We start from the raw sequence: 57,671 nt of genomic DNA on the forward strand, positions 1-57,671 counted from the left end.
GTCTCCTTCTATAGTTCATTATAATAAAAAAACCACCAATTAATATTAAGCTAATAAAGGTTATTCCAGATAATATAATGGTATATATGGTATATTTATAGTCTTTCCAACTTTGTTGCTCTGGGAGTGCATTTTTTTGCCAACGATTAGAAATTAATTTTATATCATTTGCTGGAATGAAGTCAATCAGTTGAGAAAACAGGTTAATTATATCATTGTTATCTTTTGTGGCAGCAATACTTAATGTTGCTGGTGGGATATCTGTTGCAATTCCTTTTATGTATAACTTTCCTTTGAAATATTTTTCAATATAATAATTTGCAGATAAAAGTGGGGTTAATGTTACAGAGTTATCATCTGATTTTTCTACTTCATTGAGAGCATCTAGATAGCTGTCAACGAAAATAATATTTGCAGATGGATTGGCTAGTTTAATATCTCTTGAAAGGACATGTCTTCTCGGTATATATATGTTAAGCTTTTTATTTGGATTGCTGTTTTTTTTAGAGATAATCACATAAGAGCTGTTTAATAAATTTTTACTGAAATTAAATCTATCATTTCTATTTATTGTTGCGGTTAATGCACTAATATCTGCACGGCCTGATTCTAAAATATTAACTTGCTCTTCAATACTATTGGTGAAAATATACTCAAAACGCAGGCCTGTATATATTTTGATCATGTCAAGGAATTCAATGAAAATACCTTGTGGATTGCCATCTTCTCCAACATAACTAACTGGAGCCGAATATTTAGATAGTACCACTCTAATGTTTTTTTTATCACCAAGATAATTTTTGGTCATTTGTCTTGCAAGAAGTAATCGATTTTTATTTGGAACAGATGTTCCACCACCATTCCAATGTGTAGTTAGTAAAGAGGAAACATTTTTATTAATAGCACCAAGTGCCTTATTAATTAATTTAAGTAGTACGATGTTTTCTGGAGCAATAGCAAAAGCAAACCCTTTAGAGTTAAAATCAAGTAATTCTTTAAATCTTAATTTATCAATGAACTCGCTGTTAATTTGATAATTAGCAGAGTAGAGGTCAAGAATAATAGCATCTACTTGGCCATAAAGTACGGCAGAGAGGGTTTTTTGAGGAGTATCATAAGTGATAAGTTTCGCGTTAGGATAGCTTTTTTCTATGACCTCATTAGGTAAATATTCATATAACATACCAATAGTTTTTAATTCTTTTTTATCATGGATTGGTTTATTACTAATGAACAGTGCAGGAATGTCAGATTGATAGGGAATGGAAAGTTCCAGGCCTAATGATGTTTCATAGATATTGGATGAGGTAAGAATATCGACTTCATTTCTTTTAATAGCTAAAATTGCGTCTTGTCTTGTTTTATAAGGTGTAAGTTGGATTGGTATGTTTAATAAATATTCTATAATTTTCAAATAATCTGCTGTTATCCCTTCATAGTAACTTGCTTGGCCATCATTTGAAATGTCATATGGAGGAAAGTCTTTAATAATAAACCCAACCTTTAATGTCCTATTTTTTAGCCATTTTTTTTCTTTATCGGTAATGTTTATTTTAGGAAGATTATAGTTATTAGTATAAATGGCACTATAAAGCTCAACACCTTTTATATTAAAAGATGTGATGATGAAGAATAAAAGTATTATTAATTTCTTTAGCTTAATCATAATAGGTTGTTTCTACGTGCAACCTCTATTAATTCAACGAGATTGGTCAGGTTTAACTTTTCAAAAATCCTAGTTTTATAGGTACTTATCGTTTTACTGCTTAAGAGCATCTGCTCAGCAATTTCTTTATTGCTTAATCCTGATGCGAGGTATTTAAAGACCATTATTTCTCTTCCAGATAGGACAGAGAGATCATCTGAATTTGAAGTTTTATTTTTTTGTGTATCCGGGTAATAGGATGTATCGGGAAAAAACTTGTAACCTGATTGAATGGATCGTACAGCGGTGAGCAATGCTTCGGTTCCTTCTTTTTTTGATAAGTAACCAGATGCGCCACATTGAATACAACGATTAACAAAGTGTTCTGAAGACTGCGAAGTAAGGACTAAAAAACGAGCATTTAAATTCAACGACTTACAACGTTCTATCACTTCCATTCCATCTAGCAGAGGAATATTTAAGTCAATAATTACAATATCAGGTTGATGTTTTTTTATCAGTTGTAATGCATCAATACCATTTTCTGCCTCACCAATAATTTGATATTTATTTTGTTCGAGTAATATTTTTGTTGCTAATAATACTACGGGATGATCATCTACAAGCAAAATAGTTGTCATTCACAAGGGCTCTCAAAGTGCGAATAAAAATTCATAAATAGCGCATTTTATCTGGGCGAAGCCTTATTCGCATACCTACATAATAGTGCCAGTTCATGGTAGCTGTAACCTCGATAAAGTTATAGTCAAGTTTTTGTCAGATTCTTAATCTCTTCTCATGTCACGTCATGAATGTAAGACCTTTCCTACATCTTTAAGGGCGGTTTCCTATGTTTTTTAGTCAGCTGTCTCGACATAATGACCTCGAGTTGAGTAATCAGTTTACATGATTTTTCTCAGTTATTGCTCAGTTATTAATTAAATATAGGTTAAATATAATGAAAAAAACAATGATTTCAGCAGCGACTTCATTAGGTGTTTGCAGCGCAGTCTTTTTAGTCTCAGTACCAGCTTTCGCGAATAATACCATCACTTTTAATGGCGAAGTAACAGATCAAACATGTTCTGTTACGGTAAACGGTAACGATGCGAATCCTGTGGTCCTTTTAGAGTCAGTGTCTGCAGCGACTCTGAAAGAAGCAGGAGCAACAGCTGGCCAGAAAACGTTTAGCATCGGTGTGACAGGTTGTACAGCTCCGACAACAGATGTACAAGTTTCTACCGTTTTTGTCGGTAATGTCGTTACTGCTGACGGTAATTTAGGTAATACGGGTGATGCAAAAAACGTTGCTCTACAGCTGCTTGATAACTCAATGAGTCCTGTTGATCTGACTTCTATGGCCTCATTAAGTGGTCTGACTCTTGAGGCTGGTGCGACTTCTGCTGTAACTGATTTTGGTGTTCAGTATATTTCTGAAGCAGGTGGTGCAACTCCTGGTTCTGTGCGTGCTTCACTTCAGTATGCGGTTTCATATAACTAATCTGTTTTGTCTTTCCTATCTCTAGGCGATTCTAGAGATAGGACGATGCAATAGGAGATGATGTGCGTATTGTCATGCTATCTTGTCTGTTGCTATTTTGTTTATCCAGTGGTGTTTTTGCTCGGCATAATACACTGCGTATTATGGGATCGACCAGTAATCAGACCTGTACTATCGAAGTTAATGGATCAACCCGTAATCCTATAGTTTTACTGGAAGCGGTAATGGTTAATCGGCTATTCAAACCTGATTCCTATTTTGGAGAAAAATGGTTTGATTTAGCACTACGAGAGTGTCTTCCACAGCAAATTGAAGAAGTTTATCTAACTCAACTTGCTGGAGATACAACAGAAGCGGGTAACTTGAAAAATACCGGCGGAGATGCACAGAACGTTGAGCTTCAGGTGATTAATCACAAGCGGGAGCGGATTGATCTCTCGACTCCTCCATTATTAGAAGTTGTGTTACCAGCAGGTCAGACAGAAGGTCGCCTTACTTTAGGTATACGCTATTTTAGCGAACGTGGGGATGCTACTGCAGGCAGCGTATTGTCGAGTATCCAGTATTTAGTTAGTTATAACTAGAATTCTAGGGGATGAGTTAGTTTCGATGCTTAGTGTATCATTATGACTCAGATCCCCTAGCCGTTATTGGTATTCAACGGTTACCATCAGACTCGTTTTGTCAGCGGTATAATGTACGCTTTTTAGTTTGTTGGGGAGTGTCTTAATTACCTGTTTTTGTTCTTGATAAATTGCAAAGTGTTCAGTTTCTTTGAGCCTATTTAAATCACCGCAACTGATTTGGTTTAAAGAAGCACTGCAGGTAGTTTCAACAACGGCTCCAGAAAAAATGATGGTTCCGCTTCCTATTGGTTTGAAAGCATAACCATTAAAACTCACAATGCAACAACTTGATATCATTAAATAAATAATTAAAAAAGACTTTTTCATAACATCCTCCGTACGTTTTTAAAATGTCAGCATTGTGGCGATATCTGACACTGACGTTAATATTAGTATAAGAGGAGAATCGCTAAACGTCTTCGATGCTCTTTTGTATTGGAATTAATATCACCATTAAACGAATCTGGTTACTTATAAAATGATGAGAATAATGAAGTCGGCTATGAGAAATTTTTTAGTCTTTTTATGGAGTTATATGCTAACCACGCCTTTGGTTTTTGCATCGGTTGTGTTGACCAACACCCGGGTGATTTATCCGGCTGATAGCAAAGAACATACCATCCAGTTTACTAATACTGATCAATTCCCAAATATAGTTCAATTATGGATTGATACCGGTGATGCTCAATCAACACCAGAGACAGCTGATGGGCCATTTGTTGTGTTACCACCTGTTTTTAAAGTTAATGCTGATAGTGGACAGTCGGTAAGGATTATCTACACCGGTCAGCAATTACCTCAAGATAGGGAAAGCGTTTTTTATCTAAACTTTTTGGTGATACCGCCTAAGATGGATAAAGCTCAAGAACAGAATCAATTGTTAATTGTGCTTCGTAACCGTGTGAAGTTGTTTTATCGACCAACAACGATTGATGGTTCTGCTAGTAAATCAATAGCCAAGATGTCGGCAACATTAACCTATACAAAGAATGGGGATCCTGAAACAGTCACGTTACTAAATCAATCAGGCTATTTCATCAGCTTGTCGAATCTGCATCTGGATTTTGGTGCAACGCGTTATAACTTTGGCCCGGTAATGATCGCGCCCTATGATGAGCTATCGATTAATCACTACTTGAGAAAAGAATCCATGTCGGGAAATCTAGCTTCTCAGAATTCTGGAGCTGTATTACGGTATGCTTATGTCAATGATTATGGCGCGCATATCGTTGGATCTTTTACCGTTAATTATCCATATGAGAAGCAGTTGTGATGTTATCGACTCTCTTGAAACAGCGATTATTGCTAGTGATATGTCTGTGTCTTGCATGCTATGCAAATGGAAAAGAGGATGGTTTTGAGTTTGATAGTTCGTTACTTTTGGGGGCTCATGATAAAAATGCTTTAAGCGGTATTCTTGAAAGTATTCTAAATGAATCATTACCAGAAAAAGGTCAATACAGCCTTGATATTTATATAAATAATCAATTCTATCGCCGTGATTTAGTGAATATGGTTGAGCTGAATGGAAGCATCGTCCCGTGTTTTTCTGTTGATGCATGGAAATCGATGGGCGTTAGCGAGGTTTATATCTCCTTTTCTGATAATGAACGTTGTAGTGTAGTACAAGAGTCTACGTTTGAATTAAACAAAGCAAAATTGACATTATCTTTACTGGTTCCTCAAGCTTATATGGTTTCTAAGCCGAGAGGTTATATTTCTCCAGCTCAATGGAATTTTGGCCATCCTGCATTTTTTTCTAATTATGATGCGAATTATTTTCAAGCTAAGTCACTATCAAGCAGTAATACAGGAAACAGCAGTAGCTTATTTGTTGGCCTCCGAGCTGGGGGGAATCTTGGATCTTGGCGCTTACGAAGTCAGTTTAATTATAGTTACAGCGATATAGGCTCTCAAAATCAGAATCAGTGGAATCATATCCGTAGCTATGCTCAAACTGCATTACCTAATTGGAAAAGTGATCTTACAGTAGGGCAGACCTACACGGCGGATACCGTTTTCGACAGTATCGGTTTTACTGGGGCAGAAATAAAATCGGATATTCGTATGAAACCTGCATCTCAACGTGGTTATGCACCGGTTATTGCAGGAGTTGCTAACTCTGTTGCAACTGTTACGGTATCTCAACAAGGACGAAAAATTTACCAGACAACCGTTTCTCCAGGTCCATTTGAAATTCGAGATCTATATTCTACCTATTACCAAGGCGATTTGGATGTTTCAATGCAAGAGGCAAATGGTAAAGTAACAACATTTACCGTCCCTTTTAATGCAGTGTCTGGCTCTGTGCGACCCGGGCAGGTTAATTATAGTGTTTCTTTAGGTCGTTTGCGTCTTGCTGGCATTGATGGGCCTTATTTTGCGCAAGGTGTATACGAACGAGGTATTACAAATAATTTAACCACGAACACAGGAGTACGTATTTCTGATGATTATTTGGGAGCTGCTGTTGGAGTGGTTCTTGGGACTCCTGTTGGTGCTATTGGCTTGCGTTCTATTTTTTCGAATGCCACCGTTCATGGTACGTCTTACCAAGGTTGGCGAGCAGGAGCGGATTACTCCATTGGTTTTAATACTACAGGCACCACAATCACTTTAGCAGGTTATCGTTATTCCACGGTCGGCTATCGAACTTTGAACGATGTTGCAGGAGCAAATACTCAGGTAGATAGTTCACAATGGATGGGGTTTACTCAATCTGAGCGTGCACTATTGAGTTTAAATATTAATCAGTCTTTGGCTAATATGGGGCAGCTCTATTTTTCTGGTTCTCATACAAGTTATCGTGATGGAAAAGATGCGATAACCCAGGCTCAATTAGGCTATTCATCACAAATCGGTATAGCCACCTTAAATGTCAATTATTCTAAAGTGTATCAGGAAGATAAAATAGCGTCTGACGATGTCATTAGCGTTGGTATTTCGCTCCCTTTAGGAGAACGTCGTTATCCGACTTTAGCGAGTTTAAGTGCAACACACGATAAGAGTAGCACTTCATATCAAGCTGGACTTTCAGGGCAGTTAAGTGGTCTAGAGAATACGACTTATGGATTGAGCTATTCTCTCGATAAGGAGGTGTCATCGTATTCGATGAACATTAATCGTGTTTCAACTAAAGCGGCATTCGGTGCCTCTTACAGTCGGAGTGACCATTATAAGCAATGGGGGGCTAATATCCGTGGTGGTGTGGTTATCCATCAAGGTGGGATTAACTTTAGTCAGAGCTTAGGTGATTCTTTTGCCGTTGTTAAAGCGGATATGGCTGAAGGGACAAGGATACGAAACACATTCGGAGCGAGCATTGATAGTAATGGCTATGGTGTAGTGAGTCATCTTTCTCCTTACACCGTTAACCAGATATCCCTCGATCCTTCAACGACTAGCAATACCGATGTTGAGTTGGCAGAAACACAGTTTAAGTTGATTCCAACGGCAGGAGCGATCTTGCAATATGATGTACCAACTACCGTGGGTAAAGCCATCTTAATTCAGATTGTAGGTGAAACCTTGCCACCTTTAGGCGCTGAAATTAAAGACAGTCAAGGAAAGTCTATAGGAATGGTATCGCAGATGGGATTAGCATTTCTTCGTGTGTCTGAATTTTCCGGAAAATTATCTGTTCGTTGGGGAGAGAGAGAAAATCAGCAATGCTATATTCGCTATGATATCTCCAATAAGATGAAAAATAGTCAAGAATTGTTGAGAGTAGCTTCTGTATGCCAGTAAGAGATTATTTAAATATAAAAAAATGGGCGATAAGAATATTAGGTGTAATTTTGTGTGGCTTAACAGTGACTGCACAAGCTACTTATTATGGCCCTATTGATAAGTGTGTACGAATTGCTCACGCTCCAGGTAGTAGCTTAAATAAACCCGGAGGACTATACAGTGTATTACCCGAATACGGTACAACAGGCTCGTGGACAGGCGCTACAGATACGAACTATGTTAACATGAATATCCCCAACCCCAATGTAGGTAATATTAACTTTCAGCCGGTAGGAACGGTTTTGAGTTCTGCGGTAAAAACTTTTTTGGAATTTGCTGAGTCGGGAAAGTTTTCACCTGAACAAGTATTGTATAAATGCCCTGCGAATGCCGAAAATTCTATCTATGAAATGTATTCCACCAATGGTGACTATCGCTGGGGGGGGCGTGAGGATTTGGAAGTCGGACTTTATTTCGGGATGCCGGGTGTATACTCTACTAAAATAAAAGGGTTAGGGTTTAGAATTACCAACCTCTCAACTGGCGAGCATTTTTCTCATATATGGAAAGCTCGTCCTTTAAGAGGATTAGATCGCGATCAGTATGGTAATATTTTATTAAAAGCAAAAGATTTCAGTAATATAAAAATTGAATTAATTCGTATTCCTGATATTCATCCTAATGGCAATACTAGTTCCATATGGAGTGGTTATGATATTACGGGGAAATTTACCGATGCCCAACCATTAGGCTATTTTGCTGTGAGGCTACCTTTGTCGACTAATTTAAATGATTTAAATGGCCCCACGCCAGGGCTAAATCATAAAACACATTATCCGGGATGGTATACATATTGGCCTGCAACTATTGGTTTATATAAAAGTATTACTATAGAAAGGTTACCAACGTGTCTTGTGAACTTTGTCACTCCTACGGTGACTTTTCCTCGTATTGGTGTAACAGAACTAAATCAAGGTGCACAACGTATTGCAAACTTTTCAGTTACGTATTCTTGTCAAAGTGGGGCAAATAGAGGTACTGGGGTGGGACAGGTGAGTATGTTTTTCTTGCCGACGGCTGAGAGCTTTAAATTGGCACAAGATTTATCTTTAGCTTATACAAATCTTTCTACTCCTTATTTATTGAGCGAAAACTACTATGCAGATACAACGGCAAAAGGGATCGCAGTAACTTTTTATAATCAGGCGGGGCAGCAGTTGCAATTCGCAAACCCAGATAACTATTTTGCTGCAGGATATAACCCTGCTCGTATTGCTCCTGGCGGTGATTCATCTGGTAGCAACCTCTATACTATGAACTTTGAAGCCAGATTGGGGAAAATTATCAATTCATTACCTGATTTGACGGTGACTCCTGGCCGATATTATGCAACCGCTCGTGTTGTAATGAGGGTAAATTAAACAATGAAATATGCAGTATTATGGCTATTGATGTCTATTATAATGACAACATCGGTGTCTGCGGGAGTTACATTGGAAGGAACGCGTATTATTTTTGATGCTGAGCGTTTATCCCAGTCTGTGTTGGTAGTCAATACGAACGATTATGACGTAGTTGTGCAGTCTTGGGTTGATAATGGGGATTTGGATAACCAACCAGAGAGTGCAATTGCTCCCGTGATCACTAAACCAGCCTTATTTACCTTAAAAACGGGTCAATCTCAAGTTATCCAATTGGTAAATGTTAACCAAGTTCCCATTCAGAGTGAACAATTATACTGGCTTAATCTATATGAGTTACCTCCTGTTCAGGCTGCCGGGGTAGATAAAATTGTATTAACTATGCAAACTCAATACAAATTATTTTATCGCTATATGGCGATGACGGTGCCGAACGAAAAATTAGCTCAACTTTTAACATTATCTGAGATTACACAAGATGGAAAATATTTTTTATCTATCAGAAATAATTCTTCTGTTCATATTAATTTAGCCGGTATAGGAATCGATGGGCATAGCTTAGATAAATTTGAACGTGTTATTTCGCCAAATGGATATCAAATGATTTCTCTGGAATCATCGATTAAAAACCCAAAAGTCACCCTTGATATTATTGATGATTCAGGGGCTGTTTTTACACTTTCCAAATCACTTTCAACTTTATGATATTATGAAAAAAATTATAACCTTTTTTATGTGTTTTGTTATCTATCCTATAGCATATGCGCAAGAGACATTCGATTACAAAGTACATTTCACTCTAGGCGAGTTGTGGAATGATCCATTAAGGAGTATGGACGATGACCATATTCCTGGGATTGGTGGGGAGTATTTTTTTGATCAAAATTGGAGCGCTCAATTAAACTATTTATATTCGGATTCGCTATCGAGTGGCAGATTTCAAAGTGTATTGTTGGGTGGTCGATATTATTTTGATGGTCATCAAGGAAACTCTCTATTTTTATCTGGTGATATTGCACGTGCATTTTATCCTAGTAAAGTTGAAAATCAATTTCATACTGGTATCGGAATTAACATTGTATTGAGTGAGCATTTTTCTTTTTCAGCTGAAGTAAGAAAAGTTTTTTCAGAGCGATTTTATAAACAAGATGCTATAAGTTTATTGACGTTAGGTTACCATTTTTCTGTATTGAAAAAACACCCTTCTGAAGCTACTTCTCGGCCTAATGAATTAAATAAAGATGAATATTCAAAGCCTGTTCTATCTCTCAATGTTGAATCCGAACTAGTGGATGTTGAGCCTGAACTTAAAATGCTTACTTTGTTTTTCCCTTTTGATTCTGTTCACCCGATATCGATTGATCAAAAACAGTTGGATATTTTTGTGCGTACTGCTAAGAAAAAGGGACAAAAAATTGTTATATCAGGACACAGTGATAGCTTAGGCTCTAAGACTTACAACTTTAAACTTTCAGAAAAGAGAGCGCTGTCTGTTTACCAGTTATTGCAGTCAAATTACTCTATACCTTCAGATAATATAAAAGTCGTTTTTTATGGTGAGACAATGCCAAAAGCAGATAATGGAACCGCAGCCGGTCGGGCATTAAATCGTCGAGTTAAACTTTCGTTGATCAACTGAAAATTTATCTAAGTTTTATTAAACCAACCATCATTTGAATCATTCAGTGATTAGTTGATCAATATGATTTAAGTTATCCCAATTAAAAATACGTCACGGCGTATTGTACATAAGCATTTAGCGTTCCAGGTTGAGGTGTATCACTGAGTGATATATAACGTATAGCAAAAGTTCGTGAGCCTTGTGATTCACCAGGAGGAATGATGATGGCTTCCTTCAATCGATAACCAATAAGTAAATCGCCAATAAATTCATTATTTATTGGTTGACCAGCTGGGTTTTCTAAAATTTGTAACCCGATATCTTTGGCACTACCTGAAATAGCTGGTACCATCCCAGGAATCAAACTTTCTCTATTTTTATCGATACCCCATGGTGAAAAAAGAACATCCCAACGCTGTTCTAGGGTCATACTTCTTAAACAATCGTATAGTGTCACATCAAAACTTGTTTCACCTGTAACGTATCCAATTTTTGAAAGATCATTGATATGAACACTTGGTAATTGAATAATAGGCCGGTTGGCTATCCCATTGACCATAACTTGACATGTTGGATAGCGCACTTTGCCTTCAAATTCTAAGATAGAAGCGCTGGTACTTGCACACAGCGGTAATAATAATAAATAGATTTTAGTCGACATATACGATCTCGAATTTTATTTGAGGTTTACTATGATAACCTTGTGCATATTTAAGTGAACTAAATTAAACGAATGTCAGAAAAAGATGAGTAATGTTTCATCTTTTTCCTACAGTTGAGTGTCCGCTACTTATTGAAGCTGCAACGGTGTTGTTTATCTTCGTTTACTCGAATCACATTGCTCATCGGGATGATGAGAGCTAGAGCCATACTTGGTTTTCGTCACGGCTATTTAAATTCGTTCCAGAAAAATTTGTCACTCACTTGCCGCCTACCTGCAACTTCAAGTGGTTTGGGTATAACCAGAAAAAATTAGGTGGTGAGAGCATTTATTGGCTTTTTTTCATAAATCGGCTCGGCCAATCTGAAAAGATCGCGTCCACATGATCAAGATAACTAAATCTATTGGGGTCATTCACGGTATAGCACCAAATTTGATATCCGTGAATTCGTAAATAATCAATATGTCTTTGGGTTATCCAGCGATAGTTGAGGTTTGCACTAAATGCCTCAACGTCTCGCATGACTTCTTTGTCTTTGTTAGAGAGTCGTTCACTTAAAACACCGAGTCGATAGCCAGGACAGTGTTGATGTAGCTTACGAATAATCTCATGGCTAAAGCTAGAAAGTAGTACCTTTTTGGGGTCTAAGCGACTTCGATCAAGTTGCACTTTGAGTTGTCTTGTCACTTGATCTGCATCGTGTTGATCGATTTTGACTTCGATATTTAACCCTAATTGGTTATCAGCGGCGAGTTCAAGTAACTCTTGTAGTGTCATGATCGGTTCGCCACTAAATTGAGGATCAAACCAACCACCAAAATCGAACTGCTGTAACTCGGCTAAGGTATAGGCATCAATTCGCCCTTTTCCATTACTACAGCGGTTGATGGTGTGATCATGGCATACGACTAGAATATTATCTTTGGTGGGTTGAACATCAATTTCTACCCAAGACAACCCCATATCAATCGCAGCCTGTACGCTGACACGAGTATTTTCTGGATAGCTTCCAGCCACACCCCGGTGACCGATAATCATAAGTGACATAATGTGTCCTTAAGTGATGAGTATTGTTGAGCAGCAACGACGAGATCGACTCGATGTTGAAGGGCCAAATAAGTGAGATCTGCCGTTACATGGTCGACCAATAGATGTTGCATTTAGAGAGTTTATCACTAACGATGGGAGCATAACGACCTAATTTATTTTTGTCGGCGACTAATCAGCATCGCTGGCTCTGTTCAAGATAGAACGCCGTGCGCTTGCTGAAAATAACGCGAGGATTTGTTTTTGTTGAGTCGATAAGCTCACATCAATCCTTATGCAATGGCCCGTTTAGCAAGAGAGGTTGGGCATAAACGTTTATCTTGCTGATCAAAGAGGTGCAAGCGATCAGATGCTATGGAGAGGGTCAGTGGCTTATGCTCCGCAAGTGGTATTTCTGGAGTTACGGCGATAAAGTCAGCTCGGTTATCTAATCCGATAATTTGTCCGTGAACTAATTGATTTGGCCCTAAGGGCTCGATGACATGAATCTGTAAAGTCAGGGTTAGTTTGTGTTGAACATGCGAGATTTCGGCATGTTCGGGACGAATGCCCAACGTGAGTGATTCTGCGCTCAGTCCTTGGTATTGAGGAAGATAGAATTGCTGATTTGCAATATGCAAGTGACCATTTTTTAGTTGAGCAGGCAGGAAGTTCATGGCTGGGCTACCAATAAAACTGGCGACAAAGGTGCTGGCCGGTTGATGATAAACCTCTGCGGGGGTACCGATTTGTTCAATTACACCGTCTTTGAGAACCACAATGCGATCGGCCAGCGTCATTGCTTCTATTTGATCATGAGTCACATAGACACTGGTCACTCCTAATTGACGTTGTAGCGTTTTGATTTCTAACCGCATATGGGCGCGTAGAGCGGCATCTAAGTTCGATAAAGGTTCATCAAACAAAAAAAGTTGCGGATCACGAACAATGGCACGTCCCATGGCGACCCGTTGCCGTTGTCCTCCTGAGAGTTTACTGGGTTTACGCGCTAAATACGCTTCGATCTTGAGCGTTTTTGCCACTTGCTGAATTTTTTCTTCGATGGTGTCTTTATCAACCCCGCGATTTTTTAATCCATAAGCAAGGTTATCGTACACACTCATATGTGGGTAAAGTGCATAGTTTTGAAACACCATCGCAATGTCTCGTTTAGCCGGTTTTTCCTTATCGACCCGTCGGCCAGCCAGATAAATCTCACCATCTGATATGGGCTCTAGTCCAGCAATCGAGCGTAAAATGGACGACTTTCCACAGCCAGATGGCCCTACCAATACAATAAACTCACCTTGTTGGATAGAAAGATCGACCCCTTTCACGGCACGGTGACCATTTTCGTAAGTTTTTACCAGCTGTTTGATTTCAAGCATCACGTTTTGCGGCTCCTGTGATGGAGTGTGGGGTACTAAATGGATAGCAGTATTATTTTTCACTTTCGACCAGTCCTTTGACAAACCAACGTTGGAAGATGACGACCACCAAAACGGGTGGAAGCATGGCTAATATGACCATGGCAAAAGCGTAGTCATAACGCGGTAAATTGGTTTCGTTGATGTTATTGAGAATTTGTTTTATCCCCATCACGATGGTGTTGTAGTGTTCATCGGTAGTCATCATGATTGGCCATAAATATTGATTCCACCCCACCACAAACATAATGATAAAAATGGCTGCCATCATGGTTTTTGATAAGGGGAGCAGTATGTCGATAAAAAATCGAATCGGCCCTGCATTATCGAGTTGTGCTGCTTCCATTAATTCATCGGGAATGGTTTTAAAAAATTGACGGAAAAAGAAGGTTGCGGTTGCCGATGCGATCAAGGGTAAAATTAAGCCACTATAGCTGTTGAGCATTCCTAGGTTGGAGACGACCTCATAAGAGGGAATGATCCGCACTTCTAAAGGTAAAAGTAAGGTCACAAAAATTAGCCAAAACCAAGCACTGGCGTAGGGAAGGCGGAAATAGACAAGGGCAAAAGCTGCCATCATGGAAATAATAATCTTACCAATAGCAAAGCCAAGCCCCATGATCATCGAGTTTGTAATCATAGTGCTGGCGGTAACATTTCCAGCAAAACCAACGCTTTTATTCCATGCCTCTTGGTAAATGGCCACAGTATGCTGGCCGATGCTCCATTGTAGCCCTTCACTGATAATGGTATTGGGATGATGGGTTGAGCTGGCGAAAATTAACCAGATGGGGAGCAGCATAAACAGAGTGCCCGCTACCAGTATCAAGTGGTCAGAAAGCTTGTTACTTTTCATCATTAAGCCTTTAGTAGTGGACGCGTTTTTCAACGTATCGAAATTGGATAAACGTCAGCATAAGTACCAGTGCTAACAACACGACAGATTGTGCAGAGCTACCCCCTAAATCAGCACCGACAAACCCATCCCGATACACTTTATAAACCAAAGAGGTGGTGCTTCCACCAGGGCCACCATTGGTCATGGTGTCGATCACCCCAAAGGTGTCAAAAAAGGCGTAGGTAAGGTTTATTACCAGCAGGAAAAACCCCGTTGGTGCTAGGAGAGGGAAGGTGATAGTCCAAAAACGTTTCGTATCACTGACACAATCCAACATAGCGGCTTCTTTGACCGCATAAGAGATTGATTGCAAACCCGCCAAGAAATAAACAAAATTAACCGCCACTTGTTTCCAGACAGAGACTAAAATTAGTGCAAAAGTGGCATCAACGGGGTTGGTTTGGAGACTGACCTGCCAGCCAAACTGAGCAAAAAACTCCGTCAAAATACCAATATGTGGATTAAACAAGAAACCGCCGATGATCCCAGCGACAGCAGGGGCTACAGCGTAAACCCACGTTAATGTCACCTTATATGAGCCTTGGCCGTGAATAATATTATCCGCTTTGACGGCCAGTAGTAGGGCAATAGCGAGAGATAAAAAAGAAACTAAGAGGGAAAACAGCACAGTAAAACCGAGCGATGATAAATATTCTGGGGATTGAAAGAGCATCTGATAGTTTTCAAACCAAACAAACGTCGATGACATTCCCCAAGGATCTTCTAACATAAAAGAGAGATAGATTGCTTTGATTGCTGGGTAGACAAAAAAAATGGCGATGATCACGATCTGCGGTGCCAGCAAGAGATAAGGCAAAGGCGAGTGTAGAAATTGTTGTCGACGTTCCACAAGTTTTTCCAATTAAATTAATAAGCTATACCCTTCCTACTTGAAGCTGTAGGGATGTTGGCTACGTTTATTCACCCCAATTACCTAGCTTGCCTATGCTCATGGGGGATTTACTTACTTGCCGCCTACCTGCAACTGCAAGTTGTTTGGGTATATTAAAACCCCCGCAACATGACTTGCGGGGGGGCGATCCACATCATTGCATCGTGCGAGCAAAGCGGCTCAATAGTGTTTCACTTTCTGTTTTCACTTTATTCAGGCTATCTTTAACAGAAGAACGGCCCGCAAAAATATTGTCGAATTCTCGGTGCATTACTTCTCGAATCTGCGGGTAATAGCCTAAGCGATACCCTTTGGTCCATTCGCCAGAGGGTAAGCTGAGTTGTTTGACACCCACTTCTGCATCAGGATGTTCGCGGTAATAACCTGACGCTTTTGTCATCTCATAGGCGGCATTAGTTACAGGAACATAGCCGGTGGTTTGGTGCCAATACATTTGAACTTCTGGACGTGTTAAGTAGGTAAAGAAAGCGGCAACGGCTTTATCTTCCGCTTTTGAATGGCCATTTAAAGCAAACAGCGCTGCGCCACCAATAAAGGTATGCGTGCCGTTTTTATTTAATGATTGCCAGTAGGGTAAGTAAGTGGTGCCAAAATCGAAATCGACTCGGTTACGTAAGCCACCGAAAGAACCCGATGATCCCATCCACATTGCCACTTCTTGACGTTCAAAGGGGATTTGGTTGGCATCCCAATTGCTGCCGTAATATTTAAAATAGCCTTTGTCTGACCACTCTTTCAGTTTTCCAATATGCATTTGCATATCTGGGGTATTCACCATGACGGTTGAAGAAAGTGCTTGATAGCCATTTTGCTGATCGGAGAGAGGAAGGTTATGGCGAGACTTGAAGTTTTCGACCATGATCCAAGGTGTAAGAGACTGTGAAAACGCTGCATATCCTTTTGATTTGAGCTTGATAGCCAGTGCTTCTAGCTGCTCGTAGGTTGTTGGTGCCTCACCTCCAACTTGCTTGAGAATGTCTTTATTGTAATACAGCACCGGCGTGGAACTGTTAAAGGGCATGCCGACCATTTTACCGTTATTATCCGCATAAAAGTTACGTACACCTGCCAGATAATCTTGGGAATGAAAAGTATAACCCGACTCAATCATAATATCTTGCACGGGTTTCGCCACGCCCGGAGCATTCATAATGGTGGCTGCGCCGGCATCAAACACCTGCAAGATGTTGGGCGATTGTCCCGCACGAAAAGCAGCAATGCCAGCGGTCAGGGTTTCAGTATACTCCCCTTTATAAATAGGCGTAATTTGGTAATCATTTTGTGAGGCATTAAAATCAGCAGCAATTTTATTGACCGTTTCGCCTAATTGGCCACCCATTGCATGCCACCAAGTAATATTGGTGGCTGCGAAACTGGTTCCTGAACAGGAGATAGACAGTAGGCTCGCTAACCATAGCTTATTCATTTTTTTTCCCTTAGTCAGTTTCGAACGAGACGATTCTTATTTCGTTTGATGCTGCTATGGTGGCGATGAAATGTGTTACTCCCGTGGCGATTAGGTTTCATTGTTGTGAAAGGTTTATGTCATTCAGAAGGCATTGAGAAATGTCAGCTTCGACGCTAGGGTCAATAGACCTTGGGCCTCGTGCGGTATTTTTGTGAAGTTATTAATAGATTAAATATTATTTCATCCGCTCATTTGCCTACTAGATACCTGACTGCTACTTTTAAAAAAACAGGCTGATATTCATGAACCATCATATCACTACTGAAAGGGTAGGAATGTAGCCAAAGATAATCATTAGAATAACGTCAGTTAGGCATAGGAATATAATCCATGTTAGTGATTAGACTTACCCCGTTGTTTATGCCTGTGTTGCTGCTATCGGGCATAGGCATTTTTTACTCAGATATTGCACTGGCTATCAGTGTGCCTCTTTTCATTGCGTCAATGATAAGTATCGGTTATGCCGCTTGGAATTATGAAGCGTATATTAAAACCGTTAAACAGCAAAAAAAGCAGATTGAGCAGCTTTCCTCACAGCAAGAATCCGAGTTGGAATCTTTCCATTCTCTTGAACCTCTATTTATTGAGTCTTTACCCATTTGGTCGCGGCATATTGATTCAGCAAACCATCATTTGACCGAGTCTGTGGCGGAACTCAGTGAACAATTTACTCAGTTAGTTGAGCGCCTTTCCCATTCCTTGTCGCTCCAAGCTGGTAGTGATCGCACTCAAGACCAGTCTATTCCAGAAGAAATTAATCAATGTCGCACCATGCTAAATGAGGCGGTAGAGGCTCTTCGCTCCGGTCAAGCGTTACGTCAGCAAGTATTGAGTGAAATGAGAAATTTAGTTCAGTACACCAGCGCATTGAAAAAAATGGCCAGTGATGTGGTTGGTATTGCAGAAAAAACTAATCTACTGGCGTTAAATGCGGCCATTGAATCAGCTCGTGCGGGGGAAGCGGGGAGAGGATTTGCTGTTGTTGCTGATGAAGTGCGAAGTTTGTCCCACCAGTCAAGAGAAACTGCTAACCATATGACGGAGCAAGTGAATACCGTCAACTTAGCGATAGAAAAAGCTTGTAACATGGTACAGCAAGTGAATAAAGATGAAACTGAACAGATGAACCACACCGAACAGCGCATCGATGAAGTGATGAGCCATTTTCAGCATATGCTGCACACTTTAGATGCCCAAGCTCAAGGGTTAACAGAGGAGGCTCATCAAGTCAAAGAAACGGTCACACACGTTATTATTCGTTTGCAGTTTCAAGATCGAGTGAGCCAAATTCTTGATCAAATTAGCTTGAATTTAAAAGAGTTAAGTGAATCCATTGCGTTGGCGAAACAGGATCGAAATCATCCTGTTGTTGGTCAGTTATCACCACAAAAATGGCTTGAAAAGCTGAAAGGGAATTACACCATGATAGAGCAGCACCAAGTTCACCGCGGAGAAGAGCATCAATCGAATGTGAAACGGGCGGTTCAATCAGACATCACGTTTTTCTAACTCATTGGGGCTACCAATAAGGAGGTTTGAAGATGAGCAAAACCATTTTAGTCGTTGATGACTCTGCGGCAATTCGTCAAGTGGTGAGTTTGGCTCTCAAAGGGGCTGGCTATCAAACCATTGAAGCCACGGATGGTGTGGATGCGTTAAAAAAAATTCAGGGCGTCAAAATTCATTTAGTGATTAGTGATGTCAATATGCCCAATATGGATGGTATTACGTTATTAAAAGAGTTGAAAAAACAACCAAGTACTAAATTTACTCCTGTGATCATGCTGACTACAGAATCGGAAGCGGGCAAAAAAGATCAAGGCCGTTTAGCGGGCGCGAAAGCATGGGTGGTTAAACCTTTTGTGCCTGATCAAATGCTGGCTGCAGTCAATAAATTAATGCCAGCTTAGGGTCTGCTGACCTTTCGAGCTGATTTTTTCAGCAGTTTGTGGCTTCTTTATATAAGGCAGAGGCTTGAAATGTGGTGACTCTACCTGAGAAGCCGATAACGCCGTAGAAAGGAGCCACAAACGCTGCCCGAAAGGTTCGGCTAAAAGCGTTTTACTCTTTGTTGAGCGGTGTTTTGCTTAGAATGACTAGGCGACAAAGCTCTCGCCGCGATTAAAACGCTTTTATCTCGAACAAAATTTAATCGCGAAAGGTCAACAGACCCTAGGAGGTATGACATGCAGGTACTTGAGGAAAATAAAGAGCAAGTCCAAATCGCATTAACCGGTGAGTTAACCATTTATCAAGCAGATGCATTGTATGAATTTTTAACACCTTGGGCTGAGCAATCGTGTGATGTTGTCATTAACGTCGAACAAGTAACCGATATTGATACCAGCGCCATTCAATTACTATTGATGTTGGATAAAGTCAAAGAGCAGCAGCAACAACGCTTAATTTTACTGGGTGATAGTCCATTACTTCATCGAGTGATAGAAAAATTAGGGGTTAACCGCATGAAAAGTCAGTTGCAGGTGCTCTCTAGTCTAAAACAAGGATAAAAGTATGAAGATGGATCCCATGTTGTTGGCGGCTTTAGACACCTACTATACCGAAAGCCGAGAACTGCTCGAAACCATGGAGCTTGACTTACTAGAACTTGAAGCTGGCAATCGTAATGAACTATCTGAAAGGCTCAACGCTATTTTTCGAGCCGCTCATACGGTCAAAGGCTCCGCTGGAATTTTCAACTTAGATTCGATTGTGCATTTTACCCATAAAGTTGAAAATTTATTAGATCAGCTAAGAGCAACGCCATCGTCTCTTTCGAGTGAGATCATCAGCTTATTATTTCGTTGCCGGGATCATATGCTCAGCTTGTTGGATGAAGCGCAATATCAGCAAGTGGATGATCAAGACAATGCGAGTATTAGTAAATCGTTAATGATTGAGTTAGATCAATACCTTGTACCTTCACCCGCAACTGACTCGCGGGATGAGACGTATTGCCAAACCGAGCGTTGTGACTCGTCTTATTCAACTTCAGCAGCCTCATCTCACTATTTTTTATTTGTTCGTTTCCCAAAGACGGCATTGCAAGATGGTATGGATCCATTATCTTTTTTTACTTATTTGGCTAAGTTAGGCGAAATTGAGCAAATTATTTTAGATGACAGTGGGTTGCCGGATGAGTGGCAAGCATTTGATTCAGAGAATAGCTATTTATGTTGGCAACTTTCCTTCACCACATATGCTCAAGCGAGTGAGATAGAAGAAGTTTTTGAATTTATTCGTGATGAAGGAGAGGTCTGGGTGTTTACTGAGGAGCAGTGTACGGCTGATTTTATGGCCAATTTACAACAACTCAGCCAGCAAAACCCATCCCATTTTCACTATTGTGGTTTATCGGTGAGTGAATCTACCGATTGTAGCTCGACGATCGGTGTCGAGCGCATCGAGTCTACGACTCCCTTAGTGAATGCAAATGCCCCTAAGTCTAAAGCTGCTAATGAAACACAGCATCGTGATTCAAAAAGTTTACGTGTCGATGCCGAGAAGCTCGACACGTTGATTAATCTTATTGGTGAACTGGTGACTGCTGGCGCTGGATGCGCACTACAGGCCAGCCACTATGCAGATAGTGTATTGCAAGAGTCAGTGTCCTGTTTAAATGGATTATTAGAAGAAGTGAGAGATGCCGCGCTCAAATTAAGAATGGTACCGATAGGGACGACCTTTATTCGATTTCAACGGGTCGTTAGGGATGTATCGAAAGAGCTGGGAAAAGAAATTGAGCTAGTTATCCATGGCGCAGAGACCGAATTGGATAAATCAGTCGTTGAGAAAATAGGCGACCCGTTGATGCATCTTATTCGTAATGCCATTGATCATGGCATTGAATCTCCAGATAGTCGCAAAGCACGAGGAAAATCCACTGCTGGAAACATTACCCTCAACGCTTACCATGATTCAGGAAATATTGTGTTAGAAATTAGCGACGACGGAAAGGGGTTGGATACCGAGAAAATTCGTCTAAAAGCGATAGAAAGAGGCTTAATTGATCCACAGAGCGTTCTTAGCCGTGAAGAAACGTATCAACTTATTTTTGAACCGGGTTTTTCAATGGCCAAAGAGGTGTCCAATCTTTCTGGTCGAGGGGTTGGAATGGATGTGGTTCGGCGAAATATTCACGAATTACGAGGCCGGGTTGAAATCGAAAGTGAAGTCTCTGTCGGAACGACTATCCGACTCATGCTTCCGCTCACCTTAGCCATTATTGACGGTTTTTTGGTTGAAGTCGGTCAAGAAGAGTTTGTCGTCCCCCTTGATTCAGTGAAAGAGTGCGTTGAACTGAATCATCACCTTGAAAAACGGACCGGTAAAGTAACCAATCACCTTAATTTAAGAGGCAACGTTTTACCCTTAATCGATCTACGTAAACAGTTTAATCTAAATTACCGCGCGCCTCGGCGGCAAAATGTTGTGGTGGTGCAAACCGGGGGGCAAATGGTTGGACTTGTGGTTGATCGACTCTTGGGCGAGTTACAAACCGTGATTAAACCGCTCGGTCCAATCTTTACCAATATTCAAGGGATCAGTGGTTCAACGATCTTAGGTAATGGGGATATAGCGCTTATCCTCGATATTCCAAGTTTAACACAGCAAATTATTCAGCAAGAATCTCAACAATTTACGATTCACTGAACAAGGGTATGAATTGAAGAAGTGAAGGAAAACTACGTTTATCAGATGAAGAACATGATGTTCATCACCTAAATAAGGAATCTGGCAATGTTTAAGAATCTCTCAGTAAAAATTAAGCTCAGTTTACTAATTGGGCTATTAGGTATTCTGTTGGTGGGTATCGGCGCAGCAGGGTTGTACGGGATGGGAAAAATGGTTGATGGATTAAAACATGTCTATCAAGACCGAACCATTCCTATCGGCCAACTGGGAGATATTAAAGCTCGCTTTTTGGGTAATCGTATTGCATTAGCGTTTGCTCAACTGGTGCCCGATGAAGAAAATATCGCGATGCAAGTTGCATTAGTGGAAAGTAATTTAAAAATAATAAACGAGAATTGGTCGAAATATGCGAACACGAGCTTAACCGCAGAAGAAGCACGTTTAGTAAGCCAGTTTGAACGAGACAATAAAGCTTTTATTACTCAAGCGATTGAACCCACCTTAATTGCGTTGCGAGCCAATGATATCGAGACGGCTACCTCGCTAGCGGGAGATAAAGTTCGCCCGTTATATACACCAGTCGCCCAAGTGCTCGAACAGTTAATTGAACTTCAAATCAAAGAGTCAGCTAACCAATACCAAAGAGAAACATTACTTTACGATACGTTGCGCATAGTCTCTATATCGTCAATCGTGGTTGGCCTGATACTGGCGTTAAGTTTCGGTATTGTCATTATTCGAGGAATTTGTGGTCCTTTGGAAAGCGCAGTCCGACTGTCTCAACAGTTGGCAAAAGGGGACTTGACCGCCAGTATTGAAGTAACCAGTAAAGATGAAATGGGCCGATTATTGCTGGCAATGCAGCAGATGGTGCAAAAAATCTCACAAATAGTGGGTGAAGTGAATGGTGCAAGTAATGCCTTAGCTTCAGCATCAGAACAGGTTTCTTCAACCGCGCAAAACTTAAGCCAAGGCGCGAGCGAACAGGCGGCTAGTGTCGAAGAAACCACTTCCTCCATAGAAGAAATGTCAGCTTCAATTGCTCAAAATACTGAAAATGCCAAAGTAACCAATGGTATTGCGAGTAAAGCAGCAAAAGAAGCACAAGATGGTGGTGCTGCGGTCACACAAACGGTCGCGGCGATGAAATCAATAGCGGAAAAAATCAGTATTATTGATGATATTGCCTATCAAACAAACTTATTAGCTTTAAATGCGGCTATTGAAGCTGCCCGAGCAGGTGAGCATGGAAAAGGATTTGCAGTTGTGGCGGCTGAAGTCCGTAAACTGGCCGAACGTAGTCAAGTCGCATCACAAGAGATCGGTGAGGTCGCCAAAAATAGCGTCGCATTAGCTGAACAAGCCGGGGAGCTGCTAGAAGAAATTGTACCATCCATTCAAAAAACAGCCGACTTAGTTCAAGAAATTAATGCCGCCTCAATGGAGCAGGCAACCGGTGCTTCACAAATAAATCAAGCGATGGAGCAGCTTAACAGCGTGACTCAGCAAAGTGCTTCGGCATCAGAAGAGTTAGCTTCAACTTCGGAAGAAATGAGTAGCCAAGCACAACAACTGCAACAATTGATGACGTTTTTTACCACCGACGCGTCGCGTGAAGTCCACACCAGTAAAAAACTAAATAAGCAACCCGTAAAACAGCAACACGAAACATCAACGTTGATTGATGATGATGCCGATTATGTTCGTTTTTAGGAGGTTAACATGACTGCATTAGCGGTAACTCCCAATGGTGAGGCGAATGACCAGCAATATCTAACGTTTTTATTGAACGGTGAAATGTATGCGTTTGCCATTCTGAACGTCAAAGAGATTTTGGAGTATGGGAAAATTACCCCGATTCCGAGAATGCCTAAATTTATTCAAGGCGTCATCAACCTTCGCGGTGAAGTTGTGCCGGTGATTAACCTTGCACACCGTTTTCATATTGAAGCTCAGCCGATTACCAAACGATCTTGTATTGTAATTATTGAGGTAGAAACAGAGACTCAGCGTCAAGATTTGGGGGTTTTGGTCGACAGTGTTTCTGAAGTCATTGATATACCGGGTTTAGATCTAAGAGCGGCACCTTCTTTTAGTTGCCAAATTCGTATCGACTTTATCCGTGCAATGGGTCAGTTACAGGATAACTTTGTCATCATCCTCGCGGAAGATAAAGTCTTATCGGTCGAGGAACTCGCCATGGTTGAGCAGGTGACTAACGAGTTAGTCACCGGGTAGAATAGAGGGGCTTCTTATGCCGTTTCTTGAATCGGTTTATCCAGAATGTTATCTATCGCATCACTTATCTGACCAAACATTTGTGCGTTATCAACGTTGGTTGTATGAGAGAGCCGGTATTTATCTCCACGATGGTAAAAAATCGCTAGTGATTGGCCGATTGGGATCGCGTCTTCAGCATCTTGGATTAGCGGATTGGGATGCTTATTTTAACTTTTTTACCTCATCAGTAGAAAGCCCGGCTCAAAAAGCTGAACAACAAATTGTTATTGATTTGCTGACAACTAATGAAACCTATTTCTTTCGTGAAGAAGCTCATTTTTCGTTTATTCAACAAGAGATTCTTCCTCAATACCTTGATCGCTCTTTTCGTTGTTGGAGTGCTGCTAGTTCATCTGGTGAAGAAGCCTATTCATTGGCGATGTTATTAATGGAGCACTATTGTCATCCTTGGCAAATTTTAGCCACTGATATCAGTAGCCGTGTTTTGGATGTGGCGAGACATGGTGTTTATCCACTGAGCCGAAGTGCCAATATTCCACTACATTATTTACAAAAGTATTGCCTTAAAGGGATTGGTGACAAAGCGAATGGGTTTAAAGTGAGCCGAGCGTTGCGTGAAAAAGTGAGCTTTCAGGCGGTCAATTTGCAAGATAACTTAGCGCGTTTTGGTCATTTTGACCTTATTTTACTCCGTAATGTGATGATCTATTTTGATGCGCGTTCTAAGCAGCGAGTGATTGATAATATTCAACGCCAGCTTAATGTCGGTGGATACCTATTTATTGGACACGCAGAGACGTTACAGTCTGTTCGTTCTTCTTTGACGCTGATCTCGCCTTCTATCTATCAAAAAGTTTAGAGATTATACCCAAACAATTTGAAGTTGCAGGTAGGCGGCAAGTGAGTGAATCCCCATGAGCATAGACTGGTTATGTGATTAGGGTGAAAGAACGTAGCCAACACCCCCTGCAGCTTCAAGTAGGAAGGGCATGGAATGGATGAATTGATTAGGAAATGCGATGACGCATAAAAAAATTAAAGTGTTGATCGTTGATGACTCGGCCGTTGTAAGACAGGTTTTCAGTCAAATGTTATCGGGACAGCCGGATATCGAACTATTACCTGCGGCGGCAGATCCTATTTTTGCCATGAAACGAATGCAGCAAACGTGGCCAGATGTCATGATTTTAGATGTTGAGATGCCAAGGATGGATGGTATTACCTTTCTAAAAAAACTGATGGCAGAACGTCCCATTCCGGTGATTATCTGCTCTACACTAACTGAGCAAGGCGCGCAAATTACTTTAGATGCGTTACAAGCTGGGGCGGTAACTATCATAACTAAGCCTAAAGTGGGTTTAAAAGGCTTTCTTGAAGAGAGCACGAACCAAGTACTACAAGCTGTCCGTTCGGCGGCTAAAGCACAACTAAAAAATTTACTTACTCCGCGTCAAACTCAGCTTGCTCGTCCGTCATCAACGGTCACAAAAAATGGGCCAACACCTTCGATTAATGCATTATTAAGCAGCGAAAAAATTGTTGTGATAGGAACCTCCACCGGTGGCACACAAGCGCTTGAGTATGTGTTGACCCGTTTACCGGCGCATTCGCCTGGGATTGTGATTGTCCAACATATGCCAGAGAAATTTACCGCAATGTTTGCAGAACGGCTCAATAACCTATGCCAAATTAGTGTCAGTGAAGCTAAAACGGGGGATCGTGTATTGCCAGGCTGTGCTTTGATTGCTCCTGGAGGAAAGCACACTAAGCTCGTTCGAAGCGGAGCACAGTATAAAGTCGAGGTATTTGATGGCCCACCAGTGAACCGTCATAAACCATCGGTGGATGTCTTATTTCGCTCTACCGCTCAGCAAGCTGGAAAAAATGCTTTGGCCATCATTATGACGGGCATGGGAGATGATGGTGCCCGTGGGCTTAAAGTTCTACTGGATAGCGGAGCAAAGACGGTGGCTCAAGATGAAGCGACTTGCGTGGTATTTGGTATGCCAAAAGAAGCCATCGCGCTGGGGGCAGCACAGCATGTGAGTCCACTTGCGGGGATCATCACGCACATTCTTCAGTTCGAAGCCGATAGTCGATAGTCGATAGTCGATAGTCGATAGTCGATAGTCGATAGTCGATAGTCGATAGTCGATAGTCGATCTTAACCTATTACCTAAAAACAGCAAACCCGCTAAAATACAGTTGATAATGAGAGCTTTTATCAATAACATATCAGCATTCTTTCTTGGTAACAGATGATGATGATGAATTTGATAAAATCCAGCCTAATACTGCTTTCAGCGGTGTCCGTGCTGCCTTCTTATGCGAGTACACTGGATGATGCGAAAGCGATACAAAACCGGACCAATAACCACTCAGCCGTTAGCCAGAAAAAAATTGATAAAAGCTCGGCTGAAACATTAGCGCTCCAAGCTGAGATTGAACGGTTAAATGAAGAAGTAAACAACCTCACTATTTATCGAGATCACTTATCCGCTTTGGTAGTTAGCCAAGAAGTGGAAATGAGTAATCTGGAAGAGCAGATGACAGAAATACATCAAACTCGCCAAGGAATTGTGCCATTGATGTATCGAATGATTGATGGATTAGAAAAAATCATCACGGAAGATAAACCGATTCGTCTTGCTGCCCGTCAAGAGCGCTTAGCTCGCTTACAGTTACTTATGTCTCGTGCCGATGTGAGTGATGCAGAGAAATATCGCCGTATTTTAGAAGCCTACCAGATTGAAATGGATTACGGTTCAAAACTTGGTGTTTATCAAGGCACGATTGATCTCAGCGATCAGGATCGGATTGAGGCAGATATTCTCTATTTAGGCCGTGTTTCTTTAGTTGCTCGTAATTTGAATGGCACTCGTTATTGGTCTTGGGATCAACACAGTAAGCACTGGCAACCATTACCTTCAGGTATCAAAGGTGATATTGATACCGCTTATCAGTTGGCCTATCAGCAAATTGCTCCAACATTACTCAACTTACCAGTTTCACTGACGGTGGCGGAGGCAACTCAATGAAACTTATCCGTTATATTACTGTTTTAGCACTGACTAGTGCGTTCATTTCTCCTATTTACGCTGATACGGTTTTACTTGAAAAAGCGCAGACCGAAAATCGGGTGCAAGGTATGCAAGACACCCAACGTGAAGCTGGTTTTTTAAAAACGGAACAGTCATTAAGAGAGCAAAAAAATGCACTCCTTGCACAGCGAGATCGCTTACAAAATGAAGTGGATACATTATCAACGCGTTTTAGCAAAAATGAAAACAGTCTGGCCCGTTTGGAAGAAAAGCTGCGTCTTGAAACCGGAAGTTTAGGAGAGATTTTCGGTGTCGTTCGTCAAAATGCTAAAGAATTACAAGCTATACAAATGGCTTCCGTGACAGGGGTTGATCGCCAGCACTATGCTCCAATTGTAAAAGCCATTGTGGCCGCTCAATCACTCCCTTCCATGAAGCAATTAGTGGGATTATGGCAGGCAATGAATGAACAGATCATCGCTAGTGGTGAAGTGAGCCAAGCATCGATCGCGTTTATTGATAGGGAAGGTCATCAACAGCAAGTGAATGCGATTCGTTTAGGAGCGTTAGGTCTTGTGACCGAGCAAGGCTATGTGAGTTGGCATAATCAGCGTCAAGATGCGGTTGCGTATCAGCAGCAACCCGATAATGGGCCGAGTTATGCCTCGCTACAAACGCTCGTGCAAGGGGGAATGGCAAACGTCCTACTGGATCCGTCTCGCGGCTTATTATTGGAGCAGCTTGCGCTTGCTCCTACCTTACAGCAACGGTTCGAAGCTGGCGGTGTGATTGGTAAAATCATTTTGTTCTTGTTAGGTGTTGGATTGATCATTGCGATCTACCGAGGTGTGACGCTTGCGGTAGCACGACAAAAAATTCAGCAGCAACTCAAGACGCCTCATCATATAGGCAATAATCCGTTGGGTCGGGTGCTTTCGGTGTATGACAAAGAGCAAACCCGTAGTGTCGAAGCGTTAGAACTGCGTTTATTGGAAGCTGTGGTGGATGAGCAAGCCGGGTTAGAAAAAGGCCTTTCTATGCTCAAGCTGTTGGCCGCATTAGCTCCTATGTTAGGGTTACTCGGGACGGTAACCGGGATGATAGAAACTTTTCAGGTCATCACCCAATTTGGTAATGGTGATCCTAAAGTGATGGCAGGGGGAATATCAATGGCACTGGTGACCACCGTGTTAGGTCTAGTGGCTGCAATGCCTCTATTGCTGGCGCACAATATTTTGAGTTCGCAGGCCGAAAATATTCGTATCATTTTAGAAAAACAAGGAATTGGCTTAGTTGCTGAGCAAGCCGAACGTGAAAGTATGAATAACGATGCCAAAAAAGTCATCAGTCATGCTGCGTAAGGAGTTCATATGAATCAAGCTGATGGATTATTTTCCTTACCAAGCTTTTTCCTACCTCTTTCTGAGTTTATGGCTCAGGGGGGGGCTGTACTTTGGTGGTTAGCGGCGGTTGTGGCAATGTGCTGGTTGTTGGTTATCGAGCGTATTATTTATTTGGCCTTTATCTTTCCTCAACAGCGTAAGCAATGGATCGCGCAATGGCATGAGCGCAGCGATCAGCATTCATGGTATGCGCACGCTATTCGTTCAGGATGGATAGGACAAGCGCACATTCAACTCACTCAATATTTAAGTATGATCAAAGTGTTGGTGGCTATTTGCCCCATGCTTGGATTATTAGGTACGGTAACAGGCATGATTTCTGTTTTTGATGTAATGGCTACTCAGGGCAGTAGTAATCCTAAATTAATGGCCTCTGGTATCTCATTAGCAACATTGCCCACCATGGCGGGCATGGTCGCCGCTTTAGCTGGGATGTTTATCTATGCCCGGTTGGCGAAAACCTGCCGTTTGTGTGAGTTAAAACTTGAAAAATCCTTAAGGAGTCAGTGATGAGACTGGGGCGACGTTCATCGAATCAAGAAGAAGCACAAATCGATTTGACCTCAATGTTAGATATTGTGTTTATCATGTTAATCTTCTTTATTGTCACTAGCTCTTTTGTTCGAGAATCAGGGGTTGAAGTTAATCGTCCATCAGCAGCAAATGTTGCTGCGCAAAAAGATGCGGGTATTTTTGTTGCGATCACTTCGGCTAATGATATTTATATTGATAAAAGGCAAATCGACGCTGAAAGAGTCCAAGCAACATTAGAGCATTTACTGCTTGAGCAGCCAGAAGCCTCACTGGTCATTCAGGCCGATGAGCATGCCTATAATGGTACCGTGGTGAAAGTGATGGATGCGGCAAAAGGTGCTGGTGTAAAAAACATTGCGTTAGCGGCGGAGAAACGCGGATGATGCGTTTAGTTCTGGCGATGCCTTTTGCAGCAGTGATTGCTGCCAGTTTGTTTACCTTTATGGCTTGGATGGTCAACAACGATGGATTGCGTTCACCACAACAAAGCCAGTCGTTGAGCTTTAATATGGTGATGGTTGAGCAAGAACAAGATGTTCAACGTCGTCAGCGAGCGATTCCAGAGCAACCTCAAATGCCTGAGCCGCCACCGAAAGCACCAGTTACAAAACCGCAAAGTACGGTAGCCAATACCGTAACACCAACTAGTGTCCCATCACTCGGATTAGATACGGCGATTAATGGTATCGCGATTAATACGCCCACTTTTGGTGACTTTGGTGCCAACCAACAGGCATTACCTTTGTATCGTGTTGAGCCAAATTATCCTGCTCGAGCTCTGAAGCGTAATATTGAAGGTTATGTCGTTTTACGCTTTACCATCGATGAAACCGGTAGACCGACGGAAATTCAAGTGGTCGATGCCAATCCAAGACGAATGTTTGAGCGTGAGGCGATGCAGGCATTACGTAGTTGGAAATATCAACCCAAACTGTTAGATGGCACGGCCGTAACCCAGCCAGGTCAAACAGTAAAACTGGAGTTTAAGTTAGCCAAATGATCAGACGATTAATCATTTATCTACTCTTAATGGGAGCGGCTTCATCATCGGCTGCGGAGCTGAGCCCTTATGCTGCCAACAAAGCCTTACAAGCAAACCAGTTTGCTCAAGAAGAGCGCTTTATTGATGCCATTCGTGTATTAGAAGAAACGCAACTGACACGAGCATATGATAAGGCTTATTTAACCCGAATGCTTGGGGTGTTCTACTGGCAAAATGAACAGTTACAACCCGCGATTGAGTCACTTAGTGATGCGGTGAATAGTGGGGAATTGCAAGAGGAACAAGAGTGGACAACAAGACGCATGCTAGCGGATTTGTTATTAATGGATCACCAATATCAACCGGCACTACCGCATTATTATCAATTAACTAAACAGGTACCTAAAGATCAAAAAGCGCATGAATTATGGTTGAGAATTGGTCAGGTTCATTATCAGCTACAGCAATGGAAAAAAACCTTAGAGGCAATGGCGCATTATCAGCATTTTCAGTTACCCGATCAAGTGACGCCATTATCGATTACATTAGGGGCTCAGTTACAGTTAGAATATTGGTCTGCCGCCATTGACACATTAAAACGATTAATTACTTTAGAGCCGAGTAAAAGCAGTTGGTGGCTACAGCTTGTCAGTCTGGAACTTCGTACCGGACGGCAAAAAGAAGCTTTAAGTAGTTTAAGTCTGGCTAAATTGCAAGGCGTAGAACTTAGTCCTCAAGAGCTAAGATTACTGGCTCAACTGTATGCTCAAAATGGTATACCCATACGAGCTGCACAGCTGTTAGAACAGTTATTGGCGACTAATAGTGATCTTGAACTTGTGACTGAGTGTGCAACTTATTGGCAAAGAGCAAAAGAGTGGGATAAAGCCATAGAATCGTGGTCAATCGCCGCGAAGAAAGATCGACAATATTACTGGAATGTTGCATTGCTCCAGAGCCAAAAAGGTGAATATAAACAAGCGCTCGCTTCATTAGATCACGTGACAGATCGCCAACGCCAGCCAGAGGTTGCTTTAGCTAGAGCTCGAGCTTTATATAAGCTAAATCAACTCGATGATGCATTAGCCCAAGCGAAAAAAGCCCATCATTTAAGTCCTTCTAGAGAAAGTCAAGGTTGGGTTGATTACCTGACTCAGCTTAGGGCAATCAACGCTCGGCAAACATCCTAATCAAGAAGGCGCACTCCATTGAGGGTGCGCCTTTCTTTGCCTATTCTATCGATCAGTAAAAGCCATGAGTGGTTTATTGTCTTTCACTCTGTTTTTGTGGGAGTCAGGCAGAAAACGCATATTTACAATTGATGGAACAAGGGGCTGTGGGGAAGATACAAGAGCGTGAGCCGTCACACAGTTACTCAGTTTTCGCGAAGTAAGAAAGTTTTATCTAATGTGAGAGCGCTCGTAGCGTAAAATAAAACCCCAGATAGTGGTAGTGCAATCACATACTTTTCTTTATGCATCATCAGACATACAGTCAGAAGAGGAAAGAAAAATGCACTTAAAACTCTCACTCATTACGCTCTCATTGTTGATAGCGAATCCGATACAGGCCGCACCAGCTCAAGAAGAACCCATGCCCATTCTTAAAGCGAATGAATATCGTGAAGGAATTGCGTTAGAACAGTATTGGCAAAGTGAAAAATTGGATGGTATTCGAGCAATATGGGATGGAAAGCAACTAACGACTCGCACAGGGAAACTGATTTATGCCCCTGCATGGTTTACGGCGGTATTACCTCATTATCCTGTTGAAGGCGAACTTTGGGCCGGTAGGGGGCGGTTTTCTCTTGTTCAACAAACGGTACTCGATCACCACCCAACCGATGAAGCTTGGCAACAGATAACCTTTATGTTATTTGACTTACCGACTTTTTCCGGCGATTACCAAACTCGTTATCAACATTTACGCTCATTGACCTCAGCCATTAATCAAACACATATCCAATATGTAAAACATGAGCCGATTATCTCAGAAGAAGCGCTTCTTAATGAGCTTGATCGACTTTTCTTGTTAGATGCAGAAGGGATTATGTTAAGAAAGTTCTCTTCAACCTATAGCGCAGGACGAAATAATGACTTACTCAAACTGAAAAAACATCAGGATAGTGAAGCTCAAGTGATTGGCTATAAAATGGGGAAAGGTAAATATCATAATATGGTCGGCTCCCTGTTGGTGCGTAATGATGCGGGTATTGAATTTGCTTTAGGGAGTGGGCTAACTGACTTTTTGCGCCAACAACCTCCTGAAATTGGTTGTGTGATCACTTATCGCTTTAATGGTCTAACGGATTCTGGCAAACCTCGTTTTGCGCGATTTATGCGAGTTAAAGAGTCTTGTGCTTATGCAGAGACATTAACGTTTCGCTAGAAGAAGTTAGAAGCCGCGTTTATCGCGGCTTCAAGTAAAAGAGTATCGCTATTATTTGGTCGCATAATACATTTGGACGTCATCATCTTGGTGTTGTATCCAATACAAACGGAGCCCAAGCATTATTGCCGCTGAACTTAACCCCACAATGAAACCGATCCAAAAACCACTGGCTCCCATCGGTTCAACAATCCAATCTGTCATCGCGAACAGGTATCCTGTTGGTAGGCCTAAAACCCAGTAAGCAATAAACGTCCGGTTGAAAATCGCAGCCATATCTTTATAGCCACGTAGTGCTCCTGCGGCAACAACCTGAATGGCATCTACACATTGGTATACTCCCGCTAGAATGAGCAAGTGCATCGCCATCATGATAACTTCAGGGTTATGGGTATAAAGTAACGCAATTTCTTCCCTAAATAAAATGGTGAACGTTGCAGTAAATAAAGAGGCAATTACCCCAACGAGCAACCCGACATTTGATGCAATCGCGGCACCGGATAAATTTTCTTCACCAAGAGTATGTCCAACACGAATAGAAACGGCTGAACCAATACTCATGGGTAAGACAAAAACCAGTGAAGAGAAACTGAGAGCGACTTGATGGGCAGCCACGACCAATGGGCCGAGAGGTGCGACTAACAAGGCCACAGCAGCAAATAGTGTCACTTCAAAAAATAGCGCAGCCGCGACTGGGAATCCAAGTTTAAATAAGCGGCATTGTGCTTGCCACTGGGGACGATGGAAGGTGGCAAAGAGTCGAATACGAGCTAACCGATGAGAAGTTACCACATAAAATAGCAGCATGATAAACATCAACCAGTACACGATCGTGGTTGCAACCCCACAGCCGACACCACCCAGTGCTGGCGCACCAAATTTACCGTAAACAAAAATCCAGTTTAATGGGATATTGAAAAGTAAGCCTAAGAAGCCTATCACCATTGCCGGTTTGGTCAGAGACATTCCATCGGTGAAGCTGCGTAAGGTTTGGAAAAGAAGAAAAGCGGGTACAGCAAACATCACCGCGTACATATAGCCAATGGTTTTTTCAGCCATTAAGGCCTCAACATCCATTAAGCCCAAAATGGTTTTGGTTTGGAATAGCACAAGAATGATCGGGATAGATATCCATAATGCTAAGCTAATGCCTTGTTGGATTTCAAACGAGATACGCTCTTGTCGGCCGGAACCATTTAACTGTGCAACAACAGGAACCAGCGCCATCAGTAAGCCGATACCAAATAAGATAGAGGGGAGCCAGATGCTTGCCGCAATAGAGACTGCCGCCATATCCGTTGCGCTAACTCCGCCCGCCATGACCGTGTCGACAAACCCCATTCCGGTTTGCGCAATAGAGGCGATTAATACCGGCGTCGCTAATTTAATTAAGGTCGACGCTTCTTTTTTATAACGTTGCACTGTGTTCTCCGCAAAGAAGACTAGCTGAGCCAAAGAAAAGGCTCAGAGTTTGGTTATGTAGCTTAGGAAAATGCCATGATATTATGTAGTACTAGGGTCAACAGACCTAGAGAGAATGATAAAGAAATGTCACACTAAGCACCACGAAAATCTATCGGAATAATGAAATGTTTACAGGTATTGTACAAGGAACCGCTAAAATTGTCTCGATTGAAAGGAAAACACAATTTCAAACCCATACTATAGCGTTGCCTCAAGCGCTTACTGAGGGGTTAACCATTGGCGCATCTGTTGCTCATAATGGTTGTTGCTTGACGGTTACTCATATCGCGGATCGGTGTGCTTCGTTTGATCTAATGCAAGAAACGTTAGCGGTCACCAATTTAGGAACCCTTCAGGTTGGGGATGAAGTGAACGTTGAGCGAGCCGCAAAATTTGGCGATGAAATCGGTGGCCACTCAATGTCTGGTCATATCAGTGAGATGGCTACACTAGTCGACGTGATTGAGTCTAAAAATAATAAGACACTTTGGTTCGAGTTACCTAGCACTGCAATGAAATATATCCTGACCAAAGGGTATATTGGTCTTGATGGATGTTCATTGACGATTGGTCAGGTAGAAGGGAATCGTTTTAATGTTCATCTTATTCCAGAAACCTTACAACGAACATTATTTGGACGGCGTCAAGTCGGGGATAAAATTAACGTTGAATTTGATCCGCAAACACAAGCTATTGTTGATACTGTTGAACGAGTACTGATGTCCCAGTCTTGCAAATAAGTGAGCTGCTTTGCCCCGCTCGACGAATCACTTAGTTAAATCGTGATTAAGAGAATACCGCTTAACCACGATTTTTGTTTTTGGCAGGGAGGTTAAAATATTTGTTCATCATCGGCATCAATAGTTAGTTCTACGCTATCTTTTAGCTCATTAACGGTCATATTTAAATGTATCGCATGACAGCAAGCAGGACAGTCATCATAGAATTCTTGGCTACCATTACTCGCATCCAAAGTGATGCGAATAGCGTGACCACAATGAGGACAAAGTGCCGTTCTTTCGGTAAATGGTTTCATCTCTCTTTTCCTTACTTCTGTGGGAGATATAGTAATATTAAGCTGTTAAGTTGCTTAAAGTTGAAAATTAAGTATAAATTTTGAAGAAACACGTGAAATTTGACATCCCCCAACGCCTTGGCGCTACAGGTCGACGGTGAGCAAGTCGCAATGAGCATTCACTGATGATCTGATTGGAATCAACGAATGCAGCCCATACTGCTTGCGCTTCAACGAGAGTGGGGATATTGACCTCAATAATGGAGAGATTATAGTGATGATATATACGACGACAGAAACAGTACCTGGTCAGGAAATTACTGATATTTTAGGCGTTGTCATGGGTAATGTTGTTCAGTCTAAACATGTTGGTCGAGATATTATGGCAAACTTAAAAGGTTTGGTGGGGGGCGAACTGAAAGGTTACACTGAAATGTTGACGGACGCTCGAAATATGGCTATCGAGCGGCTATTAACAGAAGCAAGGTTATTGGGCGCTGATGCTGTTGTCGCAGTACGTTTAACCACCAGTGCTATTACTGATGGCTCTTCAGAAGTGCTTGCTTTTGGTACTGCGGTAAAGCTCAAAAAATAAATCAAGTCTAAATCAAGTCAATGTGCGCCTCTATCCATCGAGCGCTTTACTTTTATTGGTCAACAGAGACTAGTCAGCGAGTAAGTTTTTGATCAAGTGATCGGCTTGAGCTAAATACTTGCCACCAAAATGATTGCAGTAGCTCAGAAGTAGGTAAAGATTATAGATGTTTTTGCGTTCTGCATAGTGAGCATCAAGCGGATAAATACTTTCATAACCGAGGTAAAATTCTGGCTGGAAACCACCAAATAGCTCTGTTGCGGCAAGATCGCACTCTCTGTCTCCCCAATAGCAAGCCGGGTCATAACTGATCGGCCCTGTTACCGATTGTGCGACATTCGTCGTCCATAAGGCACCATGAAGTAAAGATGGTTTCGGTGTGTGAGCACCGATCTTGTATTTAATGAGCCCAACGAACTGATCAATGTCCACCAGATCAATGCCTTTTTCCTTGAGCAATTGGAGTTGCCAGCCTATACGCTGTTCAGCAAAAAATAGCGCCCATTTTTTATGCCAAGGGTTAGGCTGTATTAATGTACCTAGATGATTTTCCACATCAAACCCATACTCCTTTTGTTCTCCCCATTGGTGCAGTTTCGCTAACTGTTGCCCAAATAAGTAACTCTGCTCTGGGTTATCGAGCGGCTTCGTCGGCAAATAATTGAGGATAATAAAAGCATGATTTTTCGTTGTCCCGACTAACCTAGGTACGGGAACTGTAATCGAGTCACTTTCAGCTAAAAGCTTTAGATTTTGTGCTTCCAGTTCATAGTGGTGGATAAAATCACGTTGGTTTATCTTAACAAAGTAGCGTTCTATACCATTAGAAATAACATAGCAGTCGTGAAGTTCACCGCCTGGTAATTTTTCTTTTTCAACAATACGATAGTGGATTGATAAGGTCTCTGAAAGTTGTTGTGCAATAGCCTGCCACATAGCGATCTTCCCATCCCTATTAATGTACACCTAGTGTAGGTGATGGCGTTAAAGATGTTCAATTTTAACGCACATAATTTAGCCAGATTATCATTTTGGCAGCGCTAAAATATATAAATGTGATAGTTATCAAGTTTCTCAGCGGGTCTTAAATACACTTTTCCTTGTACACTGAGATTGAGGTGTAATAATGATATTTCTTATAGAGAGTCGCGCTACTCGTTCATCAAAGTCGCTTATTATGATGAGAGGCGATCTTTTTTGTTGAAGAAATGGCTCGTCGTCAAATATTCTATAGCATAAATCTGTGAAAAAGGTCGTTCATGGCTTAGTATTACTCAAGGGAACATGGATTCTGGCAGTAAGTGGTAAAGCGGAGAAAAAAAGTGGTTGTAGACACCGATGGTTATTCAGCTCTAATTGAACATTTATCGATGAACATGGACATATTTACTCGTGATGGTTACACGGGGAAAGAAAGTGTCGAAGATGTCATCACTGATATGGTTGCTAGTAACATTATGGCGATATTTGAGCAAAACCCTGAACTGCATTCAAGTGTCCGCTTTCAATTACTGAAAGAAGCGGATCTGGTGGTCGATGATTTAGGCGAAGTACTGGCTGGCGTTTGGTCAAAGCCTGCCACCAATGATCAGATCCTATTTTTAGATGAATATATTGCTTTGGTCAAAAATCTATTTGACTCTGCCGTCAGTAAATATGACTAAACCTCAATCGTTTTATCTCCTCGCCTCAGTTGATTCACTTATTGTTGACCACGGCGGATTTGCTATTCGTCGGAATTGCCATAGTTTTGATGCCCAATAAGGGTTATCAATTCTCGATATCACTACACCCTGTGACGTTGATGCATGCATAAACGATTTATTGCCTAAATAGATCCCAACATGGCGAGTGGTATGTGATGTTTTGAAAAAAACTAAATCGCCATACTGAGCGTGATGATACTCAATAGCTTGACCTTGTTGGCTCTGTAAGCGTGTGGTTCTCGGGAGTGATTGTTGCCAAGCGTCTTGATATGCGATCTGGACAAACGCTGAACAGTCGATTCCAGTTTTATTAGAACCACCGAGGCGGTAAGGAACGCCTTGCCATTGTTGATAGACCAAAAATAGTGAACTCTCTGGCCATTGTGGCGGCTGTAGCCACTGTTGATGACTTGCGCTACGCTTGGGTGTGGTCGAACAGCCAATGACCATAAACAAAGCTAATAAGCTTAAGTAGTGACGTTTCTTCATTTTTCTCATCCTGCGGCATTTCTTCTTTTAATGACGACGAAAAGGCTGAGTTAGCATTTTATCTAGCCATTGTTCTCTAGGGTTTTGAAAGTCTGGTAGACCGATTATCATCTTGTCATGCCCGCGTTCAGGTTGAGCGCGATAAGTTGCAAACCATTGATCCCATATAGATAAACAAAAACCAAAATTGGCATGAGTTTCGACAGGAACAATGGAGTGATGCACGCGGTGCATATCAGGAGTCACCACAACTTTACGCAGCCACTTATCAAGGGTTAATCCTAACTTAGCATTGCTGTGATTGAACATCGCGCTCGCATTAAGGATGATTTCAAATAAAAGAACAGTAAGAGGCGATGCGCCTAATATTACTACGGCGATAATTTTTATGCCGACTGAAAGAATAATTTCAATCGGATGAAACCGAGCCCCGGTGGTGACATCGATATCTTGATCGGCATGATGCATACGATGTAAACGCCACAAGCTGGGGATGTAATGAAACAAAACGTGCTGAGCATAAATGATGGCATCAAGTATGACTAAACAAAGCAATAAGGCTAGCCAAGAAGGGACTGTAAGCCAATACATCAACCCGAATTGTTGCTCTTGTGCCCATTGAGCCGCAGAGAAAGCAACAACGGGCATCAATATAGTCACTAATAGGCTATTTAACCCGACCAGCCCTAAATTATTAATCCAACGTAGCCATATTGCTTGAGTGCGTTTTTTGCGTGGTAGCAATTTTTCCCATACTGCACAAGCGATAAGTACAAATAAAAAAATAACCAAGCGCCATGTTTCTGCTTGCATTGGCGTTGAACCTCCTATTCAGTAAAACAACTTTTTAAAAGAGTAGCCAGCTAGAGAGCTGAGCGGTAAAATTATCGCTCATTTCATTTTCCGTGATAGTTATGAGAATTCACGCTTTTCACCGTTTGTATCAGGATCGCCTGCAGCGATCAACTAAACCTTTTTTAGCCCGCGGCTCAAAAATAGCGCGCTGTTCATTTTGCCATGTACCACAAGCACACTGCTTATGCGAATTTCAGCCAGATATTGAGACCCACGTTGCGGTCATGTTGTTAGTTTCTGAAAATGAAGTCTTTAAACCCAGTAATACTGGGCGATTAATTGCCGATACAGTAAAAGAAACTTATGTTTATCAGTGGCATCGTACCGAACCTGATCCACAAATGTTATCACTACTCTCTGATCCTCATTTTCTCCCGATCCTGGTTTTTCCAGCGCAAACCGAGCAAGATCGAGAGCGTCAACTGGGTGCGATACCTCAATTAAAGGGAAACCAAAAACTATTATTAATTTTTATTGATGGTAGTTGGCGTGAAGCCAAACGAATTTTTCGCCGTTCAACTTATCTTGCCTCACTCCCGATTTTATCTATTGAACCAGAACAACTGTCGAGTTATTTGATGAGAAAAGCCAGCGATGAGCAATATTTGGCGACCGCAGAAGTTGCAAGTTTAGTGTTATCGCTGTGTGGTGAAGAAAAAGGAGCAGAAGCATTGCATATTTGGTTTGAAGCCTTTAAAGAAAGTTATTTGCTCGGTAAATCGCGACTTAAGCCAATGCTCGATAAACCTGCACTACAAAGATGGCAAGCTTATCAACAAACGGTTTAATAAAGCGAGGTGAGTCTAAATATTAATCTATCATGATGTTTTCATGTATAAACTTTGCCGTGAACAGCATAAACTCGGGGCATTGGTCACGGACAAGTTAATCAGCAATATGGATAATATTGCGGTTTTGTTTTTTGATAATTTGACCCAAGGTCGGGTATTTTTAAGGAGAGATAAGCATGTATTATGGCTTTGATGTCGGTGGTACAAAAATTGAGTTTGGTGCCTTTGATAAAAATTTACAACGTGTGGCAACCGAACGAGTACCGACACCAACAGAAGATTATGCTCTATTAGTCGATACCCTTGCTGGGTTAATTGCAAAATATGATGCTCAATTTGGTGTTGAAGGCACCATTGGTCTTGGTCTACCTGGTATGGAAGATGCCGATGATGGCACGGTTTTAACCGTCAATGTTCCGGCTGCAAAAGGCAAGCCTTTGCGCGCCGATCTTGAAGCCAAAGTCGGGCGGAGTGTAAAAATTGAAAACGATGCAAACTGTTTTGCATTATCAGAAGCATGGGATGAAGATCTGAAAAAGGCACCTTCGGTGATGGGGCTGATTCTGGGCACCGGTTTTGGTGGTGGTTTAGTTTATGATGGAAAAATTTTCTCTGGCCGTAACCATGTTGCCGGTGAAATGGGCCATATGCGTCTGCCGATTGATGCTTGGTTCCATTTAGGTAGTGAAAAAGCGCCTTTATTAAGCTGTGGTTGTGGTAACAAAGGTTGTCTTGATAATTATTTGTCTGGCCGTGGTTTTGAGCTGATTTATCAACACTATTTTGCGGAAAAGAAAGCGGCGATTGATATTATTACCGCTTACCAGCAAGGAGAAGCTAAAGCGGTTGAGCATGTTGAGCGTTTTATGGAGCTGTTAGCGATCTGCTTAGCAAATTTGTTTACTGCTACCGATCCGCATGTTGTGGTTTTGGGCGGCGGTTTGTCTAACTTTGATTTGATCTATCAAGAAATGCCGAAACGCATTCCTAAGCATCTCTTGTCTGTCGCTAAATGTCCAAAAATCATTAAAGCCAAGCACGGCGACTCTGGCGGTGTTCGTGGCGCTGCTTTCTTAAATATTAAGTAATTTGAATAAAGTCAAAAAGGCTTACTAAGAAGTAAGCCTTTATATTAACGACTGTGCGAGGTTTGTTTAAGCCTTTGGTTTTTTGCCGACACCATGGTTTTCTTTCGCTTGCAAGGTGATCAATCCAAAGCCTAACTTTTTAAAATAGTTATCACGGTAATTACGCACAGCTTTAGTATCTGAGACGGCTTCGAGCTGCAATTCCATCTTCAAATACTCGGAAAGATCAATCCCTTCTGCTTCAGCAACCGCTTCATGAATATTGCGATGTTTTTCATAGGAAAATGTTAATGTTTTCTGTTCATCTTTGTAGCTGTAAATAATGGTACGAGCCATGGGGTTCTCTATTTACTCTTATTAATGGGCTAAATTCTGCCTTGAAGTGGGATGATTGTCACGCTTTCACCGACACTCATCTTATCGACGGCGGGGTCAATCTCAATTAAACAGTTGGCTTGGCTCATCGAGTGTAAAATTCCAGAACCTTGCTTTCCTGTGCTTCTCACGACAAGTTGTCCAGAGGCATTTGTCGAGTAAATACCACGGCTAAATTCAGTCCGTCCTTGACGTGATCGCAACTCTTCACTAGCAATAGCGCGAACTTTTAATGGTTGCCAGCCGATCTCACCTTGCATCTTGCGTAGGGCGGGTTCAACAAAGTTGATAAATGAAACCATCACAGCCACAGGATTACCGGGCAAACCAAAGAAAGGGCACTGTCCAATACGCCCAAAGGCTAAAGGGCGGCCGGGACGCATGTTGATGCGCCAAAAGTCGACTCGCCCGAGTTTTTCGAGAGCTGATTTTATAAAGTCAGCATCACCCACGGATACACCACCAGAGGTTAGGATCACATCCGCTTGTTGGGTGGCTTGTTGTAATGTGGCGATCATTTTATCTTCATTATCTTCGATAATACCGAGATCAATCACTTCACAGCCCAGTTGGAAGAGCAACCCGCTCAAGGAAAAGCGATTGGAATCGTAAAGGGTATGCTCGGATGGTGGGGTGCCAGGGGCTTGAACTTCATCGCCGGTGGAAAATATAGCAACCTTTAGACGTCTTATAGCAGCAACATCGCTCATACCCAGCGAAGCAAGCATGCCCATTTCTGCTGAGTGGATTCGTTGCCCAGCATAAAAAACGGTTTGGCCTTGAGCAAGATCTTCACCGGCTTGGCGAACATTTTGTCCTGCTTTCACTGCATCCATTTTAAAAGAGACGGATTGATGAGTTTCAACGGCTTGCTCTCGCATGATCACGGTGTCAGCTTGATTTGGCATCGGAGCACCCGTCATGATTTTCATGCATTCCCCCATCGCCAGTGATTGTGAAGACGGATGACCGGCTAAAATTTCTCCGACAAGCTTGTAATGCGAACGGCCGAGATCATCACTACGAATGGCGTACCCGTCCATCGCTGAATTGCGATATGCCGGAACTGAAATTGGAGAGATAATCGGGTGGGCAAGTATCCGTCCATAAGCATTACAGATAGCCAGTTTTTCTTGACCATGAATTGGGGTTACCGCAGCAAGAATTTTCTCAACCCCTTGCGTAACCGAAAGAAAAGCGGGAGAAAGCGTATCGCAACTGGCGCTTGTTGCAGGCGGAGCAGAATGGCTTTTTACGTAGTTTAAAATAAATTGTCCAATTGCCTCTAAATCATTGATGGACATGTAAGGAAGGGCGGTTTCGATAGGCTCGTCTGCTGCAATCGCAATAATGTTGGGATCATTTAAGTATAACCAAGGTTTACCGACTTCTGCTCGGTGTAACTCAATTTTAGGGAACGCAATATTTTTACAACCTTCGACTAAAATTAAATCCAATTGCTGACTATCAAAACGTTGTAGTAACGCATTAAACTCAGTTTCTGCTTCTGGTGTTTCCGTCATCAATGCGTATCGATAACGAGAGGCCACCAACATTTGTGAGGCTCCTGCTTTACGGAGTCGATAACTATCTTTGCCAGGAATGTCGACATCAAAATCATGATGAGCATGTTTTAATATCCCAATACGTAGCCCGGCTTGAGTTAATTTAGGCAATAAGGCTTCAAGTAATGTAGTTTTACCTGTTCCTGAATAAGCGGCAAAACCCAGCAAGGGGAGGGATGGACGCTGAATATTCATGATTGTAATGCTCCAAATTGGGCCAGTTCTTGGGGAGTATTTAAATTGAAAAAACACGATGGGCGATCACTAAAATCGACATATTCGGTATGACATTCCTCGTAGAGCAATATGATTTTACGATCACCACGTGTTAAAAACGCTTCTAATCTGGGTAACACGCGGCGATGAAACAGGGTAAAAACCGGTTGTTGGTGCTGACCGTCATGAGCCACTAAGATTTCACTCTCTGTGGTTACGGCATTGCAAAAACGGGTGACAAAATCTTCACATAAGAGTGGACTATCACACGGAATAAAGCCAACCCAGTCGGTTTTTGCGTAGGTTAACCCGGCGTGAATACCACCCAGTGGCCCTGGATAGTGTTCAACTCGGTCGCTCACAACTGGGGCATATTTTTCGTAATCTAACTGATTGCGGTTGGCGTTGATCAACACATGTTTCGCTTGGGGTGTTAATCGTTCAAGGATATGTTCAATCAGGGGTTTGCCATTAAGCTTTATTAATCCTTTGTCTTTCCCCCCCATACGGCTTGCTTGTCCGCCAGCTAAAATAACCCAACTAGTTTGAGATGGAAGTAACATAAATGGTCTCTGATGATTCTGGAATAACATGCAATAAAGGCGATTCAACAAGTTGGTGGTTTTTGATCCACCACTGTTTGTGACATAACGCCGTTAATGCATTGGTTTGATGACTGGTGATCACCAAACTGGATCCACGGTTTAATAAATCTTTCGCCATTATAACTAATCTATCGATAGATTCTTCATCTAATGAAGCGCTTGGTTCATCCATTAATAAAATAGAAGGGCTTAATATCCAAGCTCTTGCCATGGCAACCCGCTGTTTTTCTCCACCGGATAAGACCGAGATGTGCTCGTGTGCTAATGTTTCTAAGCCAACCATACGCAAAGCGGTAATCACTTTATTGCGTTTGTCTTTGGCCGGTAAAGAAGAAAAACGAATCCCATAAGCGACGTTACGATAGACAGTATCATCAAATAAATAAGGCGTTTGGTGTAAGTACACGATGTTTTTATGAGCCCGGCTGCGTAATAAGCGCCGCCACCATACTTGATGTTGAGAGACAATACCGGTTGTAGGCGTTAATAAGCCAGCAAGGATTTTTAGCAATGTCGTTTTGCCAACTCCATTATCACCTTTAAGGTAGATCGCATCATGAGGGCCAAGCGCTAGCTGTGAGATATGAAATAAGCCTCGCTCATTAAAACGCATAGACAACTGACTCGCAGTAAGTTTTATCGACATAGGATATCCTTTCTATCGTTTTAAATTAGGTACGTAGATACCCTTTGCCCCGCATGCTTGAGAGCAAGAAGTTTAGTATCAATGCTAAACAAAGTAGGACGATACCGAGTGCGACGCCTTGAGCAAATGCGCCTTTTTGACTCTCCATGGCGATAGCCGTAGGAATGTTGCGCGTTAAGCCCATAATGTTGCCTCCGACCATCATCGAACAACCGACCTCGGTCACAATCCTCGAAAAGCCAGCGATGATTGCGGCACAAAGCGGGAAACGAGTTTCCCAAACCATGGTCATCGCAATACGTGGGACTGAAGCCCCTAATGTCATGGCGGTTTCAACCGAGCGACGATCACTCGATTGTAGTGCACCATGCATCATGGAAACTAAAATAGGAAAACAGATCAGCATTTGTCCGAGAATCATGGATTTTTGTGTAAATAACAGCTGCCAATCACCAAGCGGACCTGATCGAGAGAGTAGCATATAAAGTAGCAGGCCAATCACGACGGTTGGAACCGCCTGTAATGTATTGATCAAGGATAACAGCAGCCACTTTCCTCGAAAATGGCTGTAAGCCAAGAGAAAGGCCAGCAGGACAGCCGGCAGTAATACTAGAATCACGGCAGCTAAAGAAACACTAAAGGAGACCGCAACAATCCCCCATAACTCAGCATCAAAGCTGATCAATAAAGCGAGAGCTTCTAAAGTTGTTTGCCAAAGATTCATCAATTATTACTTATCTGCATTAGCAACAAAGAGTGCCTGACCATTGAGTGTAAAGTTATTGATTAACGTTTGAGCTTTTGCATTCACTAACCAATCACTGAACGTTTTTGCCCCTTGATAGTTGATGCTTGGATAACGTTCAGGATTAACGAGAATAACTTGGTATGGGTTAAAAAGTAGTGAATCGCCTTCATACAGCATCGCTAAGTCCAGCTTACTTTGATAAGCCAACCAAGTGCCACGATCGGTTAAGGTATAGGCCTGCATTTCTGAAGCTATATTTAATGTTGGCCCCATGCCTTGTCCTACTGAGCGGTAACCTGGAAAATCGGTTTTTACTTGGCTCTTTGCCCAAATGATTAATTCTTTCTTATGGGTTCCAGAATCATCACCGCGAGAAATAAACGGGATCGAACTTGCAGCAATATGAGCAAAAGCTTGTTGTACGTTTGGCTGATCTGAAACTTGGGCGGGATCTGCTTTCGGGCCCACAAGGATAAAATCGTTGTACATCAATTTACGAGGTAACACACCATAGCCTTGTTTAACAAACAGAGCTTCCGCTGCTGGAGCATGTGTCATGACCAGATCAACATCACCATGTTCACCCATTTTTAATGCTTTTCCGGTTCCTGTAGCGATCACATCAACGGTGTAACCTGAATCTTTTTTAAATTCTGGCAGAAGGTAATCCAATAAACCGGAGTGATAGGTACTGGTTGTGGTCGCTAGTCGAATACGCAGGGGGGCATCAGCACTTAACGCATAACCACTCGTTAACATTACCAGGCTGAGCATAAGCTGCACGAATATTTTTATCATTGTATTTGTCCGTTATGATGCAAAAGAAAGGATTGCGATATGAATAGCAAACTCAATGCCAAGATATTTACGACAATTTTCATGCAAAAATAAAGAATAACCACGAATAGAGTCGTGAAATCGTGACAACTTACCTAAGCTAAGACAAAATGTCTCAACTTAACGCCACCGAGTGTGACGTTCATTGGGTCATTATGTCTATATGAGATGAATAGAGAGCAATATGTCTTACTTTAGTTGCAATAAGTCGATACAGCATTACCAAGCATTTTCCGTATTAGTGGTCGATGATGAAGTGGGGATGCAGTCGATTTTACAAAAAGCATTAAGCAAATGGTTTTCGAAAGTTGACTGCGCTGGATGTATTGACGAAGCGGAGCAATTACGTAGTGCAACTCATTATGATTTGATTATTTTGGATATTAACCTACCGGGACGATCGGGCATTGAGTGGGAAGCGATTTTTATCGATTCGGATCAAAAACCAGACGTAATCTTTATGACGGGGTATGCCGACTTAGAAACCGCTATTAGCGCGTTAAAGTTAGGAGCCGCCGACTTTATTCTTAAACCTTTTAATCTTGAGCAAATGTTACAAGCTGTCGAGCGATGCATGGACAAGCGGCTCAATCAGCGGATGCAATATGCGTTACAACGAGACTTTCAACGTCATTGCGCGACACAAATTTTAGGCCAATCAGAACAAACGGAACAGCTCAAACAGGTCATTGTCCAATTTGCACCGTCAAGAGCTTCCGTACTCATTGAAGGTGAATCGGGCACTGGGAAGGAACTTGTTGCCCGTAGCATTCATGAAGCGAGCGAGCGACAAGGGCCATTTGTTCCGGTTAATTGCGGGGCTATCGCTCCTGAATTATTAGAAAGTGAGCTATTTGGGCATACGCAGGGCGCATTTACTGGCGCGAAAAAACATCGGGAAGGATTATTTCGGGTTGCCAATGGTGGGACTCTTTTTTTAGATGAAATAGGAGAAATGCCCTTCAATATGCAATCTGCATTATTGCGTGTATTAGAACAACGAGCGATTCGTCCTGTTGGGTCAGAAAAGGAATTATCTATTGATGTGAGAGTGGTGGCAGCAACCAACCGAAATTTATATCAAGAAGTCGAAGAAGGCCGTTTCCGAGCCGATCTTTATTATCGACTCAACGTATTAAAAATTGAGGTATGCCCACTGCGTGAGAGAAAGCAGGATCTACAAGAATTAGTACCTTTCTTTACTCAAAAACTATGTGCAGAGCTTGCAATTCGCCCTCCCAAATGGGCTCATGAGGATATATTGGCGCTACATACTTACGATTGGCCTGGTAATATCCGAGAGTTAAAAAACTTGATTGAACGAAGCTTATTGCTGGGCCAACCCTTGGCCCACCACTGGCAAGAGCCGATTAATCGGCCAGTATCGGATTCAGTGACAATGTCACACGGTGGGGAGCCAAATAGCGCCTCAGCGTCGGCCACTTTAGGGGGACAAGGATATCCAGACCACTGGAGTTTAAAACAGGTAGAAAAGGCGCACATTGAACAAATTGTTACTCGGCATCAGGGCAATAAATCGGCAGCCGCTCGAGATTTAGGCGTAGCGCGTAAAACTTTAGAACGAAAATTTAAAGAATGGGAACATGATGAACAATTCATGTCATGAAAACGCTTGGTGGCATAAATGGCAACGCCGATTTAAAACCATGGTTCGTTATCGTTTACTGATCCTTACCTCATTACCGATTGGCTTGACGCTGGTTGCACTGCTCACGATTAGCTTGTATTGGTCGTTACATTACACATGGCAAAGTGTCATGGTGGATATTTCTGAACGGTTAGGTGTGGCCGAAAATAGCATCGCTCTATTACAAAAAAGACAAGCCGACGCTATCCATGCTTTTGCTGATTCGTATCATTTTCAACATCAGATAAAGCAAGGTAAGGCGTATGAGGAGGACTTTACACAGTGGGTACAGCAGCAGAAAAAACAGTATCAGTTAGATTTTCTACATTTTGAGCCGATCCACACTTTAGCACAGCAGTTTCGCTATCTAGACTTAACTCGAAGGGCATCATTTTTTGATGTTTTAAGCCAGACTGAACTGCAACAATTAGACCCTGATTTGGTCAGCCGAGCTCAGATTCCTATCTTGAATGGTCATGAAATAGAACAACGAGGATTAGTCAGTCGTACCGTTATCCCGGTAAAAAATGATCAACAAAGAATGATAGGATTTTTAGATGGCGGCATATTACTCAACAATAGTACCCTGCTCGTCGATCAAATTCGTGATTTAATTTATCCCAACCAGTCGTATAGCCCAGAGGGAACATTAACTCTTTTTCTTGATGATTTGCGCGTGAGTACCAATGTTCCGTTAGATAGCAATAAACAAGTCGGCAGAGCAATCGGCACTTACGCTTCCGCTGAGGTGGTCGAGCAAGTCCTGCAACAAGGAACACAGTGGGTAGATAAGGCTTATGTTTATGATGCTTGGTACATCAGTGCTTATCAGCCTATCTATGATCAATACCATCAAGTGGTCGGTATGGTTTATACCGGCTATTTATTGTGGCCTTTTATTCAAACCTATCTCACTAACATGATAGAGATGGGGAGTATCACATTGATTGTATTGCTGATTTCAGGACTGTTTGTTTACCGTGGGGCGCGCGATCTTTTTCGTCCGATTGAGCAAATTCATCGCGTTGTCAAATTAGTGCAGATGGGAAAGAATCAGCGGATTGGTTCACTGGGATTAGATGAAAAGCATGAACTAGCACAACTGGCTAAACAGTTTGACAACATGCTCGATTTACTGCAGCAACGCAAAGAGCAAATTCAACATGCCGCCCATCAACTCGAGGAAAAGGTGCACTCAAGGACGGTCAGCTTGCACGAAAAAACACGGCAACTTGAGCATCATATTCAATTACTTAATCAAACCCGAACACAGTTAGTTGTACATGAAAAACTCGCCGCGCTTGGTGAGCTAACTGCCGGCATTGCCCATGAAATTAATAATCCTACCGCGGTTATTTTAGGCAATGCAGAACTGATACGCTTTGAGTTAGGTGCAGATGCACAACGGGTTGAAGAAGAAATTGACACCATTTTACTGCAAGTGGATCGTATTCGTAACATTACTCGTAGTTTATTGCAATATAGCCGCCATGGAGGCGTTCAAGATGAAATTACTTGGCAGCATGTGAATCCGATCATCGAAGAAAGCATAACTTTAGTAAAAGCGGGCAGTAAAAAACGAGACGTGGTGTTTATTACTCAATTACAGGCCCAGTGTTCAGTCGAAGTTAACCGTCACCACCTGTTACAAATTCTGGTCAACTTACAAATGAATGCGATTCATGCTATGCAAGGACAAGGTCAATTAACCATTCATAGTGAAGATTGGATTGAATCTAATCATACTTTTGGTGCGGTGATTCATGTAAAAGATGAAGGATGTGGCATTAAGCCTGAGCATTTAACTCGAGTGTTCGACCCTTTCTATACGACGAAGAGAGATGGAACCGGGCTCGGGTTGTCTGTTTCACAAAGCTTAATCAGTCAAGTCGGAGGAGAGATCCGAGTCCAATCAGTTTACGGTGAAGGTAGTGTTTTTAGTATTTATCTTCCAGCTAAAGTGTCCCATTCATTACCAATAAACCAACGAGTGGGCTAAAACTTTTAATCGAGATGCTCTTTGAGCGTTTGATGGAGCATGGCATAAACGTTTATCCTATTATAAACCGCATTCATGCTCTTACTGGCCCATGCTGAACAGTGATGCAATTAATTTAAGTAAAATTAGCCTCATATAAAACACCGACTATACTTAAATCGATATGATGTGTATTGGAGTCATTATGCTTAAAAGTGTTCAGGTGATTTTCTTTACCCAGATGGTGTTGTGGGTGACGCTGATTTTGCTCAGCATGGGGTTTATGAAGTATCAGGTGTATCACCATCAACTTTATCAATCCTTAACTCAAGATGTGAATCATACAGTCAACCGTCTTTCGATCAGCTTGTCGAAACCCATTTGGGATTTTGACTTTGAGGGCGCAAAATCGATTGTATTATCTGAATTAAATAATGTCATTATTTCCGCTATCCAAATTAAAGATAGCGATGGCCGTAGCATCATTTTCTTTCATAATGCCCCTGATTTTCCTGAAGTTCGTGAATTATCTCCATCGCTTTATACTGGAACAAAAGAGAGCGATTTTTTTGTTGATGATTTTGGTGAAAAAAAACGGGTTGGGTCGATCACGCTTTATTACAACGACTTTAATATTGATACACAATTAAAGGGATTAATGAAAAATGTCATTATGGAAGTGGTGATCCTAGACCTATCGATTATTATTATCACATTATTACTATTGAGATTTACCGTTCTTAGACCGCTTAAAATTTTAACGCAACGAGTATCCGATTTAGCATCTGGAAATGGTGATCTTACAAAACGAATTCAATTGTCTAAGCTACATGAATTTAAAGAAATTACATTAGGAATTAATCGATTTACTGAATCTCTAGAAGGAATTGTCAAGCAGATAATCCATTCGACTGATACGTTAACACAGTCATCTCACTCTGGGTGTGAACTGGCTAGAAATAATTCGGCGAGTTTGAAGGAGCAGAAATCCACATTAGCGAAGATTTCACAATCGGCCGATGAGATTCAGCACTCCGTAAAACAAGTTACCGATGTAGCGCTTAATTGTGCGCAACAGGCGGTCTCTTCTAATCAGCTGACCAGTCGCATGCATCAATCGATAGAATCGACCTCCAGTGAACTACAACTCGTACAACAAAAGATGTTGCAGCTCAACAACACCATGAATCAATTGAATGCAGAAGGTGAAAAAATCAATACCATTCTTAATGTGATTAATGATATTTCTGAACAGACCAATTTATTAGCCTTGAATGCAGCCATTGAAGCGGCACGAGCAGGAGAACAAGGAAGAGGATTTGCTGTTGTAGCGGATGAAGTCCGTAATTTAGCGGTAAAAACGGGTCACTCGACAGAACAGATAAAAGCGAATATTAATACACTAAATGCAACAACTTCCATTGTGGAAAATGAGCTGGAAGATATTGCCATGTCCTTAAAGCACACGTCCGAACATTTTGCTAGTTCTCATCAAGTGATTGAAGAAATGAGCGAATTATCTAAAAAAATTCAAGATGAAAACCAGTATGTCGCGACACTGGCCGAACAGCAAAACGCGGCAATTAATAATATCAATACGTCATTACGGGCGGTGACTGACTCATCTCAAGATGTGTCTATCGGCGCTGAATCCACGTTAGAAATGACGAGTGAAATAATCAGAATCGGAGAGGATATTACTCAACAGCTCAATCAATTTAAAACGAATTATGATCAGTAGATTGTTATAGGGACATGGTCAATTCAATGAGTATTTAACGTTTAATGGAATAGGAAGGAATATAGTATGAAAATTAAATTTATCTTAACGGCGGTTTTATTATGTTTTTCTTCAATAGCAATATCGGCCAGTTTGAGTTCCCTTAAATTTATCACTGAAAATTACCCTCCCTTCAATTATGAGCAAAAAGGGCAATTAACCGGTATTGCGATTGATATATTAGAACATGCAACTCAAGCGGTAAATGATCCCGTCAATCGTCAAGATGTCAGTTTACAACCTTGGGCGAGAGGTTATGCTTCGGCATTAAATACACCTAATACGGTATTATTTTCGATGACGAGAACCGACGCTAGAGAAAACTTATTCAAATGGGCTGGCCCTATTGTCGAAAGTCGTATTGTCTTGTGGGCAGCGAAGGATCGTCAAATTAAGCTCTCATCGATCACCGATGTGAATAACTATCGAGTTGGGGTTGTACGAGAAGATATTGGAGAGCAGCTATTAAAAAGTGCAGGAGTTAACGATAATGTATTACGTTCATCAGCCACACCAGAAATGGTTGTTCGTCAATTAGATGCTCAACGTATTGATTTATGGGCTTATGGTGATAATGTGGGAGCATTTATTATGAGGGAGCATAATATTGATCCCAATAATTATGAAATTGTCTATGTCCTGCATGAATCGCAAACCTATTTTGCTTTTCATAAAGACACCCCCGATGAGTATGTCAGTAAAATTCAGCAAGGCATTGATATTATAAAAGAAAATAATAAGCTTAATCAGATAATCGACAGCTATCGTTAATAACTATATAAATAATAACTATATAAACAATAACTATACCCAAACAACTTGAGGTGATAGGTAGACGGCCAGTAAGTGAGTCCCCATGAGCATAGGCAGACGATGCGATTGGGGGTGAACGAGCGTAGCCAACACTGCGGTAGCTTCAAGTCAGCAGGGTATCGCACCATTGTTTGTTATTATTCCTTTGGAGATTAACTTTTCACATCAAAATCTACTTTTCTCGCACCGCTATAAATCTCAAATCTTAATCCTTTGGCTCGCGCAATGGTGGTAATACCAAATTGATTCGCAAGATCTAACCCCATTTGAGTCACGCCGGAACGAGAAAGCAGAACGGGTATTCCCATCTGTGCAACTTTAATCACCATCTCTGAAGTTAAACGGCCCGTCGTGTAGAAAATTTTATCTTCCCCAGTATCACCGTTTAACCATAATTCACCGGCTAACGTATCAACCGCGTTATGTCGGCCAACATCTTCAACAAAAGAGAGTACGCGGTTATCTTGACAAATAGCGCAACCGTGTACCGCGCCAGCTTTACGGTAAGTATCGTTATAGTGAGTTAATGCCTCTAAAGCGGCGTATATTTGTGATTGTTTCAGATCAGTCTGTGGAACTCGATACCCTTCAAGTTGTTGCATCACATTGCCATACATTGTCCCTTGTCCACAGCCAGATGTGACGGTTTTTTTCTTAAGCGCAGGCTCAACGCGTGCAATGTTTTCTTCAGTGATGACTGCGGCAGAATGGGTTTGCCAGTCAATAATGACTGATTTCAGCTTACTCGGATCAGAAATAAAGCCTTGATTTTTTAAGTAGCCAAGAACTAAAGCTTCGGGACGAGAGCCAAGAGTCATGAGCGTGACCACTTCTTTCCAGTTTAACAATACTGTTAAAGGGCGTTCACAAGCGATGGATTTGGTCAATGGTTCTCCATATTGATCGTACACTATGACATCGATGGTTTGTTGAGGGTTTTCACTCGGTTTTATGGTCGAAAATGTGTTAGGCACCGTGGCTTCCTATCAATGTGATTACTTAAGCTTTAGTCTGTGTATCGTATGCCAAGTCAGAGCAAATATCATTCCATGATTAACCTTGGGTCGGTTTGTTATCCCCCAACAACTTGGAATTGCAGGTCGGCAAGTGATGATAAATTGTCTGGAAAAATTTGCCCTAAGGTCTGTTGAGAAGCAATCCCATAAGCATAGACAGGCGAGATCATTGGAGTGAACGAACATAACCCACACCGCTGTCGCTTCAAGTAGGAAGGATATATGTGGCTTAATAATTGCTTGGTTTAGCTATTGTTGATCGTTTGATTCTAAATATTTTGCATGAGGGATTAGTGCTTATGCCTGTAAACGTTCCATGTACTGAATTACCAACCAAAACAGACTCGCAATGGCCGATCCGTTGTCAGCTCGTGTTGCAAGAGGTTCAAGTGGGGCGGTGGATGACCGCTCAATGGCAGTTAGTCGGATTTGATTTAGCCCCAACCGCCTCCGATATAGCTTGGTTGACGTTGCAACTCTTTAGAGATGAACGGACGGATTACCGCTTTAATCTTAGTTCTCGTGAGCCCAAACTGTTTGTTATCTTAGAAAACCTAACCGAGCCAGAAGCGAAATTAGTTCGCTTAACCGCTGCACAAAATGTGGCGGCTCGTTATATGGATAGTGATTATATTGTCCTTTCCGCACCCATGCCACTTGCAGTACAGGCTTGGATGGAAGCTTATATTGGTCGCGAAGGTGAGTTGTTGGCGTGTCAAACTAAAAAGCGCAAGGGCGCAGGGAGAGCCAGTGGCAAGTAGTACTTTTTTCCATCGTTGGTCAAAACGTAAATTAAATCAAGAAGAGGAAAAACAACCTCTTCAAGCGACCTTTAAAAGTGATGCCTCGAGATTGGCTTCTGCCTCTCGTGATGACAGGAGTGACGATAATGCTGTGCAAACCGTAGCGGTTGACGATCCAAACCCATCAAGGATAACAAAAGAAGAAGGAACGCTTTCTTCACTATTACTTTCGCAGGCATCACAAGAAATAAAGAAAACGGCCCTACGCGAGCTTTTTTTTAATGGTGACTTTAACCAGCGTGATCAGTTGGATGATTACGATGACGATTATCATGATCAGACCAACTTAGCGAGCGAAATCTCGAAAACATTAAGAGAGTGGCTAGATGAAACGCAAACATCGACAGATCAATTGGCAAAGATAAGCAAAGAGCCATCCAGCAGCCAGGGTCAGGCAGAAGAAGCGAAGCTGCCTTCATCGCTTTTACCTGAACACGAGGCTAAATAAAATGTTCTATAAAAAGTAGGGACATTTTGACCAAGTGGTTCGAACCGTCCTAAGACAAAATGTCTCACTGGTTATGTTTCTTCACTATCTTGTTTTGGATCATAGCTAACACATTAATAATAAAAGTGTTTTTTGTTGGAATGTTATTTGCTAGCTCTATGTAATAACTAAGAGCAGGCCAATGAGTCTGCTTATATATGGAATAGAGCAATGTTAAATGATTATTTACAACAAGCGGCGTCACAAGCGGGTCAAGCCCGTTGGTATGCGCTACAAAATACAGTTGAGCTTAATAATTTAATTCCTCCTACGGTGAGTTATCAAAGTGGTGGCCATACATTGATTATTGGCCCAACCAGCCTAGTTGAGCGGGCTGCCCAGCAATTGTCATCAATGCGTTCTGTCACACTTCTTTCCATTGATGGAGAAGCGGGCGACATGGAATCGTTGTATTTCGCCGATGCTGTACAAATCAGCGGGTATCTCGGTGCTTTCCTAGTCCAAGTTGACAATCATGGGTTAACAACCAATTTAGCCGATGTGTCGATTTCGCAAGCGCACTTCGATATTGTGCTCGATTTATCTTTGAATGGTGTGATGAAAGAAGAAGTTCCTGTCCCCGGCTATTTTCCTGTTGGTAGCGGTGGGTCTAAGCTCGCAGAGGCTTTAGAAACGATCCCAACCTTAATCGGGACGTTTGATAAACCGAAATATTTTCGCCTTGATATTCATTTATGTGCCCATAGCTCACGCGGTGTAAAGGGATGTGAGCGTTGTGTTGATGCTTGTCCTGCGGGGGCATTATCAAGTGAGGGCTCGTCGCAAACGGGGCATTACATCCAGATAAACCCTTATCTATGCCAAGGTGTGGGGACCTGCGCTACCGCGTGTCCAACCGAAGCGATTCATTATGCATTGCCAAACCCGACAGATACGCAAAAATTTATTGAGCGCTTACTGAAACATTACTTCCAAGCTCAAGGTGAAAAGCCGATTGTATTATTTTGCAGTGAACGCCACGAAAAATACAACCTTATGGCGCTAAGAGCCTTACCTGATAATGTGATCCCAGTGCTTTTAGAAGAACTCCCTTCGGTGGGAATGGATACTTGGTTTGCCGCATTAGTTAATGGTGCGACTCAAGTTTTGTTTGCAGCAAGTCATCATATGCCTCAAACGATTTTGCGAGTACTAAATCAAGAGGTTGCATTAGCACAGACTTTGCTCGAATCATTGGGGATAGCCAAGGAAACGATCGATATTCTCTATCTAGAATCATTGCGTGACAGTGCTCCGACATTATGCACAGATGATTTTGATTTACGAATAGGAGAGCTTTCTGGGAATAAACGCCAGCGGTTATACCAAGCCTTAGATGGATTCGTTTCCTTATTACCGCAGCCGCCAGAAATGTTGCCGCTTAGCCATTCAGCCCCTTTTGGCCGGATTGAATGCGCAAGCCAAGATTGTACCTTATGCATGAGTTGTGTCGCCGTGTGTCCGACTCGAGCCCTACACCACAGTGGTGATATTCCATCATTAAATTTTGTTGAGCAAGATTGTGTGCAGTGTGGCTTGTGTGTTGCTGCCTGTCCAGAAAAAGCGTTAACGGCAATACCTCGCATGAATTGGAATGCGTCGGAGCGTCGGTCGGTTCAAGTTTTACACCAAGAACAACCTGCTCGTTGTCTACGTTGTCATAAAGCATTTGCTCCGCAATCGATGATCTTTATGTTACAAGATAAGTTACGCGGTCACTCTCACTTTTCTGATCAAACTGCGATAAACCGAATCGCTATGTGTGAAGATTGCCGAGTTATCGATATTTTTGAATCTATGGCAGAAAACCCAGAGCAACAACTCCACTATTGAGGTCGTTATAATGGAACAAGCAGACGCAATGCGCGCCGACATCTATCTTCTTTTAGCTGCATTATTTCGCCGTGCTCCTAACCAGCAGCAAAAAGAGTTTCTTGCCGAATTAGAGGTTGAAGAGGGTACGAGTGTCATCAGTCAGGCATGGCTTGATGTAGCGAATGCGGCACGTCAATCCGATCTCAATCAATTAGAAGAGGAATATCAAACAGTCTTTATTGGTATTGGTCGGGGTGAAGTTGTGCCTTTTGCCTCATGGCACATGACAGGGTCTTTAATGGAAAAACCATTGGCTGAGCTTCGTCAACATATGGCTGAACTCGGTTTGTCACGCAATGATGTGGTCAAAGAGCCAGAGGACCATATCTCTGCCTTGTGTGAAAGTATGGCTTTTTTAATTACTGAATCCTCCGATCATCAACAACCTTTTTTCAATCGTCATATCGCTCCATGGTTTGTAAAGTTGGCGCAACAAATTGAACAGGCGGCACATGCTCATTTTTATCGCGCAATTGGCGCTTTAATGCAGGCTTTTTTTTACTTAGAGCAAATTCAAATGAGCCCAGTAACCATGGCCAGTAAACCGAATACTCATACCATGAGAGTCAAAAATTTAGTCCAGTAGTCAGTCGTACATAATAACCGTTAGTAGACCAGCCGATGGCTACGACCTCTAGGTTACTTAGAACGGGAAAAGGAAGCAAAGTATGAAAAAAGCACAACAACCTATCAATACCAGTAGACGAGAGATGCTAAAAAGTTTAGCCAGTGCTGCCGTTGCTGGTGGTGTGATTACCAGTGTTGGCCAATCTGCCATTGCGGCTGAGCCACAGCCCGAAAGCGAACCAAAATTAAAAAAAGGTTATCACGAAACCCAACATATCCGCGATTATTACGAAACATTATAGGAGAGCGTGATGAAACTCATTAAACGTTCTGAACAGAAAGAGAAGCAGCCCAATAGGTTAGGTCTTAGTCGTCGAACTTTTATAAAAAATAGTTCACTTGCTGCTGGCGGTGCGGTGGTCGGTTCAGCGCTCTTTGCTCCGGGAATGATCAAAAAAGCCCAAGCCAATACGGTTAAGCGTGATGTAAAAACAGAGATTAAACGAACCATTTGCTCTCATTGTTCGGTCGGTTGTGGTATTTATGCTGAAGTACAAAATGGTGTATGGACGGGGCAAGAGCCGGCGTTTGATCACCCGTTTAACGCGGGCGGACATTGTGCTAAAGGAGCGGCGCTGCGTGAACATGGTCATGGCGAAAGACGACTAAAATATCCGATGAAGCTTGAAGGTGGCCAATGGAAACGACTTTCATGGCAGCAGGCGATTGATGAAATAGGCGATGAATTATTAAAAATCCGTCAACAATCAGGACCAGATTCAGTTTATTGGCTAGGCAGTGCTAAGCATAGTAACGAACAAGCCTACCTATTTAGAAAAATGGCTTCATTGTGGGGAACCAATAACGTCGATCACCAAGCTCGTATTTGTCACTCCACGACGGTCGCAGGGGTTGCGAACACTTGGGGTTATGGTGCAATGACCAACTCATTTAATGATATGCACAATAGTAAATCGATTCTATTTATTGGTTCTAATCCCGCTGAAGCTCATCCCGTTGCGATGCAGCACATTTTGATCGCTAAAGAAAAGAATAATTGTAAGATCGTTGTTGCCGATCCTCGTCGGACGCGCACGGCAGCCAAAGCCGATCACTATGTCTCTCTTCGACCCGGTACCGATGTGGCATTTATTTGGGGTGTGCTTTGGCATGTATTTAACAATCAATGGGAAGATAAAGACTTCATTCGCCAGCGTGTTTTTGGCATGGAGGAAATTCGCCAAGAGGTAGCAAAATGGCATCCTAAAGAAGTCGAGCGCGTCACCGGGGTGAGTGAACAGGATGTTTATCAAACCGCTAAATTGCTTTCTGAACACCGTCCTGGTTGTGTCGTCTGGTGTATGGGTGGCACACAACATACGACAGGTAATAATAATACCCGTGCCTATTGTGTGCTTGAACTCGCGCTCGGTAACTTAGGCAAAGCCGGCGGTGGCGCGAATATTTTCCGTGGTCATGACAATGTGCAAGGCGCAACCGATTTGGGTGTATTGGCTGATTCTCTCCCTGGTTATTACGGTCTATCTG

The 57,671-nt window shown here is 42.0% G+C and carries 58 protein-coding genes (1 of these 58 running past the window's edge); 37 read left to right on the forward strand and 21 right to left on the reverse strand.

All coding sequences use genetic code 11. The features are described 5' to 3' along the window. Both CAG57_RS05595 and CAG57_RS05600 read right to left on the reverse strand, forming a co-directional pair. A partial coding sequence (locus CAG57_RS05595) for a transporter substrate-binding domain-containing protein (RefSeq protein ID WP_161439505.1) occupies positions 1-1,666 on the reverse strand: 1,666 nt, incomplete at its 3' end. Beyond that, positions 1,663-2,286: a response regulator transcription factor gene (locus CAG57_RS05600; protein ID WP_161439506.1), complete on the reverse strand. Its 624-nt coding sequence runs from the start codon at positions 2,284-2,286 to the stop codon at positions 1,663-1,665. The genes CAG57_RS05600 and CAG57_RS05595, both read right to left, overlap by 4 nt. Positions 2,287-2,603: 317 nt before the next feature. On the opposite strand from CAG57_RS05600, the gene CAG57_RS05605 reads away from it, so the two are divergent. Both CAG57_RS05605 and CAG57_RS05610 read left to right on the forward strand, forming a co-directional pair. Continuing rightward, the gene (locus tag CAG57_RS05605; RefSeq protein ID WP_161430599.1) at positions 2,604-3,146 is read left to right on the forward strand and encodes a fimbrial protein; all 543 of its coding nucleotides are present in this window, start codon (positions 2,604-2,606) and stop codon (positions 3,144-3,146) included. 62 nt (positions 3,147-3,208) lie between these two features. Then, the gene (locus CAG57_RS05610) at positions 3,209-3,730 is read left to right on the forward strand and encodes a fimbrial protein (protein WP_161430601.1); all 522 of its coding nucleotides are present in this window, start codon (positions 3,209-3,211) and stop codon (positions 3,728-3,730) included. A 63-nt stretch (positions 3,731-3,793) separates the two neighbouring features. Here the strand turns inward: CAG57_RS05610 and CAG57_RS05615 are convergent, their stop codons facing one another. Next, positions 3,794-4,099 carry a hypothetical protein gene (locus CAG57_RS05615; protein ID WP_161434037.1) on the reverse strand — a complete coding sequence of 102 codons (306 nt, stop codon included), beginning with the start codon at positions 4,097-4,099 and terminating at the stop codon, positions 3,794-3,796. 175 nt (positions 4,100-4,274) lie between these two features. Between CAG57_RS05615 and CAG57_RS05620 the strand changes: the two genes are divergently transcribed. From CAG57_RS05620 to CAG57_RS05640, 5 genes are read left to right on the forward strand one after another with little or no spacing between them, the layout of a single operon-like run. Beyond that, positions 4,275-5,045, forward strand: a complete 771-nt coding sequence (locus CAG57_RS05620) for a fimbrial biogenesis chaperone (RefSeq protein WP_161428344.1) — start codon at positions 4,275-4,277, stop codon at positions 5,043-5,045. Then, positions 5,045-7,519 (forward strand): fimbria/pilus outer membrane usher protein, encoded by a 2,475-nt coding sequence (locus CAG57_RS05625; RefSeq protein WP_161430536.1) that lies wholly within the window; start codon positions 5,045-5,047, stop codon positions 7,517-7,519. Before CAG57_RS05620 ends, CAG57_RS05625 begins: the two co-directional genes overlap by 1 nt. After that, positions 7,510-8,922 carry a fimbrial protein gene (locus CAG57_RS05630; protein ID WP_161434035.1) on the forward strand — a complete coding sequence of 471 codons (1,413 nt, stop codon included), beginning with the start codon at positions 7,510-7,512 and terminating at the stop codon, positions 8,920-8,922. Before CAG57_RS05625 ends, CAG57_RS05630 begins: the two co-directional genes overlap by 10 nt. A gap of 3 nt (positions 8,923-8,925) precedes the next feature. Further along, positions 8,926-9,627: a fimbrial biogenesis chaperone gene (locus CAG57_RS05635; RefSeq protein ID WP_161439507.1), complete on the forward strand. Its 702-nt coding sequence runs from the start codon at positions 8,926-8,928 to the stop codon at positions 9,625-9,627. A gap of 4 nt (positions 9,628-9,631) precedes the next feature. After that, positions 9,632-10,561, forward strand: a complete 930-nt coding sequence (locus CAG57_RS05640; RefSeq protein WP_161439508.1) for an OmpA family protein — start codon at positions 9,632-9,634, stop codon at positions 10,559-10,561. Positions 10,562-10,643: 82 nt separating this feature from the next. Here CAG57_RS05640 and CAG57_RS05645 read toward each other — a convergent pair whose 3' ends face one another. The 6 genes from CAG57_RS05645 to CAG57_RS05670 form a co-directional block, all read right to left on the reverse strand. Beyond that, positions 10,644-11,204 carry a fimbrial protein gene (locus CAG57_RS05645; protein WP_161439509.1) on the reverse strand — a complete coding sequence of 187 codons (561 nt, stop codon included), beginning with the start codon at positions 11,202-11,204 and terminating at the stop codon, positions 10,644-10,646. 328 nt (positions 11,205-11,532) lie between these two features. Continuing rightward, a complete protein-coding gene (locus CAG57_RS05650; protein ID WP_161428022.1) occupies positions 11,533-12,252 on the reverse strand; it encodes a glycerophosphoryl diester phosphodiesterase in 720 nt (239 codons plus the stop codon). Between the two features lie 272 nt (positions 12,253-12,524). Beyond that, positions 12,525-13,619 carry a sn-glycerol-3-phosphate ABC transporter ATP-binding protein UgpC gene (gene ugpC / locus CAG57_RS05655; protein ID WP_161428023.1) on the reverse strand — a complete coding sequence of 365 codons (1,095 nt, stop codon included), beginning with the start codon at positions 13,617-13,619 and terminating at the stop codon, positions 12,525-12,527. Between the two features lie 52 nt (positions 13,620-13,671). Continuing rightward, complete coding sequence (ugpE, locus tag CAG57_RS05660) at positions 13,672-14,514, reverse strand: sn-glycerol-3-phosphate ABC transporter permease UgpE (protein WP_099612475.1); 843 nt, start codon at positions 14,512-14,514, stop codon at positions 13,672-13,674. 10 nt (positions 14,515-14,524) lie between these two features. After that, positions 14,525-15,406: an ABC transporter permease subunit gene (locus tag CAG57_RS05665; RefSeq protein WP_161428021.1), complete on the reverse strand. Its 882-nt coding sequence runs from the start codon at positions 15,404-15,406 to the stop codon at positions 14,525-14,527. 196 nt (positions 15,407-15,602) lie between these two features. Continuing rightward, entirely contained in the window at positions 15,603-16,895 is a 1,293-nt protein-coding gene (locus tag CAG57_RS05670) for an extracellular solute-binding protein (RefSeq protein WP_161428020.1), read from the reverse strand. 372 nt (positions 16,896-17,267) lie between these two features. Here CAG57_RS05670 and CAG57_RS05675 point away from each other — a divergent pair, with 372 nt between their 5' ends. The 15 genes from CAG57_RS05675 to CAG57_RS05745 all read left to right on the forward strand — a co-directional run bounded on the left by CAG57_RS05675 (position 17,268) and on the right by CAG57_RS05745 (position 32,161). Then, a complete protein-coding gene (locus CAG57_RS05675; RefSeq protein ID WP_161431198.1) occupies positions 17,268-18,446 on the forward strand; it encodes a methyl-accepting chemotaxis protein in 1,179 nt (392 codons plus the stop codon). A 32-nt stretch (positions 18,447-18,478) separates the two neighbouring features. Continuing rightward, entirely contained in the window at positions 18,479-18,847 is a 369-nt protein-coding gene (locus CAG57_RS05680) for a response regulator (protein WP_099612471.1), read from the forward strand. 276 nt (positions 18,848-19,123) lie between these two features. Further along, the gene (locus tag CAG57_RS05685) at positions 19,124-19,447 is read left to right on the forward strand and encodes an STAS domain-containing protein (RefSeq protein WP_099612470.1); all 324 of its coding nucleotides are present in this window, start codon (positions 19,124-19,126) and stop codon (positions 19,445-19,447) included. A 4-nt stretch (positions 19,448-19,451) separates the two neighbouring features. Next, entirely contained in the window at positions 19,452-21,590 is a 2,139-nt protein-coding gene (locus tag CAG57_RS05690) for a chemotaxis protein CheA (RefSeq protein WP_237665876.1), read from the forward strand. 87 nt (positions 21,591-21,677) lie between these two features. Next, positions 21,678-23,285, forward strand: a complete 1,608-nt coding sequence (locus CAG57_RS05695; protein WP_161426871.1) for a methyl-accepting chemotaxis protein — start codon at positions 21,678-21,680, stop codon at positions 23,283-23,285. A gap of 9 nt (positions 23,286-23,294) precedes the next feature. After that, a complete protein-coding gene (locus CAG57_RS05700) occupies positions 23,295-23,810 on the forward strand; it encodes a chemotaxis protein CheW (RefSeq protein WP_161426870.1) in 516 nt (171 codons plus the stop codon). Positions 23,811-23,826: 16 nt separating this feature from the next. Next, entirely contained in the window at positions 23,827-24,672 is an 846-nt protein-coding gene (locus CAG57_RS05705; protein ID WP_161426869.1) for a CheR family methyltransferase, read from the forward strand. Between the two features lie 160 nt (positions 24,673-24,832). After that, on the forward strand, positions 24,833-25,915 hold the full coding sequence (locus tag CAG57_RS05710; RefSeq protein WP_099612467.1) for a protein-glutamate methylesterase/protein-glutamine glutaminase: 1,083 nt from the start codon (positions 24,833-24,835) through the stop codon (positions 25,913-25,915). Positions 25,916-26,080: 165 nt separating this feature from the next. Then, on the forward strand, positions 26,081-26,851 hold the full coding sequence (locus tag CAG57_RS05715) for a DUF3450 domain-containing protein (RefSeq protein ID WP_202597775.1): 771 nt from the start codon (positions 26,081-26,083) through the stop codon (positions 26,849-26,851). Next, positions 26,848-28,215, forward strand: a complete 1,368-nt coding sequence (locus CAG57_RS05720) for a MotA/TolQ/ExbB proton channel family protein (RefSeq protein WP_161426868.1) — start codon at positions 26,848-26,850, stop codon at positions 28,213-28,215. Before CAG57_RS05715 ends, CAG57_RS05720 begins: the two co-directional genes overlap by 4 nt. A gap of 9 nt (positions 28,216-28,224) precedes the next feature. Beyond that, positions 28,225-28,767, forward strand: coding sequence for a MotA/TolQ/ExbB proton channel family protein (locus CAG57_RS05725; protein ID WP_161426867.1), 543 nt, complete (start codon positions 28,225-28,227; stop codon positions 28,765-28,767). Continuing rightward, positions 28,767-29,174 carry an ExbD/TolR family protein gene (locus tag CAG57_RS05730; protein ID WP_099612465.1) on the forward strand — a complete coding sequence of 136 codons (408 nt, stop codon included), beginning with the start codon at positions 28,767-28,769 and terminating at the stop codon, positions 29,172-29,174. The genes CAG57_RS05725 and CAG57_RS05730 overlap by 1 nt, the downstream gene beginning before the upstream one ends. Continuing rightward, entirely contained in the window at positions 29,171-29,791 is a 621-nt protein-coding gene (locus CAG57_RS05735; protein WP_161428262.1) for an energy transducer TonB, read from the forward strand. The genes CAG57_RS05730 and CAG57_RS05735 overlap by 4 nt, the downstream gene beginning before the upstream one ends. Next, positions 29,788-30,963: a tetratricopeptide repeat protein gene (locus tag CAG57_RS05740; protein WP_161428261.1), complete on the forward strand. Its 1,176-nt coding sequence runs from the start codon at positions 29,788-29,790 to the stop codon at positions 30,961-30,963. Before CAG57_RS05735 ends, CAG57_RS05740 begins: the two co-directional genes overlap by 4 nt. Positions 30,964-31,285: 322 nt before the next feature. Then, positions 31,286-32,161 carry a DNA ligase gene (locus tag CAG57_RS05745; protein WP_161428260.1) on the forward strand — a complete coding sequence of 292 codons (876 nt, stop codon included), beginning with the start codon at positions 31,286-31,288 and terminating at the stop codon, positions 32,159-32,161. A gap of 51 nt (positions 32,162-32,212) precedes the next feature. Here CAG57_RS05745 and CAG57_RS05750 read toward each other — a convergent pair whose 3' ends face one another. Further along, the gene (locus CAG57_RS05750; RefSeq protein ID WP_161428259.1) at positions 32,213-33,583 is read right to left on the reverse strand and encodes an MATE family efflux transporter; all 1,371 of its coding nucleotides are present in this window, start codon (positions 33,581-33,583) and stop codon (positions 32,213-32,215) included. Positions 33,584-33,750: 167 nt separating this feature from the next. Here CAG57_RS05750 and CAG57_RS05755 point away from each other — a divergent pair, with 167 nt between their 5' ends. Then, the gene (locus tag CAG57_RS05755; RefSeq protein ID WP_161428258.1) at positions 33,751-34,365 is read left to right on the forward strand and encodes a riboflavin synthase subunit alpha; all 615 of its coding nucleotides are present in this window, start codon (positions 33,751-33,753) and stop codon (positions 34,363-34,365) included. A 92-nt stretch (positions 34,366-34,457) separates the two neighbouring features. On the opposite strand, the gene CAG57_RS05760 is transcribed toward CAG57_RS05755, so the two are convergent. Beyond that, positions 34,458-34,661, reverse strand: a complete 204-nt coding sequence (locus CAG57_RS05760; RefSeq protein ID WP_099612460.1) for a CPXCG motif-containing cysteine-rich protein — start codon at positions 34,659-34,661, stop codon at positions 34,458-34,460. A gap of 256 nt (positions 34,662-34,917) precedes the next feature. Between CAG57_RS05760 and CAG57_RS05765 the strand changes: the two genes are divergently transcribed. Further along, positions 34,918-35,235 carry a heavy metal-binding domain-containing protein gene (locus tag CAG57_RS05765; protein ID WP_099612459.1) on the forward strand — a complete coding sequence of 106 codons (318 nt, stop codon included), beginning with the start codon at positions 34,918-34,920 and terminating at the stop codon, positions 35,233-35,235. 69 nt (positions 35,236-35,304) lie between these two features. Here CAG57_RS05765 and CAG57_RS05770 read toward each other — a convergent pair whose 3' ends face one another. Beyond that, the gene (locus CAG57_RS05770; RefSeq protein WP_099612458.1) at positions 35,305-36,171 is read right to left on the reverse strand and encodes a fructosamine kinase family protein; all 867 of its coding nucleotides are present in this window, start codon (positions 36,169-36,171) and stop codon (positions 35,305-35,307) included. A 386-nt stretch (positions 36,172-36,557) separates the two neighbouring features. Here CAG57_RS05770 and CAG57_RS05775 point away from each other — a divergent pair, with 386 nt between their 5' ends. Beyond that, entirely contained in the window at positions 36,558-36,899 is a 342-nt protein-coding gene (locus tag CAG57_RS05775) for a DUF3802 family protein (RefSeq protein ID WP_099612457.1), read from the forward strand. Positions 36,900-36,911: 12 nt separating this feature from the next. On the opposite strand, the gene CAG57_RS05780 is transcribed toward CAG57_RS05775, so the two are convergent. After that, positions 36,912-37,430 carry a C40 family peptidase gene (locus tag CAG57_RS05780; RefSeq protein ID WP_161426927.1) on the reverse strand — a complete coding sequence of 173 codons (519 nt, stop codon included), beginning with the start codon at positions 37,428-37,430 and terminating at the stop codon, positions 36,912-36,914. Between the two features lie 27 nt (positions 37,431-37,457). Next, entirely contained in the window at positions 37,458-38,243 is a 786-nt protein-coding gene (locus CAG57_RS05785) for a sterol desaturase family protein (protein ID WP_099612456.1), read from the reverse strand. Positions 38,244-38,344: 101 nt separating this feature from the next. Between CAG57_RS05785 and CAG57_RS05790 the strand changes: the two genes are divergently transcribed. Together CAG57_RS05790 and nagK are read left to right on the forward strand one after the other, a co-directional pair. After that, positions 38,345-39,073 (forward strand): tRNA-uridine aminocarboxypropyltransferase, encoded by a 729-nt coding sequence (locus CAG57_RS05790; RefSeq protein ID WP_161433951.1) that lies wholly within the window; start codon positions 38,345-38,347, stop codon positions 39,071-39,073. 179 nt (positions 39,074-39,252) lie between these two features. Then, positions 39,253-40,164 carry an N-acetylglucosamine kinase gene (gene nagK, locus CAG57_RS05795; protein ID WP_161430575.1) on the forward strand — a complete coding sequence of 304 codons (912 nt, stop codon included), beginning with the start codon at positions 39,253-39,255 and terminating at the stop codon, positions 40,162-40,164. 66 nt (positions 40,165-40,230) lie between these two features. On the opposite strand, the gene CAG57_RS05800 is transcribed toward nagK, so the two are convergent. The 6 genes from CAG57_RS05800 to CAG57_RS05825 are packed head-to-tail and all read right to left on the reverse strand — an operon-like array spanning position 40,231 to position 45,117. Next, positions 40,231-40,500 (reverse strand): DUF2960 family protein, encoded by a 270-nt coding sequence (locus tag CAG57_RS05800; protein WP_078927034.1) that lies wholly within the window; start codon positions 40,498-40,500, stop codon positions 40,231-40,233. 29 nt (positions 40,501-40,529) lie between these two features. Next, on the reverse strand, positions 40,530-42,299 hold the full coding sequence (locus CAG57_RS05805) for a bifunctional molybdopterin-guanine dinucleotide biosynthesis adaptor protein MobB/molybdopterin molybdotransferase MoeA (RefSeq protein ID WP_161427341.1): 1,770 nt from the start codon (positions 42,297-42,299) through the stop codon (positions 40,530-40,532). Then, positions 42,296-42,883, reverse strand: a complete 588-nt coding sequence (mobA, locus tag CAG57_RS05810) for a molybdenum cofactor guanylyltransferase MobA (protein ID WP_099612452.1) — start codon at positions 42,881-42,883, stop codon at positions 42,296-42,298. Before mobA ends, CAG57_RS05805 begins: the two co-directional genes overlap by 4 nt. Continuing rightward, positions 42,861-43,571 carry an energy-coupling factor ABC transporter ATP-binding protein gene (locus CAG57_RS05815; protein ID WP_099612451.1) on the reverse strand — a complete coding sequence of 237 codons (711 nt, stop codon included), beginning with the start codon at positions 43,569-43,571 and terminating at the stop codon, positions 42,861-42,863. Before CAG57_RS05815 ends, mobA begins: the two co-directional genes overlap by 23 nt. A 25-nt stretch (positions 43,572-43,596) precedes the next feature. After that, a complete protein-coding gene (locus CAG57_RS05820) occupies positions 43,597-44,295 on the reverse strand; it encodes an ABC transporter permease (protein ID WP_099612450.1) in 699 nt (232 codons plus the stop codon). Positions 44,296-44,301: 6 nt separating this feature from the next. After that, the gene (locus CAG57_RS05825) at positions 44,302-45,117 is read right to left on the reverse strand and encodes a substrate-binding domain-containing protein (protein ID WP_161427342.1); all 816 of its coding nucleotides are present in this window, start codon (positions 45,115-45,117) and stop codon (positions 44,302-44,304) included. Between the two features lie 223 nt (positions 45,118-45,340). Between CAG57_RS05825 and CAG57_RS05830 the strand changes: the two genes are divergently transcribed. From CAG57_RS05830 to CAG57_RS05845, 4 genes are all read left to right on the forward strand, one after another. Further along, on the forward strand, positions 45,341-46,783 hold the full coding sequence (locus CAG57_RS05830; protein ID WP_161427343.1) for a sigma-54-dependent transcriptional regulator: 1,443 nt from the start codon (positions 45,341-45,343) through the stop codon (positions 46,781-46,783). After that, on the forward strand, positions 46,764-48,803 hold the full coding sequence (locus CAG57_RS05835) for a sensor histidine kinase (RefSeq protein ID WP_161427344.1): 2,040 nt from the start codon (positions 46,764-46,766) through the stop codon (positions 48,801-48,803). Before CAG57_RS05830 ends, CAG57_RS05835 begins: the two co-directional genes overlap by 20 nt. 184 nt (positions 48,804-48,987) lie before the next feature. Beyond that, positions 48,988-50,523, forward strand: coding sequence for a methyl-accepting chemotaxis protein (locus tag CAG57_RS05840; protein ID WP_161439510.1), 1,536 nt, complete (start codon positions 48,988-48,990; stop codon positions 50,521-50,523). A 66-nt stretch (positions 50,524-50,589) separates the two neighbouring features. Next, a complete protein-coding gene (locus tag CAG57_RS05845) occupies positions 50,590-51,333 on the forward strand; it encodes a substrate-binding periplasmic protein (RefSeq protein WP_099612446.1) in 744 nt (247 codons plus the stop codon). A 194-nt stretch (positions 51,334-51,527) separates the two neighbouring features. Here CAG57_RS05845 and fdhD read toward each other — a convergent pair whose 3' ends face one another. Further along, positions 51,528-52,349, reverse strand: coding sequence for a formate dehydrogenase accessory sulfurtransferase FdhD (fdhD, locus tag CAG57_RS05850; protein WP_161428479.1), 822 nt, complete (start codon positions 52,347-52,349; stop codon positions 51,528-51,530). A gap of 341 nt (positions 52,350-52,690) precedes the next feature. On the opposite strand from fdhD, the gene CAG57_RS05855 reads away from it, so the two are divergent. The 6 genes from CAG57_RS05855 to CAG57_RS05880 form a co-directional block, all read left to right on the forward strand. After that, positions 52,691-53,152 (forward strand): DUF3305 domain-containing protein, encoded by a 462-nt coding sequence (locus CAG57_RS05855; protein ID WP_161428480.1) that lies wholly within the window; start codon positions 52,691-52,693, stop codon positions 53,150-53,152. Next, positions 53,142-53,642, forward strand: coding sequence for a DUF3306 domain-containing protein (locus tag CAG57_RS05860; RefSeq protein ID WP_161428481.1), 501 nt, complete (start codon positions 53,142-53,144; stop codon positions 53,640-53,642). The genes CAG57_RS05855 and CAG57_RS05860 overlap by 11 nt, the downstream gene beginning before the upstream one ends. A 210-nt stretch (positions 53,643-53,852) precedes the next feature. Beyond that, positions 53,853-55,514 (forward strand): 4Fe-4S binding protein, encoded by a 1,662-nt coding sequence (locus CAG57_RS05865; protein WP_161428482.1) that lies wholly within the window; start codon positions 53,853-53,855, stop codon positions 55,512-55,514. A gap of 10 nt (positions 55,515-55,524) precedes the next feature. Further along, the gene (locus CAG57_RS05870) at positions 55,525-56,142 is read left to right on the forward strand and encodes a TorD/DmsD family molecular chaperone (protein WP_237665784.1); all 618 of its coding nucleotides are present in this window, start codon (positions 55,525-55,527) and stop codon (positions 56,140-56,142) included. An 82-nt stretch (positions 56,143-56,224) separates the two neighbouring features. After that, on the forward strand, positions 56,225-56,425 hold the full coding sequence (locus CAG57_RS05875; protein WP_099612442.1) for a transcriptional initiation protein Tat: 201 nt from the start codon (positions 56,225-56,227) through the stop codon (positions 56,423-56,425). A gap of 9 nt (positions 56,426-56,434) precedes the next feature. Further along, positions 56,435-57,671 carry the 5' portion of a formate dehydrogenase subunit alpha gene (locus CAG57_RS05880; RefSeq protein WP_161428483.1) on the forward strand. The gene runs 1,619 nt beyond the window's last position, so the window shows 1,237 of its 2,856 coding nt (coding positions 1-1,237); the start codon lies at positions 56,435-56,437; its stop codon lies off the right edge, out of view.

This window comes from Vibrio sp. V30_P3S12P165 (assembly GCF_009904905.1).
Classification (GTDB): Bacteria; Pseudomonadota; Gammaproteobacteria; order Enterobacterales; family Vibrionaceae; genus Vibrio; species Vibrio fujianensis.

What these genes read in the sequence shown, in the direction of transcription:
- CAG57_RS05755 (WP_161428258.1), top strand. Translation starts at nt 33,751, where the DNA reads ATGTTTACAGGTATTGTACAAGGAACCGCTAAAATTGTCTCGATTGAA.
- CAG57_RS05745 (WP_161428260.1), top strand. Translation starts at nt 31,286, where the DNA reads ATGCACTTAAAACTCTCACTCATTACGCTCTCATTGTTGATAGCGAAT.
- CAG57_RS05725 (WP_161426867.1), top strand. Translation starts at nt 28,225, where the DNA reads ATGAATCAAGCTGATGGATTATTTTCCTTACCAAGCTTTTTCCTACCT.
- CAG57_RS05870 (WP_237665784.1), top strand. Translation starts at nt 55,525, where the DNA reads ATGGAACAAGCAGACGCAATGCGCGCCGACATCTATCTTCTTTTAGCT.
- CAG57_RS05695 (WP_161426871.1), top strand. Translation starts at nt 21,678, where the DNA reads ATGTTTAAGAATCTCTCAGTAAAAATTAAGCTCAGTTTACTAATTGGG.
- CAG57_RS05615 (WP_161434037.1), bottom strand. Translation starts at nt 4,099, where the DNA reads ATGAAAAAGTCTTTTTTAATTATTTATTTAATGATATCAAGTTGTTGC.
- CAG57_RS05825 (WP_161427342.1), bottom strand. Translation starts at nt 45,117, where the DNA reads ATGATAAAAATATTCGTGCAGCTTATGCTCAGCCTGGTAATGTTAACG.
- CAG57_RS05800 (WP_078927034.1), bottom strand. Translation starts at nt 40,500, where the DNA reads ATGGCTCGTACCATTATTTACAGCTACAAAGATGAACAGAAAACATTA.
- CAG57_RS05635 (WP_161439507.1), top strand. Translation starts at nt 8,926, where the DNA reads ATGAAATATGCAGTATTATGGCTATTGATGTCTATTATAATGACAACA.
- CAG57_RS05710 (WP_099612467.1), top strand. Translation starts at nt 24,833, where the DNA reads ATGACGCATAAAAAAATTAAAGTGTTGATCGTTGATGACTCGGCCGTT.
- CAG57_RS05815 (WP_099612451.1), bottom strand. Translation starts at nt 43,571, where the DNA reads ATGTCGATAAAACTTACTGCGAGTCAGTTGTCTATGCGTTTTAATGAG.
- CAG57_RS05790 (WP_161433951.1), top strand. Translation starts at nt 38,345, where the DNA reads ATGAGAATTCACGCTTTTCACCGTTTGTATCAGGATCGCCTGCAGCGA.
- CAG57_RS05670 (WP_161428020.1), bottom strand. Translation starts at nt 16,895, where the DNA reads ATGAATAAGCTATGGTTAGCGAGCCTACTGTCTATCTCCTGTTCAGGA.
- CAG57_RS05680 (WP_099612471.1), top strand. Translation starts at nt 18,479, where the DNA reads ATGAGCAAAACCATTTTAGTCGTTGATGACTCTGCGGCAATTCGTCAA.
- CAG57_RS05600 (WP_161439506.1), bottom strand. Translation starts at nt 2,286, where the DNA reads ATGACAACTATTTTGCTTGTAGATGATCATCCCGTAGTATTATTAGCA.
- CAG57_RS05605 (WP_161430599.1), top strand. Translation starts at nt 2,604, where the DNA reads ATGAAAAAAACAATGATTTCAGCAGCGACTTCATTAGGTGTTTGCAGC.
- CAG57_RS05840 (WP_161439510.1), top strand. Translation starts at nt 48,988, where the DNA reads ATGCTTAAAAGTGTTCAGGTGATTTTCTTTACCCAGATGGTGTTGTGG.
- CAG57_RS05625 (WP_161430536.1), top strand. Translation starts at nt 5,045, where the DNA reads ATGTTATCGACTCTCTTGAAACAGCGATTATTGCTAGTGATATGTCTG.
- CAG57_RS05780 (WP_161426927.1), bottom strand. Translation starts at nt 37,430, where the DNA reads ATGAAGAAACGTCACTACTTAAGCTTATTAGCTTTGTTTATGGTCATT.
- mobA (WP_099612452.1), bottom strand. Translation starts at nt 42,883, where the DNA reads ATGTTACTTCCATCTCAAACTAGTTGGGTTATTTTAGCTGGCGGACAA.
- CAG57_RS05820 (WP_099612450.1), bottom strand. Translation starts at nt 44,295, where the DNA reads ATGAATCTTTGGCAAACAACTTTAGAAGCTCTCGCTTTATTGATCAGC.
- CAG57_RS05805 (WP_161427341.1), bottom strand. Translation starts at nt 42,299, where the DNA reads ATGAATATTCAGCGTCCATCCCTCCCCTTGCTGGGTTTTGCCGCTTAT.
- CAG57_RS05650 (WP_161428022.1), bottom strand. Translation starts at nt 12,252, where the DNA reads ATGTCACTTATGATTATCGGTCACCGGGGTGTGGCTGGAAGCTATCCA.
- CAG57_RS05720 (WP_161426868.1), top strand. Translation starts at nt 26,848, where the DNA reads ATGAAACTTATCCGTTATATTACTGTTTTAGCACTGACTAGTGCGTTC.
- CAG57_RS05770 (WP_099612458.1), bottom strand. Translation starts at nt 36,171, where the DNA reads ATGTGGCAGGCTATTGCACAACAACTTTCAGAGACCTTATCAATCCAC.
- CAG57_RS05760 (WP_099612460.1), bottom strand. Translation starts at nt 34,661, where the DNA reads ATGAAACCATTTACCGAAAGAACGGCACTTTGTCCTCATTGTGGTCAC.
- CAG57_RS05845 (WP_099612446.1), top strand. Translation starts at nt 50,590, where the DNA reads ATGAAAATTAAATTTATCTTAACGGCGGTTTTATTATGTTTTTCTTCA.
- CAG57_RS05835 (WP_161427344.1), top strand. Translation starts at nt 46,764, where the DNA reads ATGAACAATTCATGTCATGAAAACGCTTGGTGGCATAAATGGCAACGC.
- CAG57_RS05700 (WP_161426870.1), top strand. Translation starts at nt 23,295, where the DNA reads ATGACTGCATTAGCGGTAACTCCCAATGGTGAGGCGAATGACCAGCAA.
- CAG57_RS05705 (WP_161426869.1), top strand. Translation starts at nt 23,827, where the DNA reads ATGCCGTTTCTTGAATCGGTTTATCCAGAATGTTATCTATCGCATCAC.
- CAG57_RS05830 (WP_161427343.1), top strand. Translation starts at nt 45,341, where the DNA reads ATGTCTTACTTTAGTTGCAATAAGTCGATACAGCATTACCAAGCATTT.
- CAG57_RS05740 (WP_161428261.1), top strand. Translation starts at nt 29,788, where the DNA reads ATGATCAGACGATTAATCATTTATCTACTCTTAATGGGAGCGGCTTCA.
- CAG57_RS05865 (WP_161428482.1), top strand. Translation starts at nt 53,853, where the DNA reads ATGTTAAATGATTATTTACAACAAGCGGCGTCACAAGCGGGTCAAGCC.
- CAG57_RS05875 (WP_099612442.1), top strand. Translation starts at nt 56,225, where the DNA reads ATGAAAAAAGCACAACAACCTATCAATACCAGTAGACGAGAGATGCTA.
- CAG57_RS05640 (WP_161439508.1), top strand. Translation starts at nt 9,632, where the DNA reads ATGAAAAAAATTATAACCTTTTTTATGTGTTTTGTTATCTATCCTATA.
- CAG57_RS05675 (WP_161431198.1), top strand. Translation starts at nt 17,268, where the DNA reads ATGTTAGTGATTAGACTTACCCCGTTGTTTATGCCTGTGTTGCTGCTA.
- CAG57_RS05855 (WP_161428480.1), top strand. Translation starts at nt 52,691, where the DNA reads ATGCCTGTAAACGTTCCATGTACTGAATTACCAACCAAAACAGACTCG.
- CAG57_RS05685 (WP_099612470.1), top strand. Translation starts at nt 19,124, where the DNA reads ATGCAGGTACTTGAGGAAAATAAAGAGCAAGTCCAAATCGCATTAACC.
- CAG57_RS05715 (WP_202597775.1), top strand. Translation starts at nt 26,081, where the DNA reads ATGAATTTGATAAAATCCAGCCTAATACTGCTTTCAGCGGTGTCCGTG.
- CAG57_RS05785 (WP_099612456.1), bottom strand. Translation starts at nt 38,243, where the DNA reads ATGCAAGCAGAAACATGGCGCTTGGTTATTTTTTTATTTGTACTTATC.
- CAG57_RS05730 (WP_099612465.1), top strand. Translation starts at nt 28,767, where the DNA reads ATGAGACTGGGGCGACGTTCATCGAATCAAGAAGAAGCACAAATCGAT.
- CAG57_RS05690 (WP_237665876.1), top strand. Translation starts at nt 19,452, where the DNA reads ATGAAGATGGATCCCATGTTGTTGGCGGCTTTAGACACCTACTATACC.
- nagK (WP_161430575.1), top strand. Translation starts at nt 39,253, where the DNA reads ATGTATTATGGCTTTGATGTCGGTGGTACAAAAATTGAGTTTGGTGCC.
- CAG57_RS05735 (WP_161428262.1), top strand. Translation starts at nt 29,171, where the DNA reads ATGATGCGTTTAGTTCTGGCGATGCCTTTTGCAGCAGTGATTGCTGCC.
- CAG57_RS05645 (WP_161439509.1), bottom strand. Translation starts at nt 11,204, where the DNA reads ATGTCGACTAAAATCTATTTATTATTATTACCGCTGTGTGCAAGTACC.
- CAG57_RS05630 (WP_161434035.1), top strand. Translation starts at nt 7,510, where the DNA reads ATGCCAGTAAGAGATTATTTAAATATAAAAAAATGGGCGATAAGAATA.
- CAG57_RS05765 (WP_099612459.1), top strand. Translation starts at nt 34,918, where the DNA reads ATGATATATACGACGACAGAAACAGTACCTGGTCAGGAAATTACTGAT.
- CAG57_RS05620 (WP_161428344.1), top strand. Translation starts at nt 4,275, where the DNA reads ATGAGAAATTTTTTAGTCTTTTTATGGAGTTATATGCTAACCACGCCT.
- ugpE (WP_099612475.1), bottom strand. Translation starts at nt 14,514, where the DNA reads ATGAAAAGTAACAAGCTTTCTGACCACTTGATACTGGTAGCGGGCACT.
- ugpC (WP_161428023.1), bottom strand. Translation starts at nt 13,619, where the DNA reads ATGCTTGAAATCAAACAGCTGGTAAAAACTTACGAAAATGGTCACCGT.